The following is a 57671-nucleotide window of genomic DNA, read 5'->3' on the forward strand; positions in this document are numbered from 1 at the left end:
GTCTTGTCCTGCAGCCGGACCGCCTCGCGCAGGGCGAGCTCGAGCGCCTTCTTGGCGTCCGGGGTGAAGGGGATGTGGCCCTTGCGCGCCTTGCGGCCGGCGCGGTCGAGGGCGCCGGCGCCGAAGACGGCGTCGGTCTCGCGGCGCACCGCCTCCAGGTCGACACCGAGCGCCGCGAGCGCCTCCGCGTCGATCCCGCCCGAGCGAAGGTCGGCGCGCAGCGCTTCGGCGACATCGGCCGGGTCGAGCCCGGAGCGCCGCAGGGCGTCCGCGGCCGGTCCGGGGGTGCTGGCGAGCGCCACGAGGACGTGGCGGGTGTCGATCGACGCCGAACCGGCCTCGCGCGCCACCGTCTGTGCCGCCACGACGGCGGCCCGGGATTCCTTGCTGAACTTCTCGAACATCGCCTACCTCCGGTGCTTCTTGTTGACCGCCTGCTTGGTGACTCCGAGCTGGTCGGCGATCTCCTGCCACGACCAGCCGAGCTCGCGGGCGCGCTGGACCTGCAGCGTCTCGAGCCGGTCGGCGAGCTCGCGCAGGGAGCGCACGGCTCGGAGTCCACGGGTGGGGTCGTCGCCGGACGCCGAGGCGACGAGCGTCTGTTCGGTCATGTGTCAACCTTGGTTGACAGATCCACGAGTTGTCAACCCTGGTTGACGGTCGCGTCGACAGTGCGACGTGTGGAATCCGTCACGGTCCTCTCGGGATTCGTCCTCGGGCGTACCGCTCGAGAGGTGGAGAGGGCTACTCTGGACGAGATGTCTTGACGTCGAGACATCGCTCAGGCCGGCCTCTGCCGACCCAGGGGCACACACCGATGGAAGGACGCAGCAGGGTGGACCTGTTCGAATACCAGGCTCGCGACATCTTCGAGAAGCACGGCGTGCCCGTGCTGGGAGGCGTCGTCGCGACGACGCCCGAAGAAGCTCGCGCAGGTGCAGAGAAGCTCGGCGGCGGAACTGTCGTCGTCAAGGCCCAGGTCAAGACCGGCGGCCGCGGCAAGGCCGGCGGTGTCAAGCTGGCACACTCGCCCGACGAGGCCGCGCAGAAGGCCGAGGAGATCCTCGGCATGGACATCAAGGGCCACACGGTCCACCGCGTGATGGTGGCGGCCGGCGCGAAGATCGCCGAGGAGTTCTACTTCTCGGTGCTGCTCGACCGCTCGAACCGCAACTACCTGGCGATGTGCTCCGTCGAGGGCGGCGTGGAGATCGAGCAGCTCGCCGTCGAGCGCCCGGAGGCGCTCGCCAAGGTCGCCGTCGACCCGATCGTCGGCATCGACGAGGCGAAGGCTGCCGAGATCGTCGACGCCGCCGGCTTCGCCGACGAGCTCAAGGCGCCCGTCGCCGACGCGATCCTCAAGCTGTGGACCGTGTTCACCGCCGAGGACGCCACCCTGGTCGAGGTGAACCCGCTGGTCCGCACCGAGGACGGCGCGATCATCGCCCTCGACGGCAAGGTCACCCTCGACGAGAACGCCTCGGAGGTCCGGCACCCGGACCACGAGGCGCTCGAGGACAAGGAGTCGACCGACCCCCTCGAGGCCAAGGCCAAGGCGAACGGCCTCAACTACGTCAAGCTCGACGGCGAGGTCGGCATCATCGGCAACGGCGCGGGCCTCGTCATGAGCACGCTCGACGTCGTCGCCTACGCCGGTGAGGAGCACGGCGGGGTCAAGCCCGCCAACTTCCTCGACATCGGCGGTGGCGCCAACGCCCAGGTGATGGCCAACGGGCTCGACGTGATCCTGCACGACCCGCAGGTCAAGTCGGTGTTCGTCAACGTCTTCGGCGGCATCACCGCCTGCGACGAGGTCGCGAAGGGCATCGTCGGCGCGCTGGAGATCCTCGGCGACGAGGCCACCAAGCCCCTGGTCGTGCGCCTCGACGGCAACAACGTCGCGCTCGGACGCCAGATCCTCGCCGACGCCGCGCACCCGCTGGTGACCCTGGCCGACACCATGGACGGCGGCGCCGACACAGCCGCCGCCAAGGCCGCCGCGGCCGCCTGATCGCTCCCGAGACGACTTCGAAAGAGACACCAAGAGCCATGTCGATCTATCTCAACTCCGACTCGAAGATCATCGTCCAGGGCATCACCGGCGGGATGGGTGCCAAGCACACCGCCCTGATGCTGGACTCGGGCGCGCAGATCGTGGGCGGCGTCAACGCCCGCAAGGCCGGCACCACCGTCGAGCACAAGGACCACGAGGGCAACGACGTCACCCTGCCTGTCTTCGGCACCGTCAAGGAGGCGATGGCCGAGACCGGTGCCAACGTCTCCGTGCTGTTCGTCCCGCCGGCCTTCACCAAGGACGCGGCGATCGAGGCCATCGACGCCGACATGCCGCTGATCGTGGTCATCACCGAGGGCGTGCCGGTGCAGGACACGGCCGAGGTCTGGGCCTACCTGCAGGGCAAGTCGACCCGCATGATCGGCCCGAACTGCCCGGGCATCATCACGCCGGGCGAGTCGCTCGCCGGCATCACGCCCCACACCATCACCGGCAAGGGGCCGATCGGCCTCGTGTCGAAGTCGGGCACGCTGACCTACCAGATGATGTACGAGCTGAAGGACCTCGGGTTCTCCACGGCCATCGGCATCGGCGGCGACCCGATCGTCGGCACCACGCACATCGACGCGCTCGAGGCCTTCGAGAACGACCCGGAGACCAAGGCGATCGTCATGATCGGCGAGATCGGCGGCGACGCCGAGGAGCGCGCCGCGGCCTACATCGCCGAGCACGTCACCAAGCCGGTCGTCGGCTACGTCGCGGGCTTCACCGCCCCCGAGGGCAAGACGATGGGTCACGCCGGTGCGATCGTGTCCGGCTCGGCCGGCACCGCGCAGGCGAAGAAGGAGGCCCTCGAGGCCGTCGGCGTGAAGGTCGGCAAGACGCCGTCCGAGACCGCCACCCTCATGCGGGAGATCCTGCAGACCGTCTGAGCACAGCACAGCACGACGCCCGCCCGTCCGGACCTCCGGACCGGGCGGGCGTCGTCGTCCCGGGCACGGTGGGTGCGCCGAGGCAGCATCCGGCGTGGGACGACGACGGTGCCCGGTCTGCGGGGGACGATGAGGCCGTGAGCGCAGCACCCCGCACCCAGACCGCACGCGTCGTCGAGGAGCCCGCGCGGGGCCGCGTGCGTGAGCTGTTCGCGCTCGGCTCGAGCGGGGTGTGGGCCGCGGCTCAGTCGATCGGCCTGTCGTACACGGTCGTCGCGCTGCTCGCGGTGGTCGCGGTCCTGGACGCGCCGTCGGCGTCGGGGTCCGACGGCGGGCTCGGCGCGGGCGTCGCCGTCGCGACGGGCCTGTGGCTGCTCGGCCACGGGGTTCCGTTGTCCGCGGCCGGTGCGGAGGTGACCGTCGTGCCGCTCGGCCTGACGGCCCTGGTGCTGTTCACCCTGCACGTGGCCGCCAAGCGGTCGGCGGTACCGACGCTGGCCGCCTGGGTCGCGGGGACCGTCACCTATGCGGCCACCACCACGACCCTGGCGATCGCCCTCGACGTCGCCGGGGGGACGGCGGCGGCCCGCGGTGTCCAGGACGTCGCCGTCCAGGTGGGTGCCGCGGTCCTCGGCGGTGTGGTCATGGGCGGGGGTGGGCTCGCGCTCGGGATGTTCTCGGCACCGGACGGTCCGCTGCTGGCCGGGATCGCACCCCGGATGAACCCCTACCTGCCCGACACCCTCCGGCTGGGGATGCGTGCCGCCGTCGTCGGCGTCGCCGTGCTGGTCGGGCTCGGTGGTCTGCTCGCCGGGACGTGGGTGGTCCTCGGGCGGGAGACCGCGTCGCTCATCGCCGGCGGGCTCGGACCGAGCGCGCTCGGCACCGTGCTGCTGATGCTCGCCCAGTCGGCTCTGGCACCCAACCTCGTGGTCTGGGCGACGGCGTGGCTCGCCGGGCCGGGCTTCGCCGTGGGGCAGGGGAGCGCCTTCTCACCGGCAGTCACCGAGGCCGGCGCCCTGCCGGCCGTGCCGGTGCTGGGCACCCTCCCGGGGGAGGCGTGGTCGACGCCGTACACCGTCTGGGCGCCGGTGCTCGTGGTGGCGTGCGGGGCGATCGGCGGATGGTTCGCGTGGCAGCGTCTCGAGCCGAGCCTGGTGCGGGTACGGGACGTCGCATGGATCCTCGCCGGCGTCGTCCTCGCCGCCGGCGGGGCGACGGTGCTCCTGCAGGGCGCGGCGGGCGGTGCGGCCGGGTCCGGTGAGCTCTCTGTCGTGGGCGCCGACGTGTGGGTGACCGCGGGCCTGGTCGCCGCGGAGATCGGTGGTGGCGCGGCCCTCGTCCTGGTGGCCTGCCCCCTGGCTCAGTGGTGGCGCCACCGCGACGTAGGGTAGGCCCGTGCAGACACCTTCCGGCCATGTCGTCGCACCGGCTCCTGGCGCCCGCCTCGTCGTTCTCGCCTCCGGTGGAGGATCCAACCTGGCGGCGCTGCTCGCGGCCCACGACGACGCTGCCTACGGGGCCCGCGTGGTCGGCGTGATCTCCGACAAGCCGGAGGCCCGGGCGCTGGAGCTGGCCCGTGACGCCGGAGTGCCGTCCGTGGCTGTCGCACTTGCCGACTTCGCCGACCGCGACGCGTGGAACGACGGGCTGGCCGAGGCGGTCGCCGTGTTCCGGCCCGACTACGTCGTCCTCGCCGGGTTCATGCGGATCCTGGCGCCGGCCTTCCTGGCGCGGTTCCCGGGTCGGGTCGTCAACACCCACCCGGCGCTGCTGCCGTCGTTCCCCGGGGCGCACGGCGTGCGCGACGCGCTGGCGTACGGGGTGCGGGTCACCGGTTGCACGGTGCACGTCGTGGACGACGGCGTCGACACCGGGCCGATCGTCGCGCAGACCGCGGTGCCCGTGCTGGACGGCGACGACGAGGAGACCCTGCACGAGCGCATCAAGGTCGCCGAGCGGTCGCTGCTCGTCGAGACCGTGGGGCGCGTGGCACGCGAAGGGCTGCGCGTCGAGGGGCGTCGCGCCGTCGTCGGCGGCTGATGGTCGGTCAGTTCGACGCGCTCTCCTCGCGAGGCCCCAGAGCCAGCAGGAGCTGGTAGACCTCTCGAGGTTCGCCCGGTTCCGCGCGGGCCGTCTCGAAGGCGCGCTCGGTCCACCGTTGCTGGAGGGCGACGAGCTCTTCGGAGAACTGTTCCGCCTCGGCAGTGGTGAGCGGGAGGTTGTTGACCAGGAGCAGGCGCTGTCGTCCGTCCTCGTCGGGCTGCCGTCCTGCGGACGCCCGGCCGATCAGGCCCTGCAGCCATGCCGTCGCGGGGCGCAGCGCCTCGGCCGCCGCGCCAGGGGTGTCCGGGTCCACCTGGTACGACGAGGCGACGTTTCGCCAGACGCGGTCACGCTTGTCTCGGGCGTGCTCCGGTGCCTCGACGACCATGCCGGCCTTGGCCAGCGTGCGCAGGTGGAAGCTGACCGAGTTGGCGGGCTCGTCGATCGCCGTCGCCAGGTCGGCCGCGCGGGCGTGGCCCATGACGGCGAGCTGCAGCAGGATGCGCTGACGCACGGGGTGAGCGATGGCCTTCAGGGCTTCGGGCTTCTGCACCAGGAAGGTCTCGTCCATGAGCCGAGGCTAGCAAGAAACAATGCGCAATGAATCTTGCGCAACATAGCGTGCGCAACTACTCTTGCGTGCATGACGCGACCCGCTGAACCCGTGCCGACCGACCCACCGACCGCCACCGCTCCGCCGAGCCTGGTGCGCAACCGGTCGTACCTGCTCGTCATGTCGGGCTTGACCACCGAGGCGCTCGGTGCCGGGATCGCCGTCTTCGCGGTGCCCCTCCTCGCGCTGTCGCTGACGGGGTCGGTGTGGGAGGCGGGGGTGGTCACCGCCGTCGGGCACCTCGGTGCTCTGTTGGCGACGCTCCCGGCCGGGGTGGTGGCAGACCGCGTCGACCGGCGTCGGCTGATCGTCCTCACGGCGAGCATCGCGACGCTCGCCTGGCTCAGCGCCGGCGTCGCCGCTGCGACCGGTCAGCTCACCGTCTGGCACCTCGGTGGGGTCCTGCTCGTCTCCTCGGTGGCCGCGGCGTTCGTGGAGCCCGCCGTGGCCGGCGCCTTCCGTTCCGTGGTGCCCCAGGAGCAGCTCGCCGGGGCGTACGCGGCGTCCCAGGGGCGCGACGCGGCGGCCGGCCTCGTTGCCGGGCCGGTCGGTGGGCTGCTCTATGGCATCGCCCATGCCGTGCCGCTGCTGGCCGCCGCGGTAGGGCACCTCGCCACGGCGGTGTGCACCTGGTTGGTGCGTGAGCCGCTCAACGCCGACACCGCCGAGGCGCGGCGCACCCACCCGGTCGCCGCACTGCGCGAAGGTCTGCGGTATGTGGGGTCCGTCCCGCTCTTCCGCTTGTGCATCGGGCTCTTCGCGATCATCAACATCGCGATCAACGGCATGTTCGTGGCGATCACGCTCGACCTGGCCGACGGCGGGACGTCGGCCGCCCGGATCGGCCTGCTCTCCGGCGTGGTCGGTGCCTCGATGTTGATCGGTGCTGTGCTGGCTCCGGTGCTGGTCAAGAGTGTTCGTGTCGGCGTGCTGACGCCGGCCGCGCTCGCCCTCGTGGCGGTGGCTGCCGTCGTGATGGCGGCGAACCAGAGCTTCTGGGGCTACGTCGTCGCGCTTGGGGCGGGTGTGCTGCTCGTGCCAGCCGCCAACGCGGCGATGGCGGGATACTCCGCGGCGATCACCCCGCCTCGGCTCCAGGGCAGGTTCTCCTCGGTGATGGACCTGTCGGGAACTGTCGCGATGCCCCTCGCGCCCCTGGTCGGCAGCGGACTGCTGGCCCTGCTCGGCATCGGGCCCGCCCTGGTCGTGCTCGCCGCGCTCCTCGCCGTGACCGTCGTCGGGGTCTGGTGTGCGAGGCCGCTGCGTCGGATCGGTCGGCCCGACACCTGGGCCGACGACGCGCTCCCCACCCCGTGACCTGTTGTGGGCGGGAAATCTGTGGTTCAGAAACGGGCGAAAGCCCGCATACCGGGCCAGATTTCGCGCCCACAACGGTGGTGGGCAGGCGGTGGGGTGGGTTGTGCCTGGCCGGTAGGATCGACCGTGGTCGTGACTGGCGAAGGTGGACAACCACCGGGGAGCGGCCGATCCGGTCCGACCGAGAGACGTCAGGCCGGTCCCACCGTGCGCGCCGCCCGCCTGGGTGCCAGGGTTTCCGCGAAGGCCACCACCCGAGGAGACCACCACGATGTCCGGAGCCCCCACGTCCCCCGACGTCCAGCTCGCCGACGACGCCCAGCGTCCCGTCCGCCGCGCGCTGCTGAGCGTGTACGACAAGGCCGGCCTCGTCGAGCTCGCGACCGCCCTGCACACCGCGGGCGTCGAGCTCGTCTCCACCGGCTCCACGGCGGCGCGCGTGGCCGACGCCGGCGTCCCGGTGACCCCGGTCGAGGACCTCACCGGCTTCCCCGAGTGCCTCGAGGGCCGCGTCAAGACGCTGCACCCCCGCGTGCACGCCGGCATCCTCGCCGACACCCGCAAGGAGGACCACCTGCGGCAGCTCGCCGAGCTCGAGATCGACACGTTCGAGCTCGTCGTGGTCAACCTCTACCCCTTCGCCGAGACGGTGGCCTCCGGAGCAGCGCCCGACGCCGTCGTCGAGCAGATCGACATCGGCGGCCCGTCGATGGTCCGTGCCGCCGCGAAGAACCACCCGAGCGTCGCCGTCGTCGTCGACCCCGCCCGGTACGACGACGTCGTCGCCGCGGTGCGAGGCGGTGGCTTCACCTTCGCCCAGCGCAAGCGCCTCGCCGCCGCGGCGTTCGCGCACACCGCGCAGTACGACGTCGCCGTCGCATCCTGGTTCGCGAGCGCGTACGCGCCCGACGAGGCGGCGGCCGAGAGCTTCATGCCGGACTTCGCCGCCGCCACGTGGGAGCGGGCGGACGTGCTGCGCTACGGCGAGAACCCGCACCAGAAGGCCGCGCTGTACACGCGCACCGACAGCACGTCCGGTCTGGCCCGCGCAACGCAGCTGCACGGCAAGGCGATGAGCTACAACAACTACATCGACGCCGACGCCGCATGGCGCGCCGCCCACGACCACGACGGGCCGGCCGTCGCGATCATCAAGCACGCCAACCCGTGCGGCGTCGCGGTGGGGGCTGACGTCGCCGAGGCGCACGCCCGGGCCCACGCGACCGACCCGGTCTCGGCGTTCGGTGGCGTGATCGCGGCCAACCGCGTCGTCACCAAGGCCGCGGCCGAGCAGATCGCCCCGGTCTTCACCGAGGTCGTCGTGGCGCCGGGCTTCGAGCCCGACGCGCTCGAGGTCCTGAAGGGCAAGAAGAACATCCGCCTCCTCGTCGTCGACGGTGCACCGAGCTTCCCGGTCGAGATGCGTCCCGTCTCGGGCGGACTGCTGATCCAGGAGGTCGACCGCTTCCAGGCTGCCGGCGACGACCCTGCCTCCTGGACCCTCGCCGCCGGCGAGCCGGCCGACGACGCCACCCTCGCCGACCTGGTGTTCGCCTGGCGCGCCGTCCGCGCAGCGAAGTCCAACGCGATCCTGCTCGCTACCGACGGGGCCGCCGTCGGTATCGGCATGGGCCAGGTGAACCGCGTGGACTCCTGCCGGCTGTCCGTCGAGCGGGCGAACACGCTCGCCGACGGCGGGTCCGGACCGATCGAGCGGGCTCGTGGCGCCGTCGCGGCGTCCGACGCGTTCTTCCCGTTCGCCGACGGGCTGCAGGTGCTGCTCGCCGCCGGCGTGCGAGCTGTCGTCCAGCCCGGCGGGTCGATCCGCGACGACGAGGTGATCGCGGCCGCACAGGCGGCGGGCGTGACGATGTACCTCACCGGGACGCGCCACTTCGCGCACTGACTAGGGGGCCAGGTCCCGCCAGCGCACCCCCGGGTCCACGGCGCGGTCGAGGTCTACCTCGACCGCGCCCGGCCGACCCAGCAGGCGGCGCAGGCCCACCACGTCACGGGGGGAGTCGGCGACCACGGCCGCCCGCAGGACCCGACGCGGGCCGTCCTCCGGCATGAGGTAGAGCGCCGCCCACCCGGAGGCGAGCGGGCGGACGACGACGTCCTCGTCGCCGTGGCGGACCCCGAAGAAGGCCAGGTCGTGGCCGAGCTGTCGCGAGAAGACGTACGGCGTCGTCGGGCGTGTCTGCGACCGACCCAGCATCTCCAGCACGCTTGCCTCAGGGTCCGTCAGCGCGCTGCTCCAGTGGCCGCCGGGAACCGCGCCGAAGACCGGGTGCGGGCGGGCCGCGCAGTCGCCGACGGCCCACACCCGGCGCCGCGTCTCCCAGGGCGCGTCGGAGAGCCACCGGCCTGCGGCATCGACGGGGACGCGACCGTCGGCCGTCAGGTCGAGGCCGAGCCACGCGGTCGCCGGGCGGGCGCCGACGGCGGCCAGGACGGTGTCGGCGTCGAGCCGGCCCGCGGCAGTGGTCACGCCGCCGGCGTCGACGTCCAGGACGGGGGTCGCGAGCCGCAGCGACACCCCGGCGTCGGAGTACCAGGGCACGGTACGGACCCCGATGTCGCCGAGCTGCCGCGCGAGCGGAGTGGCGGCAGCCTCCACGACCGTGACGTCGACGTCGCGTGCGGCGGCGACCCCGGCGACCTCCGCGCCGACCCACCCGGCGCCCACGATGACGAGCCTGCTGCCGGGCCGTAACCGGTCGCGCAACCGGTCGGCGTCGGCCGCGGAGTGCAGGGTGAGGGCGGTGGGCCACGGGGAGACGGCGCGGGATCCGACGGCGATCACCACGGCGTCGGCCTGCACGTCGCCGTCGTCGGTGGTGACGTGGACCCCGGCGTCGTGCACCTCCAGGCGAGTGGCGCGCGCGGCGAGCCGGGTGTCGGCGAGCGACGTGACGTCGGCGCCGAGCTCGTCGGCCAGCCACGCCGGCTCGGAGCGCGTGAAGAGCTCCTTCGACAGCGGCGGGCGGTCGTACGGAGGCACGCCCTCGTCGCCCAGCAGGGTGACGGGCCCCTCGAACCCGTGCGTGCGCAGGGCGGCGACGGTCCGTGCCCCGGCGAGGCCGGCCCCGATCACGACGACGGAACGGGGGGTGGCGGAGTCGGCGGTGGGCACGGACCCACGCTAGCGGGGTCGGCGGTGGTCCGGCGGCAGGTAGGCTCGACGCCGTGGTCCCTGATGCCGACGCGCACGCGCAGCCGCACTGGCACGCCGTCGATGCCACCCCGCGCGACCGTGGGCGTCCGGCGCGCAGCCCGGTGCCGGCGATCCTGGTCGTGCTGACCGGCATCCTCGTCGCGGTGGTGCTGGGGATGACGGTCGGTGCCCGGCTCGGCTCGCTGGCGATCGCCGGCACCCTCGCCGTCGCCGGAGCCTGGCGAGCGGTGGCGTCGGCCGGCCCGGTGGGCCTGGCCATCCGCAGCCGCGGGTTCGACGTCTTCCTGTGCTGGTCCGTCGCGAGCGTGATCGGTGTGCTGGCGCTGACGGCCCCCGGGGTCTGACTCTCGGCGGACGCCAGAAGGGCGGCGACCGGTCGGCCGCCGCCCTGTGGCTGGACAGAGAGATCAGGGGCGGGTCGGGGGCTCCGGCTCGCCCGCCGTCTCGGTGACCTCCGTCTCCTCGATGACCTCGGTCTCCTCGACGACCGCCGTCGGGACGGCGTCCTCGTCGCCCAGGGCCTTCGCGGCTGCCGACTCCGCCACCTCCTCCAGGGTGCCTTCCGCGGGGTAGGTGGCCGTTCCCGGCTGCTCGTCCCAGCCGTCGACCGGAGCGAGCTCCGGGACGGGGGCGAACGCCCGGGCGAAGAGCGCGGCGAGCGCGGCACCGACCAGGGGCGCGACGGCGAACAGCCACAGCTGCCGGCCGACGCCGCCCTCGGCCCAGGCGTCGGGAGAGACGACCGACGCGAGCGAGCGGGCGGGGTTGAACGAGGTGTTGGTGGCGGGCCACGAGATGATGTGCAGCGCTGCGAGGGTCAGGCCGATGACGACGGGCGCATAGGCGACCTTGGCACGCGTGTTGGTCACCGCGAGGATGACGCCGACGAACACCACGGCGATGAGGACCTCGACGATCGCGGCCTGCGGAAGCTCGAACGTTGCCTGTCCCTGGGTGAGCCGAGACAACGGAGAGTGGTCGCCGAAGCCGTTGGCGGTGGCGGCGAGGACCTCGCCCTTCGACGCGGAACCGAGCAGGCCCGGGAAGGAGTCGGGGATGATGAGCAGCAGCAGCGCCCCGCAGGCCGCGGCACCGACGAGCTGGGCGACCCAGTAGGGGACGAGGTCCACCCAGCTCGATCGGCCTGCGAGCGTGAGGCCGAAGGTCACCGCCGGGTTGAAGTGGCCGCCGGAGATGTGTCCGAGCCCGGCGATCACGGCGATGAGGGCGATGCCGCCGGCGAGCGCCACCGTGATGATCTGGCCGCCGTTGAGGGCGTTGAAGGTCGCCGTGCCGACGATGCCGAGCACGAGGACGAAGGTGCCGAACGCCTCGACGCACATCCGGGTGAAGAGTCGTGGCACCGGTGTCGCCTCGACGGCGGTCGCTGTGGCGGTTGCCTGGGACATGGGGGTCCTTTGCTGGTCGTCGGGTGAAGGTCACGTCGCGTCACGCATGTCGCGACGGTGATGCTGGCACCGCTCCCTGGGTGTCACCTGTGTCCCCGGTGACGGCGCGGTTCCCTCGTGGGCACGCTACCGCCTGGGCCACGGAGTGCACGTCAACTGCGCCGCTGGGGGTGACGGCGCGGGCCCGGTGCGCCAGAGTAGGGCCATGACGACACCTGTGAACGTGACAGTGACCGGTGCCGCCGGTCAGATCGGGTACGCGCTGCTCTTCCGGATCGCGTCGGGTGCGATGCTCGGGCCGGACGTCCCCGTGCGGCTCCGGCTCCTGGAGATCCCGCAGGCCGTGCGGGCCGCCGAGGGCACGGCGATGGAGCTCGACGACTGCGCCTTCCCCCTGCTGGCCGGCATCGACATCCACGACGACCCGACGGCGGGCTTCGCCGGGACGAACATCGCGCTGCTGGTCGGTGCGCGTCCTCGTGGACCGGGCATGGAGCGCGCCGACCTGCTGGAGGCCAACGGAGGCATCTTCGGCCCGCAGGGCGCTGCGATCAACGCCGGCGCGGCGGACGACGTCCGCGTCCTCGTGGTCGGCAACCCGGCGAACACCAACGCCCTCATCGCCGCGGCGCACGCGCCCGACGTGCCTGCCGAGCGGTTCACCGCGATGACGCGGCTGGACCACAACCGCGCGCTGTCGCAGGTCTCGGCACGGTCGGGAGTGCCGGTCGCGGACATCCGGCGGCTCACGATCTGGGGCAACCACTCGGCGACGCAGTACCCCGACCTGTTCCACGCGGACGTCGGTGGCAGCCCTGGCGGCACCCTGACGGCGGACGTCGCCTGGCTGACCGACGACTTCATCCCGACGGTGGCGAAGCGTGGCGCCGCGATCATCGACGCCCGCGGGGCCTCCTCGGCGGCGTCGGCGGCGAACGCCGCCATCGACCACACCCGCGACTGGGTGCTCGGCACGCCGGAGGGAGACTGGACGAGCGCCGGAGTCGTCTCGAGGGGTGAGTACGGCGTGCCCGAGGGCCTGGTCTGCTCGTTCCCCGTGACGTCGTCGGGCGGCGACTGGCAGGTGGTCGAGGGGCTGGAGATCGACGCCTTCTCCCGTGAGCGCATCGACGCCAGCGTCGCGGAGTTGACGGCGGAGCGGGACGCGGTGCGCGGGCTGGGGTTGATCTGAGCCGTTGGGGTGTCCTGCGGGACCGGTGGTTCCGCCGGTTCTGGTTCGCCGAGACGGTGTCCGAGACGGGTGGCGCGGCGCTCGCCGTCGCGCTGCCCGTCCTCGCGCTCGACTCGTTGGGCGCGAGCGATGCCGAGTGGTCGTACATCAGCGCCGCCCGCTGGGTGCCGTACGTGGTGCTGGGCCTCGTGATCGGCGCGCTCGTCGAGCGTCGTCGTCGTCGGCCGGTCCTCGTTGTGACCGATCTCGTGCGCGGCGTGCTGCTCGTGTCGGTGCCTGTGCTCTGGTGGGCCGATGCCCTGTCGCTGTGGACACTGGGCGCGGTGCTGGTCGCCTTCGGGACGGTGACGCTCGGCAACGACGCCGCTTCGCAGTCGATGGTGCCGCGACTGGTGGCACGCCATCGGCTGGTGGAGGCCAACGCGCGGCTGGACCAGTCCGCCACGGTCGCGGGGCTGCTCGGCCAGCCGGTAGGTGGCGCGCTCGCGCGGGCGTTCTCCGCACCCGCCGCCGTGCTGGTGAGCGCCGTCGGCTATCTCGTCTCGGCCGCCCTCGTGTGGCAGGTGCGGGTGGCCGAGCCACCGCCGCCCCGGGACAGGTTGCGGTGGCGCCCGTTCGTTGCCGACGCCGCGGACGGCCTGCGCTGGGCCTACGGGCACCGGATGCTGCGACCGCTGGCGCTCAGCACGCACGTGTGGTTCCTCTGCCAGGGCATCGCCGTGACGGTGCTGCCACTGCTCGCCCTCAACGAGCTCGGCCTGAACGCGTTCCAGCTGAGTCTGGTGTTCGCCTCCGCGGGCATGGCGGGGCTGGTCGGTGCGCTGCTCGCCGTCCCGGTCGGGCGCACGTGGGGTGCGGGGCCGACGGTGGCCGCGGCACGGGGGCTGACGGCGGTGGCGTGGGGGACCGTCGCACTCACCCCGGCCGCCGGGGCCACCGCCTGGGACGGAGTCGCCTGGGCGGCGTTGAGCGTGCTCGTCGCCGGCCAGGCGCTCAACGGGCTGGCGATGGGCACGGAGAACGCCAACGAGATGGGGTACCGGCAGGCCGTGACACCCGACCGGTTGCAGAGCCGGACGAACTCCGTGCTCCGCTCGACGAACCGGGCGGCGCTTCTGGTGGGTGCGCTGCTCGGCGGCACCGTGGTGGTGCCGCTCGCCGGCGGCTATCGGGGCGCCTTGTGGGTGGCGGCCGCCGGGTTCGCCGTCACGGCGGTCGGGCTGGCCCTGAGCCCGTTCCGTCGCGCCCGCCACTGAGGTCTGGCACGCCCACGACGTGAATGGCGATGCCCGGTAAATACCCTGGGGGAGTGTCGGGGGAGCGTCGTAGCCTCGACGGGTGATCGACGCCCCACCCCGCACCCCTCCTCCCTCGGTCCTCGCCCCTCCGGCGTCCGACGACCCCTCGCGGCGTCTCGACTGGCGGCGGTTGCGCAGCCCGGTGGCCGTGGTGGCACTGGCTGCGCTCACGATCGGCACGGTCGGCGCGGCGCTCGGGACGGTCGTCGCCGGGGGCCTGGCCGAAAACCCGACCCGCGCGGGTGTGATGCTCCTGGCCCTGTACCTGGTGGGCGGCGCTCTGCTCGACGCCGCGGGCCGGGTCGCGTGGTCCGGCGTCGTGGACCGCGCCGAGGGGCGGTTGCGCGGGGACCTGCTCAGCGCCGCCCTGCACCAGCCGCTCGGCACGCTCACCGAGCAGGCCGTCGGGGAGGTCCTCGACCGGGTGGACGACGACACCCACGCCGTGGGGTCGCTCGTGCGGCGCCAGCTGTGGGGGATGGGTCGCACGGTCGTCGGTGTCGTGCCCGTCTGGGTCGTCGCCGGCGTCACGTGGTGGCCGGCGTGGCTGCTCTTCCCGCTGCTCGGTCTCGGCACGGTCTGGACGGTGCGCCGACTGCTCGGCGAGATCGCCCGCCGCAAGGTCGTCGAGGAGCGGGCCTGGACCGACGCCGCGGCCGTGTTCGAGGAGGGTGTCGCCGCCCGGGACGACCTGCGCACCGCGGGCGGGCAGCCCTTCGCGCTGCGGCGGCTCGCGGAGATGTCCGCGGGCGTGCACCGCGCACTCCTCGCCGTGGTGCGGGCGGAGACCCGCATGACGCGGCGCGCGGGCATCCTCCTGCACGCGCTGCTCGCCGGTGTGGCCGTCGCCGGCGTGGCGCTGGCCGCGGCGGACCAGATGTCGGTGGACCGTCTCGTGACCCTCTTCCTGGTCACCTCGTTGTTCGTGGGACAGGTAGACCAGCTCACCCGGCACCTGCCCGACCTGCAGGAGGGCATCGGGGCCGCGATGCGCATCCGTCAGATGCTCGACGCACCGCCCGAACCCGTCGGCGGCGCGCGGCTCCCGGACCGTCCGTTGGACCTCGAGCTGCGCGACCTGCACTTCGCCTACACCGAGGGCACCTTCGCGCTGCAGGGCGTGTCGGTCCAGGTCCCGGCCGGTCAGACGGTGGCGCTCGTCGGGCGGACCGGGTCGGGCAAGTCGACGCTGGCCTCGCTGCTCTCCCGGGCGGTGGAGCCGGAACCGGGCTCCGTCTTCCTCGGTGGTGTCGACGTGCGCGAGGTGGACCTGCAGGCGCTGCGGGCCGGCGTCGGCGTCGTGACCCAGCGCACGGAGATCCTCGCCGGCACCCTCGCGCAGAACATCGCGCTGTTCGCGGACGTGGCCCGGACCGACATCGAGGCGGCCGTCGCCGAGCTGCGGCTCACCGAGTGGGTCGCGGGCCTGCCTGACGGGCTGGACACGCTGCTCGGGCCGGGTGGGACGTCGCTGTCCGCCGGGGAGGAGCAGCTCGTCGCGTTCGCCCGGCTCCTGGTGCGCGACGTCCAGGTCGTCGTGCTGGACGAGGCGACGGCGCGGATGGACCCCCTGACCGAGGCGCGCGTCGTGGCGGCGTCCGACCGGTTGCTCGGTGGTCGCACCGGCGTGGTGGTCGCGCACCGTCTGGGCACCGTCGAACGGGCGCACCGCGTGGTGGTGCTGGACCACGGCCGTGTGGTCCAGCAGGGTCCGCGCGCCGAGCTGGCCCACCTCGACGGGCCGTTCCGGGACCTGCTCTCGGCGAGCGAGGGGCACGACGGCGAGCTGGACGGATCGCCGTCGGCCACCGAGGAAGCGTCGGCCACCGACGCCGACGAGGCGGTGGGAACCCGTCGCCGGGTCGGCAGCCCGCCGGAGCTGCGCGATCCTGGGCACGGGCCGAGCCTCGCCCGGAGCGTGCTGCGGGCGTTGTTCGTGAAGCCGGCCTGGGGGCTGCTCGGCTCGTTGCTCTTCCTCGCGACGAGCCTGGTCGCCGCCCAGGGGGCTATCACGGGGTTCCTGTGGGGGCGCGCCGTCGAGGACCTCGCGGCCGGGACCACGCCCGTCGTGCTGACCGTGGTGCTCGTGGTGGTGCTGCTCAGCGTCCCGGTCTGCCTGGCGGTCGCCGTACGGATCTACCCGCGGTGGTGGATCGAGCTGCTCCTGCGGGTGCGTGTTGCGGTGCTCGCCGGGCAGACCCGTCAGCGCCGGCTGCGTCGCACTCCGCCGGGGGAGGCTGTGGCTCGCGCTCTCGACGCCGACCGGTTCGTGCTGTACGTCGACCGGTGGGTGGACCTGCTCAACGGCCTGGCCGTGGTGGTGGTCACCTGGGCGATCAGCGGTTCCCTGCTCGCCGGCGCGGTGCTGCTCGCCGTCATGGTCGTCACGGCAGCGTGCGCGCTGGCCGGGCGGCCCGTCGCAGGGCGCACCGCCACCAGGGCGTCGACGGCGCGGGCCGAGTTCGGGCGGGCGCTCGTCTCGGCGCTGGACGCGGCGCGGACGGTCAAGCTCGCTGCGCGCACGCCGCAGGTGCACGCCCACCTGCGGCGGGTGGACGCCGGGCGGGTCGGTGCGGCGGTGCGCGAGCACCGGGTGCAGGCCGTGCTGGACGGCATCCCTACCGTGATGGTGCAGGCGGGCGTGGTCGTCGCCTGGGCCGCTCTGCTGGCGGGCGCGTGGGACCTCGCGACGACGCTGCTGGTCACGGCTGCGGTGAGCGGGTTCTCCTACTTCGGGCTGGTGGCGGGTGCCGTCATCACGGAGGCGCCCGGCACGCGGGCGTGGCAGCGGGCGACCGGCTCGTTCGCCGGGGGCACGGACCTCACCCGGGTGCCCGCGGGCGTCGACCTGGTGTCCGGGTACGCGCCCCCGCCCGTCGCGGCCACGGCACCCACCGGCGACGACCGGTTCGAGCGCCTCGAGCTGCGCGGGATGGAGGCCGTGCACGACGACGGCACGATCGGGGTGACCGGTGTCGAGCTGCGGGTGCAGCGCGGCGAGCTGGTGCTGCTGCTCGGCCAGGTGGGTGCCGGCAAGTCCAGTCTGCTGTCCGCGCTGGCGGGCCTCATGGCGCACCGGGGGAGCATCGTCTGGAACGGGGCCGCGGTGACCGACCCGGAGGTGTTCCTGCGGCCGGGTCGCGTGGCGCACGTCGCCCAGGTGCCGAGGGTGCTGTCCGGGACGTTCGCCGAGAACGTCCAGCTGGACCACGAGCGGGACGTCGCCGGGCCGCTCGAGGCGGCCCGGATGAGCAGTGACGTGGCGGACGCCGGGGGGCCCGACGCACTGGTGGGACACCGGGGCGTGCGGCTGTCCGGCGGTCAGGTGCAGCGTCTGGCCCTTGCGCGGGCGCTGGCCACGGAGGCGGAGGTGCTGCTCGCGGACGACGTGTCGAGCGCGTTGGACGCCGCCACCGAGATCGAGCTGTGGACCTCGTTGCGCGAGCGGGGGGCCACGGTGATCGGCGCGACCTCCAAGCGGGCGGCGCTGGCGCGGGCCGATCGCGTCGTCGTGCTCACCGAGGGCCGGGTGGCGGCCGTCGGGCCGTGGGAGGAGCTCGCACCCCGCTGGTCGCACCTGGCGGGCTGATCCGTCGGTCCGGAGACTGACGGTCGGCTGCAACTTTCCGTTGCTGCAAACTTGCAGCAACGGTACAGTCGCCGTCAGGTCGCGATCCGCGCGCCCGGTCGACGAAGGAGTCTTCCATGGTCCGTGCCTCCCGCCCACCCTTGAGACGCCGCGGCGTCGCGTCGCTGGCGGCGCTCGCGGTCGCGGTGCCCACCCTGGCCCTGGCCTCCGGAGCCACGACGGCGGCCGCCGACGAGGAGCGCATCGTGACGTTCGTCGGCGACCTGCAGACCGAGCTGGGCTGCGACGAGGACTGGGACCCGGCGTGCGACGCCACCGTCCTGACCTCGGTCGGCGATGGAAGGTTCGCTGCCGAGCTCGACCTCCCTGCGGGGTCCTACGAGTACAAGGTCGCCCTCGACGGGGCGTGGGACGAGGCCTACGGACGCGACGGCACCGACGCGAACGCCCCGCTGGTCCTCGGCGGTGACGCACGGCTGCGGGTGACCTACGACGACGCCACCCACCGCGTCGCGCTCACCCCGCTCGACCTGGCGGGGGAGTACGACGACGCCGCGGACGCCACGATCGTCCTGCCGCCCGTGCGGCAGGCCGGCTCGGACGAGCGGTTCTACTTCGTCATGACCGACCGGTTCGCCAACGGTGACCCGGACAACGACACCGGCGGCATCGACGGCGACGCCCTCGACCACGGGTTCGACCCGACGGACAAGGGCTTCTACCACGGCGGCGACCTCGCCGGCCTGCGCGAGCACCTCGACTACGTCGAAGGGCTGGGCACGACGGCGATCTGGCTCACACCGTCGTTCATGAACCGTCCCGTGCAGGGCACCGGTGACGACGTCAGCGCCGGTTACCACGGGTACTGGATCACCGACTTCACGCAGATCGACCCGCACCTGGGGACCAACGCCGAGCTCGAGGCGCTGATCGAGGACGCGCACGCCCGCGGCATCAAGGTCTACTTCGACATCATCACCAACCACACGGCCGACGTCATCGACTACGCCGAGGGCGAGTACTCCTACATCGACCAGGCGACGTCGCCCTACACCGACGCGGCCGGTGAGCCCTTCGACCCGGCCGACTACGCGGGCACCGACGACTTCCCGGAGCTCGACGCCGCCACCTCGTTCCCGTACACGCCCGTCATCGCGCCCGAGGACACCGACCTCAAGGTGCCGGCCTGGCTCAACGACCCCACGCTGTACCACAACCGCGGTGACTCGACCTGGACCGGGGAGTCGGTGACCTTCGGCGACTTCGTCGGGCTCGACGACCTCATGACCGAGCACCCCACGGTGGTGGACGGGTTCGTGGACGTCTACACCGACTGGATCGACCTCGGGATCGACGGCTTCCGGATCGACACCGTCAAGCACGTCAACCCGGAGTTCTGGGAGGTCTGGTCGGCGGAGGTCATGGACTACGCCCACGCACAGGGCAAGGACGACTTCTTCATGTTCGGCGAGGTCTACGACGCCGACGCGCGCCTGCTCTCCCCGTACGTGCGGGACACCGAGATGAGCTCGGTGCTCGACTTCGCGTTCCAGGCGTCCGCCACCAGCTTCGCGAGCGGCAACAGCGCGAAGGGCCTGGCGAACCTCTTCGCGAGCGACGACCGCTACACGACGCCCGAGACCTCGGCCGCCGCGCTGCCGACGTTCCTCGGCAACCACGACATGGGGCGCGTCGGGTACATGCTTGCGAGCACCGACGACCCGCTCGCCCGCACCGAGCTCGCCCACGAGCTGATGTACCTCACCCGCGGCCAGCCCGTCGTCTATTACGGCGACGAGCAGGGGTTCGCCGGCACCGGTGGGGACAAGGACGCCCGCCAGACGCTCTTCGCCACCCAGGTGGACTCCTACGCCGACCAGCCCCTCGTGACCGGGGAGACTGCGGGCAGCGTGGACCGGTACGACACCGACGCGCCGCTGTACACGCACATCGCCGCGCTCGCGGCGCTGCGAGAGGAGCACCCGGCGCTGGCCACCGGGGCGCAGATCGAACGGCACGTCGCCGACGGTGCCGGGATCTATGCCTTCAGCCGCGTCGACCGGGACGAGAAGGTCGAGCACCTCGTCGCGGTCAACAACGCGCCGGCCACCCGCGAGGCGACCTTCACGACGCTCACGCCGGACGCGACGTACAGCGTCCTGCACGGGGACGACGACGGCGCACCGGTCGTGGCCGACGCCTCGGGCGAGGTGACGGTGACCGTGGACGCGACCTCCGCCGTCGTCCTGGTCGCCGATCGGACCGTTGGTGCCGAGACCGACGGCAGCATCGTCGTCGAGGTCCCCGCGCCGGGAGCCGCGCTCGAGGGCACCGCCCCGGTGCGTGCCGCGATCGACGACGCCTGGGCCGAGACGAGCTTCGCCTGGCGGGAGGTCGGCACCACCGACTGGCAGCCGCTCGGCACGGCGGAGGACACCACGCCGCGGCTCTTCCATGACGTGGGCGGGCTCGCCGAGGGCATGCTGGTCGAGTACCGGGCGGTGACCGTCGACGCCGACGGTGACCGCGCCGCCGCCTCGACGTTCGCGTCCGTCGGGGTCGACGTCTCCGGCGAGGTCGGCGAGACCGGCCCGGACCCCGAGATCGACATGGTCACGGTGCCCGGCAGCCACAACAGCGAGATGGGCTGCGCCGGCGACTGGACGCCCGACTGCGAGGGTGCCCGGCTCAGCGTGCGCCCCGACGGCGTCTGGGCGGGCACCTTCGACCTGCCCGCCGGCGACTACGAGTACAAGATCGCGCTCAACGGCTCGTGGGACGTGAACTACGGCGTCGGGGGTGTACAGGGCGGTCCTAACGCGACGTACACGCACGACGGCGGGAAGGTCACCTTCTACTGGGACCCGGTGAGCCGGGACTTCTCCTCCACGGCCCAGGGGCCGATCGTCACGCTGCCCGGCTCCTACCAGGACCAGGTCGGCTGCCCGAACGCCTGGGCGCCGGACTGCCTCGCCACCTGGCTCAAGGACCCGGACGGCGACGGGGTGTACACCTGGTCGACCGACGCCCTCGACGGCGGCGCGTACGAGACGAAGGTGGCCCACGGCCTGAGCTGGGCGGAGAACTACGGCGTCGGCGGCACCCGTGACGGGGCGAACTACTCCTTCAGCGTCGGAGACGGCAAGACGGTGGAGTTCTCCTACGACCTCGCCACCCACGAGCTGACGATCGACGTGGCGAACCCGCCGCTCGACGGGATCGGGCAGCAGGCCGCGCACTGGGTGCGCGAGGCGCTGGTGCTGGCCCCGGAGAACCTCGGCACGGGGGACACCTGGACGCTGTGGACCTCCCCGGCGGGCGGCCTGCAGGTGTCGGACGGCGAGATCACGGGTCCGGACGGCGGCGACCTGCCCGACGGCGCCCTCGCCGTGGAGCTGACGCCCGCCGACGGCGTGCCGGACGATGTGGCCGACGACTTCCCGGCGCTGGCGGGCCACGCCCCGTTCGTGCCGACGTCGGACGACGCACCGCTGGACCGCGAGACCGTAGAGAGGCTGCTCACCGGCCAGCTCCTGGTGGTGCGCACGGACGGTGACGTCGTCACCGCGGCGACGGGGGTGCAGGTCCCGGGCGTGCTCGACGACCTGTACGCCGAGGCGGCGGGCGATCGTACGTTCGGCGCCGTCGTCCATCCCCACCGCAAGTGGGCGTCCTTCGCGCTCTGGGCCCCGACGGCCCAGGACGTCGACCTGCTGGTGTGGCCCGAGGATCGCGACCTGGAGGCCGACCCGGACCGGTTCGACACCGCACGGCAGGCGGACGGTGCCTGGACGATCGACGGCAAGCAGACCGACAAGAAGTACCCGTGGGTCGGCGCCCGGTACCGGTACGCCGTCGAGGTGTACGTCCCCGGAACGGGCCGCGTGCAGGTCAACGAGGTGACGGACCCGTACTCCGTGGGGCTGACGCTCGACTCCACGCACTCCGTCGTCGTGGGGCTCGACGACAAGAGGTGGCAGCCGAAGGTCTGGCGCACCACCCCCCGGCCCGTCGTCGAGCGTCCCGTGGACCAGACGATCTACGAGCTGCACGTGCGGGACTTCTCGATCGCGGACGACACCGTCCCTCAGGAGGTGCGAGGCACCTATCTGGCCTTCGCGGAGAAGGGGTCGGACGGCATGTCCCACCTGCGCGGGCTGGCCGAGGCCGGCCTGACCACGGTGCACCTGCTGCCGACGTTCGACATCGCCACCATCCCCGAGGCGCGCGCCGACCAGGAGACCACCGGTGACCTGTCCGGGTTCGCCCCGGACTCCACCGAGCAGCAGGCCGCGGTGGCGGCCGTGCAGGCGACCGACGGCTTCAACTGGGGCTACGACCCCTACCACTTCACGACGCCGGAGGGCTCGTACGCGGTGGACGCCGACGGCGGCGCCCGGGTCGCGGAGTTCCGCACGATGGTGGGCTCGCTCCACGACGCCGGACTGCAGGTGGTGCTGGACCAGGTGTTCAACCACACGGCGGCCAGCGGCCAGGACGCGAAGAGCGTGCTCGACCGCGTGGTACCGGGCTACTACCACCGGCAGAACCCGACCACGGGGGCGGTGGAGACCAGCACCTGCTGCCAGAACGTCGCCACCGAGCACGCCCTGGCCGAGAAGCTCATGGTGGACTCGGTGGTCACCTGGGCCCGGGACTACAAGGTCGACGGCTTCCGCTTCGACCTCATGGGTCACCACTCCCGGGCGAACATGCTCGCGGTGCGCGAGGCCCTCGACGACCTCACGGTGGCCGAGGATGGCGTGGACGGGTCGGCGGTGTACCTGTACGGCGAGGGCTGGAACTTCGGCGAGGTCGCCGACGGCGCCCTCTTCGAGCAGGCCACCCAGGGCAACCTGGGCGGCACGGGCATCGGGACGTTCTCCGACCGGCTGCGGGACGCCGTGCACGGCGGTTCGCCGGTGGACGGCGCCTCGACCTTCACCCAGGGCTTCGGCACGGGGCTGTTCACGGACCCGAACGGTCGTGAGGCGCGCACGGGCGAACCCGGCACCGTGAACGACGGCGGGGCGGACGAGGAGGCCGACCTCGCCCACCAGACGGACCTCGTGCGTCTGGGCCTGGCCGGCAACCTGCGCGAGTTCACGTTCGTCGCCTCCGACGGCGAGCCCACGCGGGGCGAGGACCTCGACTACCGGGGTTCGCCGGCCGGGTACGCCGATTCCCCGGAGGAGGTCGTCACGTACGTGGACGCCCACGACAACGAGACGCTCTTCGACCTGCTGGCGCTCAAGCTCCCGCAGGTGACGTCGATGGACGACCGGGTGCGGATGAACACCGTGTCGCTGTCGGCGGCGGCGCTCGCCCAGACCCCGTCGTTCTGGCACGCGGGCACGGACCTGCTGCGCTCGAAGTCGCTGGACCGCAACTCCTACGACTCGGGCGACTGGTTCAACGCCATCGACTGGACGGGACAGGACAACGGGTTCGCCCGTGGCCTGCCGATGGCCGCCGACAACTCCGAGAAGTGGCCGCTCATGGCGCCGCTGCTGGCCGACCGGGCACTCAAGCCGGCGCCGGAGCACATCTCCGAGGCCTCCGAACGGGCGCGGGAGCTGCTCGAGCTGCGATCGTCCACCGACCTGTTCCGCCTGGGCTCGGCGGAGCTGATCCATCAGAAGGTCTCGTTCCCGGCGTCCGGACCGGACGCCGCGCCGGGTGTGATCGTGATGTCGGTCGACGACACGGTGGGCGGCACCGACGTCGACCCGGCGCTGGACGGGCTGCTGACGGTGTTCAACGCGTCGCCGGAGCCGGCGACCGTCACGCTGGAGGGTCTGGAAGGCCGCGACTACGTGCTGTCCCCGGTCCAGCGTGACGGGGGTGACGCCGTCGTCCGGGAGACCCGCTGGGAGGTGGGCTCCGGGACGGTGACCGTGCCGGCGCGGACGGTTGCCGTCCTGGTGGAGCCGCAGGTCTGAGGACCGCCCTCTGTCGAGGGGCCGTTGCTTGCGTTCGCGCCACGAACGCAAGCAACGGCCCCTTTGCGGTAAATGTCCAGTCCTGATCCGCAAAATGTCGTGATCAGATCGTGATCCTGACCCGTTGACTTCGAGACTCGAAGCCAGCAATGTTGTCCCCGGCCTTCTTCCCGGAAGGCTGCGGTCCGGCCCCGACGCGGGGCACCGGCGGTGAAAGTCGCTGCCGGCGGACCCTCGACGACGAGAAGGAGCGCGAGGATGCGACTCAGCAAGAAGACGGGCGTGGTCGCCGCGGGTGCGGCGCTGGCGCTCACCCTGACTGCGTGCGCCGGCGGCGGCGCTGGCAGCAGCAACGGCGACACCGACGCAGGCGAGACCACCGAGGGCGGCACCATCGGTGTGGCGATGCCCACCGAGACCTCCGAGCGGTGGATCGCCGACGGCGACGCCGTCCAGAGCGGTCTCGAGGCGGCCGGCTACGAGGTGGACCTGCAGTTCGCGGGCGACGACATCCCGATCCAGACCCAGCAGATCGACGCGATGATCACCGGTGGCGTGGACGCGCTCATCATCGCCGCGATCGACGGCACGGCGCTGACGAGCCAGCTCGACGCCGCCGCCGCCGCGGGCATCCCGGTCATCTCGTATGACCGCCTGATCCGCGACAGCGAGAACGTGGACTTCTACGTCTCGTTCGACAACGAGAAGGTCGGCGTCGCCCAGGCGACCGCCCTGCTCTACGGTCTCGGTCTGACCGACGAGGCCGGCGAGCCCACCGGTGAGGAGGGCCCGTTCAACGTCGAGCTCTTCGCCGGCTCGCTGGACGACAACAACGCGCACTTCTTCTGGAAGGGCGCGATGGAGACGCTCCAGCCGTTCCTGGACGACGGTTCGCTCGTGGTCCCCTCGGAACAGACGGACATCTCCCAGGCGGCTACCCTGCGCTGGCAGCAGGAGACCGCGCAGAAGCGCATGGAGGACCTGCTCACCTCCACCTACTCCGGTGGTGAGGAGCTGCACGGCGTGCTCTCGCCGTACGACGGCCTGTCCCGCGGCATCATCACGGCACTCCAGGGCGCCGGCATGGGGGGCGAGACGATCGAGGACGGCCTCCCCGTCGTCACCGGTCAGGACGCCGAGATCGCGTCGGTCAAGCTGATCCAGGACGGCGTGCAGCAGTCCACGATCTTCAAGGACACGCGCAAGCTCGCCGACCAGGCCGTCATCGCCGCCGAGGCCTACCTCGCGGGCGAGGAGCCCGAGGCGAACGAGACCGAGACGTACGACAACGGCGTGAAGATCGTGCCGTCGTACCTGCTCGAGGTCGACACCGTGTACGCGGACAACATCACCGAGCTGCTGGTCGACAGCGGCTACTGGACGCAGGACGAGATCGACGCCGGACAGGCTGAGTGACTCGCACCTGATCTCCGGGCCCGTCGCCGTCGCCTCCCCCGAGCGACGGCGACGGGCCCGGCCAGGGCTCCGCCACCGGGTCGCCGGTGGCGGACACACCCCAGAAGGAGGGACGAGGGCGCACATGAGCACCATCCTGGAGATGCGCTCCATCACGAAGGAGTTCCCGGGCGTCAAGGCGCTGGCCGGGGTCGACCTCGAGGTCACCGAACGCGAGATCCACGCGATCTGCGGCGAGAACGGAGCGGGCAAGTCGACGCTCATGAAGGTGCTGTCGGGCGTCTACCCGCACGGCACCTACACCGGCGACATCGTCTTCGAGGACGAGACGATGGACTTCGGGTCGATCAACGACTCCGAGGACCGCGGCATCGTCATCATCCACCAGGAGCTCGCCCTGGTGCCCTACCTCTCGGTGGCCGAGAACATCTTCCTCGGCAACGAGACTCGCAACCGGTTCGGGATGATCGACTGGGACAGCGCGAACCACCGTGCCGCCGAGCTGCTCGCGCGAGTGGGGCTGCACGAGAACCCCACGACGCCCGTCGCGCAACTCGGTGTCGGCAAGCAGCAGCTCATCGAGATCGCCAAGGCGCTGTCGAAGAAGGTCAAGCTGCTCATCCTCGACGAGCCCACCGCAGCGCTCAACGACACCGACTCCGCGCACCTGCTGGGCCTGCTCCGCAACCTGCGCGATGAGGGCATCACCTGCATCATCATCTCGCACAAGCTCAACGAGATCGCCGACATCGCCGACCGCACCACGATCATCCGCGACGGCCAGACGATCGAGACGATCGACATGGCCGACCCGTCCTCGACGCAGGACCGGATCATTCGCGGCATGGTGGGGCGCGACCTCGAGAACCGCTACCCCGACCGGACGCCGGACATCGGCGACGAGGTGCTGCGGGTCGAGGACTGGCACGTGGATCACCCCACGCAGGCCGGCCGCAACATCATCACCGGCGCGTCGTTCCACGTCCGCGCCGGAGAGGTCGTCGGGATCGCCGGGCTCATGGGCGCCGGCCGCACGGAGCTCGCGATGAGCATCTTCGGGCGGTCCTACGGACGGAACATCCGCGGCAGGATCTTCAAGAACGGCAAGCAGATCCAGGTGCGGGACGTCGCGGAGGCGATCGGCCACCACCTCGCCTACGCGACCGAGGACCGCAAGCAGTACGGTCTGAACCTCCTCGCCGACATCCGTCACAACGTCTCGTCGGCGGGACTCGGCAAGCTCTCGCCCGGCGGCTGGATCAACGGCAACGAGGAGCTGAAGGTCGCCGAGGAGTACCGCGCCTCCCTCAACATCAAGACGCCCAACGTCCTGGCGAACGTCGGCAAGCTCTCCGGCGGGAACCAGCAGAAGGTCGTGCTGTCCAAGTGGCTGTACACCGACCCGGACGTGCTGATCCTCGACGAACCGACGCGCGGTATCGACGTCGGTGCGAAGTACGAGATCTACACGATCATCAACAAGATGGTCGCGGCGGGGAAGGCGGTCATCGTCATCTCCTCCGAGCTGCCCGAGCTGATGGGCATCTCCGACCGCGTCTACACCCTCGCCTTCGGCCGCATCACCGGTGAGGTCCCCGTCGCGGAGGCCACCCAGGAGCGCCTCATGGAGCTCATGACGCTCGAGCGCGACCAGCCCCTGCCCACGAAGGAAACGAACTCATGAACGTCATCGCCGGAGCCCGGGACCTCGTGACCCGGCACCTGCGCGAGAGCGGGATCTTCTTCGCGTTCGCGTTGATCGTCATCCTGTTCTCCGTGCTCAACCCGAACTTCCTGAGCCCAGGAAACCTGACGAACATCATCCTGCAGTACTCGTACATCCTGATCCTGGCCATCGGCATGCTCATGATCATCGTGGCCGGGCACATCGACCTGTCCGTCGGGTCGGTGGTCGCCCTGACAGGCGCGGTCTCCGCCGTGGTGGTCATCAGGATGGGTATGCCGTGGTACATGGGCGTGATCGCGGCCCTCGTGGTCGGTCTGCTCGTCGGGATGTGGCAGGGCTTCTGGGTCGCCTACGTCGGTATCCCGGGCTTCATCGTCTCTCTCGCGGGCATGCTGCTCTTCCGCGGCATGACCTACCTGGTGCTCGACAACGTCTCGCTCTCGCCGTTCGGCGGCACCTATTACCAGGTCGCCAACGGGTTCTCCAACGGTCTGCTCGGCGGCGAGGGCTTCGACGTCTTCACCGTGCTCATCTTCGCGATCGCCGTGGTCGGCTATGCCGTGAGCCAGTGGCGTTCTCGCCAGGGCAAGATCGCCTACCGGCAGTCCGTCGAGTCGATCCCGATGTTCGCCCTGAAGATCGTCCTCGTCGGCGCGGTCGTCATGTGGTTCGGCTACCAGCTCGCACAGAGCCGTGGCCTGCCGCTGGTGCTGATCATCCTGGCCGTGCTCATCATCGTCTACACGCTGGTGACGCAGAAGTCCGTGTTCGGTCGGCACATCTACGCCGTCGGTGGCAACCGGCACGCGGCTGAGCTGAGCGGCGTGAAGGTCCGGCGGATCAACTTCTGGATCTTCGTCAACATGGGCTTCCTCGCGTCGGTGGCGGGTGTCGTGTACTCCTCGCGCATGAACGCTGCGCAGCCCGCAGCCGGCAACATGTTCGAGCTCGACGCGATCGCCGCCTGCTTCATCGGCGGCGCCTCGACCACCGGCGGCGTGGGCCGCGTGGGCGGTGCCATGATCGGTGGTCTGATCATGGCCGTCATGTCCAACGGCATGCAGCTCATGGGCGTGCCGCAGTCGATCCAGCAGGTGGTCAAGGGCCTCGTGCTCCTGCTCGCCGTGGCGTTCGACATCTGGAACAAGCGCCGGGCTGCTGCCGCGCGCTGATCCACCCGACGGCGGCGGGTGGGCGGTTCGACCGCCTGCCCGCCGCCGTCGTCTTCTACACTCCGGCTCGTGAAGGGACGGCACCCGATGGCGGGATCCCAGTCGTCGCTGCGCGAGGCCAACCGCGCCCGCGTCGTGGACGCGGTGAAGAAGCACGGCGGCCTGACCCAGGTCGAGCTCGCCGGTGCCGCCGGGCTGTCCGCCGCGACGGTCTCGGCGATCGTCAAGGAGCTCGTCGCCGCCGAGATCGCCGAGGTCCGCAGCACGGTCCGGTCCGGGCGCCGGGCCCAGCTGGTCACGCTCGCGCACCGGGTCGGGCTCGTGGCCGGCGTGGTCGTCGGGTACCGGCACCTGCGGGTCGCGCTCGCCGACGTCTCGCACGAGGTGCTGGCCGAGCAGGTCCTCCCGCTCCCGGCCGACCACCGGTCGGACACCAGCCTCGACCGGGTGGCCCTGCTGATCGTCGATCTGGTGGAGCGGGTCGGCGCGGACCTGGACGAGCTGCTCGGCATCGGGCTCGGGGTGCCCGCGCCGGTCGACCCGGCGACCGGGATGGTCAGCGTGCGCGGCGTGCTGCGCGGCTGGGACTCGGTCCAGATCTCGCAGGTGCTGGAGAAGCGGCTCGCGCGCCCCGTCTTCGTGGACAACGACGCCAACCTGGGGGCGCTCGCCGAGTCGACGCTCGGCGCCGGACGCGAGCTGAGGGACCTGCTGTACGTCAACGTCTCCCAGGGCGTCGGTGCGGGCCTGGTCCTGAACGGTCGCGTCCATCGGGGCGCGGACGGCACGGCGGGAGAGATCGGCCACGTGCAGGTGGATCCGGCCGGGCGGATCTGCGCGTGCGGCAGCCGAGGCTGCCTCGAGACGGTGGTCGGGTGCCCGGCCCTGCTCGAGCCCTTGCTGCCCAGCTACGGGAACCTCACGCTGCGCGACGTCGTGCGGCTGGCCAACCAGGAGGACCCAGGGTGCCGGGAGATCGTGGCGGACGCCGGCGCGACCGTCGGAGGCGTCGTCGCCGCACTGGCGACAGGGCTCGGGCCGCAGCGGGTGGTGGTGGGCGGTGACCTGGCCGAGACCGGCGAGGTGTTCCTGGGTCCGCTGCGCGAGGCCCTGCGGCGTCGGACGCTGCTGAGCCAGGCCGGTGGTCCCGACGTGGTGCCGGCCGCGCTAGGGTTGCGTGCCGAGCTCATGGGTGCGATCGCGCTCGCCCTGGCGAGCACCGACCTGTTCGAGCGGCCCGACAGCACCGACGACGAGGGAGCGGGACGATGACGCTGCCGACGGACGGCACGCGCCGGCGCTCGCCCCTGCTCGCCCTGCGAGAGGTCAGCAAGAGCTTCGGTGCCGTCGAGGCGCTGGTGGGCATCGACCTCGAGGTCCATGCCCACGAGGTCGTCGCCCTCGTCGGGGACAACGGTGCGGGCAAGTCGACGCTCGCCAAGATCGTGGCGGGCGTGCTCTCGCCGGACGCGGGACAGGTGGAGCTCGCGGGGAATCCGGTGACGATCTCCTCGCCGGCGGCCGCCAACGAGCTCGGCATCGCCAGCGTGTTCCAGGACCTCGCCGTCTGCGAGAACCTCGACGTCACGGCCAACGTGTTCCTCGGCCAGGAGGTCCGCAACCGGCTCGGCATGCTCGACGACGGCTCCATGGAGGTCGAGACGCGGCGCCTGCTCGAGCGCCTCACGGTCCGGATCCCGTCGGTGCGCACTCCGCTGCGCAACCTCTCCGCAGGCCAGCGGCAGGCGGTCGCCATCGCGCGCACCCTGATCGGCGAGCCGCGGATCGTCGTTCTCGACGAGCCGACGGCAGCCCTGTCGGTGGCGCAGACCGGCGAGGTGCTCACGCACATCGAGCGGCTGCGGGAGCTGGGCCTCGGCGTGATCCTCATCAGCCACAATCTCAACGACGTCCGGGCTGTCGCCGACCGCATCGAGGTGATGCGGCACGGGCGCAACAACGGGTCGTTCGCGGCCTCGGCCAGCCACGAGTCGATCCTGGCCGCGATCACGGGGGCGGCCTGAGTGCTCGCCGGGATCAGGTCGGGCCTTCCGACAAGCTTTCGAGAACCAGTGTCCGCCCGTGGTGCGGCGGACTGAAACGGAGGAACGCGATGAATCGACGACTGGCGGCAGGTGCAGCCGTCGTGGGGGCCGCCGCAGCGCTGGTCCTGTCGGGTTGCGGGGCCGACGACGGCGAGTCCAGCAGGGACGGCGTGATCGGTGTGGCCATGCCGACCGAGTCGTCCGAGCGCTGGATCTCGGACGGCAGGACCCTCGCGGCCGGGCTGGAGGAGGCCGGCTACGACGTCGACCTGCGCTACGCGGGCGACGACACGGCCGGCTTCAAGCAGGCCGAACAGGTGCAGCAGATGATCGATGGAGGGGCAGAGCTGCTGATCATCGCGGCGGTGGACGGCGCGGGGCTAGCGGACCAGCTGGAGGTCGCCGCGGCCCGGAACATCCCGGTCATCGCCTACGACCGGTTGCTCCTCGAGACCGACGGCGTCGACCACTACGTCACGTTCGACAACTACAAGGTCGGTGTCGCCCAGGCCACGTCCCTCCTGCGTGGTCTCGGGGTCGTCAACGCCGGCGGCGAGCCGACCGGTGACGAGGGCCCGTACAACGTGGAGCTCTTCGCGGGCTCGCTGGACGACAACAACGCGCACATCTTCTGGGAGGGCGCGATCGACACGCTCCAGCCGTACCTCGACGACGGCGTCGTCGAGGTGCCGTCGGGGCAGACCGACATCGTCCAGGCCGAGACCTGGCGCTGGTCCAAGGACCTGGCGCAGGACCGGATGGCCAGCCTGGTCGCGCAGTACTACGCGGACGACACCGAGCTCGACGGCGTCCTCTCGCCCTACGACGGGATCTCGCGGGGAATCATCACCGCGCTGGCTCTCGACGGCGAGGGTCCGACGATCCCGGAGGGGATGCCTGTGGTGACGGGCCAGGACGCGGAGGTCGCCTCCGTCAAGCTCATCCGCGAGAAGATGCAGTACGCCACGGTGTTCAAGGACACCCGTGCCCTGGCAGAGCAGGCCGTGGTGGCGGCGCTCGCCTACCTCGAGGGCGGTGAGCCCGAGGTCAACGACACCGACACGTACGACAACGGGGTCAAGGCCGTCCCGACGTTCCTGCTCGACGTGTCGACCGTCTACCGCGGTGACATCGACGAGGTGCTCGTGGAAAGCGGGTACTACTCGGACGACGAGATCGCCGCCGGCTGACAGCCTCGGAGACGACGGCCGTAGGGACCGGCACTCGGCAGGAGCCGTGGTGCCGGCCCCTACGGCCGTCGTGCTGCGCGAGGGCCGGTCGCCGGGCCGATACCGAAGGTGTCGTGCGGGTCGATGTGGGCGAGCATCTTGTCGAGCACGGTGTTCAGGGTGCCGACCTCTGTCGCGTCGAGGTCGTCGTAGACGGTCTCGAGCACGGTGCGGGCGTGCCCGGGGGCACTGGCGACGACCTTCTCCCAGCCCGCCGCCGTGAGCCGGGCGACCGTCGCGCGCTTGTCGTCCGGTGCGGTGGAGCGAGCGACGAGGCCGCGTTCCTCCAGGCGTCTGACCACGTGAGAGAGGCGGGGGAGCGTGGCGTTGGTGCGCTGGGCGAGGGCGCTCATGCGCAGCTCGCGACCGGGTGCCTCGGAGAGCATCGCCAGGGTGAGGTACTCGAAGTGGGTGAGTCCTGCGTCGCGGCGGAGCTGCTGGTCGAGCAGCCCGGGAAGCAGGCCGATGACGGCCTGCAGCCGGAGCCATGAGCGCATCTGCTCGGGATCGAGCCAGCGTGGCGAGTCCGTGGTGCTCATCGGCGCCGCTCCCTCCATGGTTGACGAAACAACTATACCGGGTCGGACTGGTTCGACCCGCAGGCGTTCCTGGACCGCCACCTCACGGAGAGCGCCCTGGGCGGCACGGCCGAGCAGGGCGCGCAGGTCGGGCACGTCCACCTGCAGGTGGGCGACATCCCGACGGCGCAGCAGTTCTCCGTGGACACGCTCGGCTTCGAGGTCACGGCCTCCGTGCAGGGCGCCCTGTTCGTCGCCGCCGGCGGGTACCACCACCACCTGGCCATGAACACCTGGAACAGTGCCGGCGCGGGCCCTCGTGCCGCGAGCCTCGGGCTCGGTCAGGTGGCTCTCTCCGTGCCGAGCCGGGACGAGGTCGACGCCCTGCGCGACCGCTTGCGGCACGCGGGGGTCGACGTCCGTGACGACGGGCAGACCCTTCGCTTCGACGACCCGTGGCGCATGCTCGTCGAGGTGTCCGTCGCCTGACCGGGTGCGGTGGTGGCGCCGGGCTCAGTGGAAGACGACGGTACGGTGGCCGTCGAGCAGCACCCGGTGCTCGGCGTGCCAGCGCACGGCGCGGGCGAGGGTGCGTCGCTCGACGTCCTCGCCGAGGGCGACGAGGTCGGTGACGGCCCGGGAGTGGTCGACGCGCTCGACGTCCTGCTCGATGATCGGTCCTTCGTCGAGGTCGCCCGTGACGTAGTGCGAGGTGGCGCCGATCAGCTTCACTCCTCGCTCGTGCGCCTGCGCGTAGGGGCGGGCGCCCTTGAAGGACGGCAGGAACGAGTGGTGGATGTTGATGACCTGCCCGGACAGGTCGCGGCACAGGTCGTCCGAGAGGATCTGCATGTAGCGCGCCAGGACGACGAGCTCGACGTCGAGCTCCGTGACCAGCTGCCGCAGCCGGTCCTCCGCGGCGGCCTTGGTGTCCCGGTTGACGGGGACGTGGTGGAACGGTTTGCCGTAGAACTCGGCGATGTCCTCCAGGTCGCGGTGGTTGCCGACCACGCCGACCACCTCGATCGGCATCCCCTGGTCACGCTCGCGGTACAGCAGGTCGACGAGGCAGTGGGCCGCTCGGGAGACCATCACGAGCGTGCGCACGGGGCGCCCCACGACGTCCAGGGACCAGGTCATCTCGAAGTTCGCGGCGACGTCGGACATCGCCGCCTCCAGTTCGTCGCGCGAGGCGTGCGACTCGACCTGGACCCGCATGAAGAAGGTTCCTGACCCGGGGTTGCCGAACTGCTGCGACTCGGTGATGTTCCCGTCGTGCTCGGCAAGCACCCCGCTCACGGCGTGCACGATGCCGGGACGGTCCGGGCAGGAGAGTGTCAGCACCCATTCGGTGGGCCGTCCGGGCGGCGTCGCGATGGTCGAAGGTCGTGTCGGCTGCGTGGTCACGCACGCCATTGTCGCCCACCGTCTGCCACGATGGGGTCATGAGCGACACGACGGCCGTCCCCGACGGCGCCGCGGACGGCGCGTCGGCGCCCGACAAGTCCACCCGGATCGCCCTGGTCACCGACGACCATGCGGGCGAGCTGTTGACGTTGCGCCGTGCGGCGTTCGTCTCGGAGGCGCAGCTGTACGACGACCCGAACATCCCTCCGCTGACGCAGACGCTGTCGGAGCTGCGGGAGGACATGGCGCGGGACGACATCGTGACGATCGGCGCGTGGGAGGGGCATCGGCTCGTCGGCTCGATCCGCGTCGAGGTCGAGGGGGCCAAGGCGACCCTGGGCCGGCTGGCGGTCGCCCCCGACCAGCAGGGCCGCGGGCTCGGGACCACGCTGATGTTCGCCCTGCTCAACTACCTGCCCGAGCACGTCACCGAGATCTGGGCGTTCACGGGCAAGGACTCCAAGCACAACCTGGCGCTGTACACCAAGCACGGCTACGAGGCGCAGTACGACGAGGCGGCCGGTCAGCTCACGATGACGTATCTGCGACGGGTGCTGCACGCGGTCGACGCGCAGCCGGTTGAGGGTGCCGCCACCGGTACTCCCGCCGACGAGTCGTGAGCGGTTCGCGTCGGTCGGGGCGTCCGTCGATGGCGGACGTCGCGGCCGTCGCCGGGGTATCGCACCAGACGGTCTCGCGTGTGCTCAACCAGCATGCGAGCGTGCGGGACGAGACCCGGGACCGCGTGCAGGCCGCGATCGAGGAGCTGGGCTACCGGCGGAACAGCGCGGCCCGCGCACTCGCGACGTCGAGGTCGGCGACGCTCGGGGTGGTGACCACGGGGTCGGCGCTCTTCGGTCCGACCAGCACCTTGATCGCCGTCGAGGAGGCTGCTCGAGACCGGGGCTACTTCGTCTCGGTCGCGACGCTGCGCACCTATGACACCGCCGCGATGTACGAGGCGCTCGAGCACTTCATGGCCCAGGGCGTGGACGGCATCGTCGTCATCGCCCCGCACGACGACGTGGCCGCGGCCGTCGAGTCCTTCCGCGCCCCGGTGCCGGTCGTGGTCGTGGCGGCGTTGGCGGGCGCGACCACCGGGGTCCCAGGCGACCCGGCGTCGGCGACGATGTCGGTCGCCGTCGACCAGCGGGCCGGCGCCCGGGCGGCGACCGAGCACCTGCTCGCGCTGGGCCACTCCGACGTGCTGCACGTCGCGGGACCGCAGGACTGGTTCGACGCGCGCGAGCGTGCGGCCGGCTGGCGGGCGGCGCTGGAGGCGCACGGCATCGAGCCGACACGTCCGCGCACCTGCAGCTGGTCGGCGGAGGACGGCTACCGCGCGGGCCGGGACCTGGCCGAGGCCGTGGTGGCGGGGGAGGGTCCCACCGCGGTGCTCGCGGGCAACGACCAGCTTGCCCTGGGCATCCTGCGCGCCCTGTGGGAACGCGGCCTCGGTGTGCCCGACGACGTCTCGGTGGTCGGGTTCGACGACGTGGCGGGTGCGGCGTACTTCGTGCCGCCGCTGACCACGGTCCGGCAGCCGTTCGCCGCCCTCGGCGCCCAGTGCGTCGCGATGGTGCTCGCCTCGCTGGCCGGCGAGGCGGTGGCGGCCGAGCGGATCGAGCCGGAGCTGGTCGTGCGGTCGTCGACCGGGCCGCCGCGCTGAGCGACCGGAGGCGCCCCTCCTCCCAGGTCCGACGGTTGGATTTCTTATTATGTGAGCGCTAACATGATGTTTGACCCAGACCAAGGAGTGAACACGGCGATGACGCTGCAGGATCAGGCGACCGTGCGGGACGCCATCACGGCCGGGCGCACGACGCTCGGCATCGAGCTCGGATCGACCAACATCAAGGCCTGTCTCGTCGGGCCCGACCACGCTCCGATCGCGGGCGGCTCGGCCACCTGGGAGAACGAGCTCGTCGACGGCGTGTGGACCTACTCGCTCGACGCGGTGCACGCCGGTCTGCAGGGCGCCTACGCGGCGCTCGTGGCCGACGTCGAGCAGCGCTACGGCGTCCGGCCCATGACGTACGCCGCGCTCGGCGTGTCCGCGATGATGCACGGCTACCTGCCCTTCGACGCCGCCGGTGAGCTGCTCGTGCCGTTCCGCACCTGGCGCAACACCAGCACCGGGACGGCCGCCGCAGAGCTGTCGGAGCTGTTCGGCTACAACATCCCCCTGCGGTGGTCGATCGCGCACCTGTACCAGGCGATCCTCGACGACGAGCCGCACGTGCCACAGGTCGCCTCCTTCACGACCCTCGCCGGGTACGTCCACCGGGCTCTGACGGGACAGCACGTCCTCGGGGTCGGAGACGCCTCCGGCATGTTCCCGGTCGACCCCGCCACCCGCGACTACGACGAGCGCATGCTCGGCCAGTTCCGCCACCTCGTCGCCGCGAAGCGCCCTGGTCTCCAGGTCGAGGGCCTGCTGCCCCGGGTCCTGCCCGCCGGCGCCGACGCCGGCCACCTGACCGCCGAGGGTGCAGCGCTCCTGGACCCGACCGGCACCCTCGAGCCCGGCGTGCTGCTGTGCCCGCCCGAGGGGGACGCCGGGACGGGCATGGTCGCCACGAACGCGGTGGCGCCCCGCACCGGGAACATCAGCGCCGGGACCTCGATCTTCGCGATGGTCGTCCTGGAGAAGCCGCTGACCAGCAGGCACCACGAGCTGGACCTCGTCACGACGCCGGCCGGCGACCTGGTGGCCATGGTGCACTGCAACAACGGTGCCAGCGAGCTCGACGCCTGGGCGGGGATGTTCGGCGAGTTCGCCGCGGCGCTCGGGCACGACGGCAGCGCCGACGAGGTCTTCGGCGCGCTGTTCCGGGCCGCGCTGGACGGCGCGGCCGACGGCGGGGGCCTGCTCGCGTACAACTACCTCGCCGGCGAGCCCATCACCGGTCTCGACGAGGGCCGCCCGCTCTTCGTGCGGACACCGGACAGCCGGCTCACGCTGGCGAACTTCATGCGTGCGCAGATCTACGGTGCCTTCGGCACGCTCGCGCTCGGGATGCGCGTGCTGCACGGCGAGGGCGTCGCGATCGACACGATGTTCGCCCACGGCGGGGTCTTCCGTACCGCCGGCGTGGCCCAACGACTGCTGGCCGCCGCGGTCGACGCCCCCGTCGCCGTCGGGCAGACCGCGGGCGAGGGCGGTGCCTGGGGCATCGCCGTGCTGGCGGCGTACACCCGTGCAGCCGCGGACGCCGGGGCCGGAGCGCCGAGCCTCGCCGACTATCTCGGCGAGCAGGTGTTCGCCGACGCCACCCTCGAGGTGGCCGAGCCCGAGGCCACCGACGTGGCCGGGTTCGCCACGTACCTGGAGCGGTACTCCGCCGGCCTCGCGGTCGAGCGCGCCGCCACCGAAGCGCTCTAGGCGCCGTCTCGACCGAGGAACGGAGAACCACCCCCATGCCCATCACCGAGGTACCCGCGCACCTGCGCACCGCCGTCGACGCCGCCAAGGAGAAGGTCGCCGCCCTCCACGCCGAGCTGCCCCGCTGGGAGCTCGTCGTGTGGACCGCCGGCAACGTCTCGGAGCGCGTCGCGAATCCCGAGGGGGACGACCTCCTCGTCATCAAGCCGTCCGGGTTGTCCTACGACGACATCACGCCGGAGGCCATGGTCGTGTGCGACCTCGACGGCAACCTGGTCGAGGGCGACCGGGCGCCGTCGTCGGACACCGCCGCGCACGCGTACGTCTACCAGCACATGCCCGAGGTGGGCGGCGTGGTGCACACCCACTCGACCTATGCGACGGCGTGGGCCGCGCGGGGCGAGGAGATCCCGTGCGTGCTGACGATGATGGCCGACGAGTTCGGCGGGCCGGTCCCGGTGGGCCCGTTCGCGATCATCGGCGACGACTCGATCGGCCGGGGGATCGTCGAGACGCTGCAGGGCTCGCGCTCGAAGGCCGTGCTCATGCAGAACCACGGTCCGTTCACCATCGGGTCCGACGCGAAGGCGGCGGTGAAAGCGGCGGTGCTGTGCGAGGAGGTCGCCCGCGCCGTGCACGTCTCGCGTCAGCTCGGCGAGCCGTTGCCGATCCCGCAGGAGCACGTCGACTCGCTGTACGACCGCTACCAGAACGTCTACGGCCAGCGCTGAGCCGGCCCCGCCGCCCGCCGTCGGGCGCGGACACATCTCTCGAGAGGAAGAACATGAGCAAGCCCTACGGCGACCGCGAGGTCTGGTTCCTCACCGGCAGCCAGGACCTCTACGGCCCGGAGACCCTGGAGCAGGTCGCGAGTCAGTCCCAGGAGGTCGCGCGCGCCCTCGACGCCTCCGGCGACGTCCCCGCGAAGGTGGTCTGGAAGCCCGTCCTGAAGGACTCGGGCTCGATCCGCCGCGCGATGCTCGACGCGAACAGCGACGACAACGTGCTCGGCGTCATCACCTGGATGCACACCTTCAGCCCCGCGAAGATGTGGATCGCCGGCCTGGACGCGCTGCGCAAGCCGCTGCTGCACCTGCACACGCAGGCGAACGTCGAGCTCCCCTGGTCCGAGATCGACATGGACTTCATGAACCTCAACCAGGCCGCGCACGGCGACCGCGAGTACGGCTACATGCTGTCCCGGCTCGGCGTCGCGCGGACCACCGTGGTGGGGCACGTCTCCAACCCGGCGGTCCAGCGTCGGGTGGGCACCTGGGTCCGGGGCGCCGCCGGCTGGGCGGCCACCCACGAGCTCACGCTGGTGCGGTTCGGTGACAACATGCGCAACGTCGCGGTCACCGAGGGGGACAAGACCGAGGCCGAGCTGCAGTTCGGCGTGTCGGTGCGCACGTGGGGCGTCAACGACCTCGTCGAGGCGGTCGACGCGGTCTCCGAGTCCGATGTCGACGCGCTGGTCGCCGAGTACCAGGACCTCTACGACGTCGTCGACGAGCTGCGCAAGGGTGGCGAGCGGCACGACTCGCTCCGGTACGCGGCCCGCCAGGAGCTCGCCATGGAGGCGTTCCTGACCGAGCGGGGCGCCAAGGCGTTCACCACGAACTTCGAGGACCTCGGTGCGCTGCGCCAGCTCCCGGGGCTGGCGGTGCAGCGGCTCATGGCCAAGGGCTACGGGTTCGGCGCCGAGGGCGACTGGAAGACGGCCGTGCTGGTCCGCGCCGCGAAGGTGATGGGCGAAGGCCTCCCCGGCGGCGCGTCCCTCATGGAGGACTACACCTACGACCTCACGCCGGGATCCGAGCTCATCCTCGGTGCGCACATGCTCGAGATCTGCCCGACCTTGACGACCTCGAAGCCGCGCGTGGAGATCCACCCGCTGGGCATCGGCGGCAAGGAGGACCCGGTGCGTATGGTCTTCGACGCGGACAGCGTCGAGGGCGCCGTCGTCGTCTCGCTCGCCGACATGCGGGACCGGTTCCGTCTCACGGCGAACGTCGTCGACGTCGTGCCGCCGTCGGCCGAGCTGCCGAACCTGCCGGTGGCCCGGGCCGTGTGGAAGCCGCGCCCGGACTTCGAGACGTCGGCCGAGGCGTGGCTGACCGCCGGGGGTGCCCACCACACGGTGATGTCGACGGCTGCCGGCGTCGAGGCGTTCGAGGTGTTCGCCCAGATCGCCGGGACCGAGCTGCTCGTCATCGACGAGTCCACGACCCGCCGCGGGTTCGCCGACCAGGTGCGGTGGAACCAGGTGTACTACCGCGTCGCCCAGGGGCTCTGACCGCGGACTGATCCGGCCCGCCGGTCGGCGGTAGTCTGTGGTCGCCGCGCCGCCTCTCGGCCGACCGGCGGAACCCGATGGAGGCCCTGCATGGCGAGTACCGGTGTCGACAAGCCGAACATCCGGCAGGTCGCGCAGCTCGCCGGTGTGTCGCACATGACGGTGTCCCGGGTGCTCAACGACCACCCGAACATCCGGGACGCCACCCGGCGTCGCGTGCAGCAGGCCATCGAGGAGCTCGGCTACCGCCCGAGCAGGGCGGCTCAGGCGCTCGCCACCCAGCGCAGCCGCCGCATCGGCGTCCTCGTGGAGAGCGCGGTGACGTTCGGGCCGACCAGCACGCTGTACGCCGTCGAGTCCGCCGCCCGGGCCTCGGGCTACGAGGTGAGCTCGGTGCTCCTGCGCGCCGGCGAGGAGATCAGTCCGCAGGAGGCCGTCGACCACCTGATGGCCCTGGGTGTCGACGCGCTGTGCGTCGTCGCGCCGCGGTCGTCGTCGATCGCGGCGCTGCGGCGCATCGCCGTCGGCGTCCCCGTGCTCGTCGTCAAGCCGGAGAAGGACCCGACGTTCCTCACGGTGACCGTCGACCAGCAGGCGGGGACGACACTCGCCGTCGACCACCTCGTCTCGCTCGGGCACCGCGACATCCTGCACCTCGCCGGGCCGCTCGACTGGCTCGACGCCCGGACGCGGGAACGGGCGTTCCACGCTCGCGCGAAGTCGTGGGGGATCCGCGAGCGGCCCATCGTGGTGGGCGACTGGACGGCGGACTTCGCGTACGACTTCGCGCGCGGGATCCGTGGGCTCCCGGACTACACGGCGGTCTTCGTCGCGAACGACGACATGGCGGTGGGACTCATCCACGGGCTGCACGAGCGCGGGTTCTCGGTGCCGAGCGACCTCAGCGTGGTCGGGTTCGACGACATCCCCCTGGCGCGGCACGTCATCCCTCCGCTGACCACCGTGCGGCAGAACTTCGACGCGCTCGGCATCGCGGTCGTCGACGTGCTCAGAGCGGCGATCGAGGAACGCGAGATCCCGGCCGTGACGCGCATCCCTGCCGAGATCGTCGCGCGTGCGTCGAGTGCGCCGCCGAGGAGGGCAGCCTGATGGGCCCGCAGGCGGTCCCAGGGGGACACGCCGTGGCTCCCGTGGTCGAGATGCGCGGGATCACCGTGGAGTACTCGGGCGTGCGGGTCCTCGACGCCGCAGACCTGACCTTGCGTCCCGGCGAGGTGCACGCCCTCATGGGGGAGAACGGTGCGGGCAAGTCCACCCTCATCGGTGCGCTGACGGGCACGGTGCCGATCCTGGCGGGCGAGGTTCTCGTGGACGGCGTGCCCCGCACGCCGACGAGCGTGGCCCGGAGCCGCGCGGAGGGCATCGCGACCGTGTTCCAGGAGTCGCACCTGAGCCCGTCCCTGTCCGTGGCCGAGAACATCATGATCGGGCACGAGGTACGGGGCCGGTTCGGCATCAGCTGGGCGAAGAGTCGCGAGCGCGCCGAGGCCGCGCTCGCCGCGCTGGGGATCGAGGACGTCGACCCGCGCGCGCCGCTGGAGACGTTGTCCCCCGCGACCAAGCAGCTCGTGGCCGTCGCGCGCGCCATCGTGCTGGAGCCGCGGGTGCTGGTGCTCGACGAGCCCACGTCGAGCCTGGACGGGTCCGAGGCCACCCGGCTCCTCGGGGTCGTCCGCCGTCTGCGTGACCAGGGTGTCGCGGTGCTGTTCGTCTCACACTTCCTCGAGCAGGTGTTCGAGGTGAGCGACCGCATGACCGTGCTCCGGGGCGGTCGGGTCGTGGCCGAGTTCCGTACCGCCCAGGTCGATCGCGCCGAGCTGATCTCGAAGATGATCGGGGAGGACATCGGCGCACTCCAGGCGCTGCACTCCCAGCGCCTCTCGCACCACTACGGGGGTTCGGCCCAGGTGACGCTGCGCGCGACGTCCATCGGGCGCCGGGGGGCCCTCGAGCCCACTGACCTCGACCTCGCCCGGGGGGAGGTCGTCGGGTTCGCCGGTCTGCGCGGCTCCGGACGTACCGAGCTCGCCCGCCTGATGAGCGGGGTGGAGCGTGCCGACCACGGCGAGCTCTGGCTGGACGGGCATCGGGTGCAGCTGCGCGGTCCGGCGACCGCGCTGCGCCACCGGATCGCCGTGTCGACCGAGAACCTGCGCCATGAGGGCATCGTCGCGGGCCTGACGGTGCGCGAGAACATCGTCCTGGCGTTGCAGGCGCTCCGTGGTTGGACGCGACCGTTGTCCCGGGCGGAGCAGGACGCGGTGGTCGAGACGTATCTCGACGCCCTGCACCTGTCGCACGAGGACGTGGACCGACCCGCCGGCGAGCTGTCGGGAGGTACGCAGCAGAAGGTCATGCTGGCGCGCCTGCTGGCCACGCGGCCCCATGTCCTGATCCTCGACGAGCCGACGCGCGGCATCGACATCGCCGCGAAGCTCGACATCCAGCGCCGGGTCGCGAGGCTGGCCGGTGAGGGGGTCGCCGTCGTGTTCATCTCCTCCGAGCTCGAGGAGGTGGTGCGCCTGAGCGACCGCATCGTCGTCCTCAAGGACCGGGAGAAGATCGGCGAGCTCAGCAACGGGCCGGGGATCACGGTGGACACCATCGTCGAGATGATCGCGGCGGAGCTGGACGGCCGTGCTCCCGGGGACGACGGCTGACCGCCCGCTCGGCCGGATCCTGCCGTGCGCGGTGCTGCCGACCAGCGGTGCTCGACAGCGGCAACGGTGTTACGAGATCGTGACGTCGAATCCCATGATCGCTCTTTGTGACCGGTCACATCTCCGCTATGTTAGCGGTCACAAGGCAAGCCATGCCGGGGGTCGGAGCTGACCTGCGGACCGGGAGATCCGGTCGTCCGGCGTCTCGAAGAGGAGTAGACATGGCACGGAAGATGATGCGCGGCACGGTGGCTGCGTTGTCGGCGACAGCACTGCTCGCGCTCGGCGCCTGCAGCAGCGAGCAGGCGGCACCGAGCACCGACACGTCCAACGGCGACGAGCAGATGGCCGAGGGAGGCGACGAACTCATCTCGATCGGGTTCTCGCAGGTGGGCGCCGAGTCGGGCTGGCGCGCCGCCAACACCCAGTCCATCCAGGACACCCTGACCGAGGAGAACGGCTTCGACCTCAACTTCTCGGACGCCCAGCAGAAGCAGGAGAACCAGATCCAGGCGATCAGCTCCTACATCGCGCAGGGCGTGGACGTCATCGCGTTCTCCCCGGTCGTCGAGACCGGGTGGGACCCGATCCTGCAGGAGGCCAAGGCGGCCGGCATCCCGGTGATCCTGACGGACCGTGCGGTGGACTCGGACGACGACACCCTCTACGAGTCCTTCATCGGCTCCGACTTCGTCCTCGAGGGCGAGATGGCCGGCGAGTGGGCTGCTGAGCAGTACGACGGCGAGGGCTTCAAGGTCGTCGAGCTCCAGGGCACCACCGGCTCGGCGCCCGCGATCGACCGTCAGCAGGGCTTCGCCGACGCGATCGCAGGCAGCGACCTGGAGGTCATCGACTCGCAGACGGGCAACTTCACCCGTACCGAGGGCAAGCAGGTCATGGAGGGCTTCCTGCAGAAGCACGACGACATCGACGTGGTCTTCGCGCACAACGACGACATGGGTCTCGGCGCCATCGAGGCCATCGAGGCCGCCGGGATGGTCCCGGGCGAGGACATCCAGATCATCACGATCGACGCCGTCAAGGACGGTATGCAGGCGCTCGCCGACGGCAAGATCAACTACATCGTCGAGTGCAACCCGCTGCTCGGCCCGGACCTGGCGGAGATCGCCAAGGCCGTCATCGCCGGTGAGCCCGTCGAGAAGCGCATCGTCGTCGAGGACGAGGCCTTCGACCAGGAGGCAGCCATCGCGGCGCTGCCTGACCGTCAGTACTGATCGGTAGCACGGCGGGGGCGCCCGAGGGCGTCCCCGCCGGCCACCTCTCGAACCCGCGGCGGGGTGCGGACCGCATCCCGCCGCGTTCCACGGAAGGTCAACGATGACGAGCTCTGAGACCGCGGAGCGGCCTGTCGTGCAGATGACGGGGATCTCCATCGAGTTCCCCGGCGTCAAGGCGCTCGACCAGGTCGACTTCCGGCTCTTCCCGGGCGAGGTGCACGCCCTCATGGGCGAGAACGGCGCCGGGAAGTCCACCCTCATCAAGGCGCTCACGGGCGTCTACGGCATCGACGCGGGCGAGATCCTCGTCGATGGTGAGCCACACCAGTTCTCCGGCCCCGGCGAGGCGCAGAGCGCCGGCATCGCGACGGTGTACCAGGAGGTCAACCTCTGCGAGAACCTCACCGTCGCGGAGAACATCATGCTGGGGCACGAGCCGCGGCGGCTGGGCGCCATCGACTGGCGTGCCACCCGGCGTGAGGCCGCACGACACCTGGCGACGATGGGTCTCGACATCGACCCCGCGTCCTCCCTGGGGGCGCACTCGATCGCGGTGCAGCAGCTCGTCGCGATCAGCAGGGCGATGGTCGTGGACGCCAAGGTCCTCATCCTCGACGAACCGACGTCCAGCCTCGACGCCGACGAGGTCGCGCAGCTCTTCGCCGTCGTGCGGCGCCTCCGCGACGAGGGCGTGGCGATCTTGTTCGTCTCGCACTTCATCGAGCAGGTCTACGAGATCTCCGACCGCATGACGGTGCTGCGCAACGGCGGGCTCGTGGGCGAGTACACCACGGCGGAGACCGACCGGCTCCAGCTCGTCTCCACCATGATCGGCCGGTCCATGGAGGTCCTCGAGGACCTCCACGTGAGCACGGCCCACACCGTCGCCGTCGAGGAGGGGTCGACGCCGTACCTCCAGGCGGTCGGCCTGGGCCGCAAGGGCAGCGTGCAGCCGTTCGACCTGGACGTCTACTCCGGCGAGGTCGTGGGGCTCGCCGGGCTGCTCGGCTCCGGACGCACCGAGGTGGCACGGCTGCTCGCCGGCGCGGACCGGGCGGACTCCGGGGACACCCGGATCAACGGCGTCCCCGTCCGGCTGCGCAACCCCCGTGCCGCCATCGGGAGCGGTATCGCCTTCTCCTCGGAGGACCGCAAGGCCGAGGGCGTCGTCGGTGACCTCACCGTGCGGGAGAACATCGTGCTGGGCCTGCAGGCGGGGCGCGGCTGGATGCGGCGCCTGCCCGCCCGCCAGGTCGACGAGATCGTCGACAAGTACGTCGCCGCGCTGGGCATCCGTCCCGCCAACCCGAGGGCGCTGTTGCGCAACCTCTCGGGCGGGAACCAGCAGAAGGTGCTGCTGGCGCGCTGGCTGGCCACCGCCCCCGAGCTGTTGATCCTCGACGAGCCCACCCGGGGGATCGACGTCGGTGCCAAGGCCGAGATCCAGAAGCTCGTCGCCGAGCTCGCCGAGCGTGGCATGGCCGTGGTCTTCATCTCGGCCGAGCTCGAAGAGGTCCTGCGCCTCAGCCACCGCATCGCGGTCATGCGGGACCGGGACAAGGTGGCCGAGGTAGTCAATACCGACGACGTCCGCGTGGACGACGTCGTCGAGCTGATCGCCAGCGGAGGGAAGCACTGATGCGCGAGATCACCCGCCACGCGCTGTTCTGGCCCGTGGTCGCACTGGTCGCGCTGCTCGCGGCCAACACGATCTACCGGCCCGACTTTCTGGGCGTCACCATCCTGAACGGTCACCTGTTCGGGGCGCCGGTCGACATCCTGCGCAACGCGGCGCCGCTGATGCTGGTGGCGCTGGGCATGACGCTGGTCATCGCCACGCGCGGCATCGACCTCTCGGTCGGTGCGGTCGTCGCGATTGCCGGTGCCCTGTCGCTGAGCTTCATCGCGACGTCGCCGAACCCGGGGTCGGTCTCGACTGTGCTCCTGGCGATCGCGATCGCGCTGGGCGTGTCCCTGGTGCTCGGCGTGTGGAACGGGTTCCTGGTCTCCGTCGTGGGGATCCAGCCCATCATCGCCACCCTGATCCTCATGACGGCGGGGCGGGGCATCGCCATGCTGATCACCGAGGGGCAGATCACGACCGTCACCAGCCCGGCGTTCAAGACTCTCGGCTCCGGCTTCTGGCTCGGTGTACCCGTGGCGACACTGGTCGCCGGCAGCGTCTTCGTCCTGGTCGCGCTGCTCGTCCGGCGGACCGCGCTCGGCATGCTGGTCGAGTCGGTCGGCATCAACCCGGCCGCCAGCCGGCTCGCCGGTGTCAAGGCCCGCACGATCGTGTGGACGGTCTTCGCCCTCTCGGGCCTCTTCTCCGGCCTGGCCGGGCTGATCCTCGCCAGCAACGTCATGGCGGCCGACGCCAACAACGCCGGGCTGTTCATCGAGCTCGACGCGATCCTCGCGGTGGTCATCGGGGGCACGTCGCTGCAGGGCGGGAAGTTCTCGTTGTCGGGGACCTTCGTCGGGGTGCTCATCATCACGACGCTGACGCTGACCGTCACGATCGTCGGGATCTCGCCGTTGGTCACCCCGTTGTTCAAGGCCCTGGTGGTCATCGCGGTGACGCTGCTGCAGTCGCCGCGGATCCGTGAGTCGTTCGCCGCACGCGCCAGACGGCGGGCGGCCCGTCCCGAGGAGGTGTCGGTCTGATGGCCGCAGTCGCACCGGAGAAGCGCGGTACCGAGGCCCCGCCGGTGGCCGGTCCCCAGAGAGGCCGGCGCATGTCGACGATCGCCCGGCGGCTGCGCATCGACCGCCGCTACATGCCGGTCGTGGGAACCTTCGTCGTCCTCGCCCTGATCCTGTCGGTCGGTGGCGTGCGCTACGACAACTTCCTGTCCACGAACGTGCTCGCGAACCTCTTCATCAACAACTCGTTCCTCATCGTGCTCGCCGTCGGGATGACCTTCGTCATCCTGACCGGTGGTATCGACCTCTCGGTGGGTGCTGTCCTGGCACTGTCCGCCGTGAGCGCGGCCTACCTGCTGGACGCCGGCGTCCCGGCGGCCATGGTCATGCCCGCGGTGGTGCTCATCGGGTCGATCATCGGGTTCCTCATCGGCGTGATGGTTCACGTCTTCGACGTCCAGCCGTTCATCGCGACGCTCGCGGGCATGTTCTTCGCCCGTGGCCTGTGCTTCGTCATCGCACCGGTGGCGATCCCGATCACCGACGAGACCTTCGTGGCGATCTCGGCCTGGGACACCTGGGTCGGTGGCCAGTGGCGCGTGACGACCAGCGTGATGATCGCCCTGGCGGTGGTGGCGCTGGCCTTCTACCTGCTGCACTACACGCAGTTCGGCCGCACCGTCTACGCGATCGGTGGCGGCGAGCAGTCGGCCCAGCTCATGGGGCTGCCGGTCGCGCGCACCAAGGTGCTCGTCTACGTCGTCTCCGGTACCTGTGCAGGCCTGGGTGGTCTGCTCTTCGCGATGTACTCCCGGTCCGGCTACTCGCTGACCGGTGTGGCGATGGAGCTCGACGCCATCGCCGCCGTCGTCATCGGCGGCACCCTCCTGACCGGCGGGACCGGGTTCGTCCTCGGATCCGTGCTGGGTGTGCTCGTCCTCGGTCTCATCCAGACCATCATCACCTTCGAGGGCACCCTCAGCTCCTGGTGGACCAAGATCGTCATCGGCGTGCTGCTGCTGATCTTCGTGGTCCTCCAGCGCGTGCTCACCCTCCGGCGCACCTAGCCGGCCCGGCGCCCCCGGGCTCCGGGGGCGCCCGTCGGGCGTCGCACGTAGCGCCGCCCACCGTGCATTTCCCACACGAAGTACAACGCCGTACCACGGGGGGTTGCAGTGATGTACCGCACTCGAGGCTGGCTTGCTCCGGCCAGACGCGCCCTCGCATCGCCCCTGCCGGGCCTGAGGCGGACACGACCGTCCGCCAGAAGTCGTCGACCGAGCGCCGCGCACTCTGCACTTGTCCTGGACGCCGCTGTCCAGTGCACGGAGCCCGGTGGTCTGCTGACTCAGCTCCACCGCTGGAGCGGCGCCAACCTCCACGGACGATGGCAACGCCACCCAGAAGTGGCACCTGCACCCCCGTCGGCCGACGACGGACCGAACCACTGACACGACGATGTGACGGAGAAACAACTATGAAAAAGACGCGTTCGCGATGGTGGGCGACGATCGTTGCCGGGCTGACGGTCATGGGGGCAGCGCTGGCCGGTGCGGTGACCGCCCCGGCGGCCACCGCGGCCGACGAGCCGTACGTCGGCTACCTGTTCTCCTACTTCGCGGGGGAGAGCACGGCCAACGGGGAGCAGGTCTACTTCGGCCTGAGCCAGGGCAACGACCCGCTGCACTACATCGATCTGAACGGCAACCGGCCGGTGCTCACGTCGAACGTGGGGACCGGTGGCGTGCGGGACCCGTTCATCATCCGGAACCCGGAGACCGGTCGCTTCTACCAGATCGCCACCGACCTGAAGATCCACGGCAACGGCAACTGGGACGGTGCCCAGCGGCACGGCTCGCGGAACCTCGTGGTGTGGGAGTCGGCTGACCTGGTGACCTGGTCGCAGCCGCGGCTCGAGCTCGTGTCGCCCCCCACGGCCGGCAACACCTGGGCGCCCGAGGCGTACTGGGACGACGCGCGCGGCGAGTTCGTCGTGTTCTGGGCCTCCAAGCTGTACGCCGAGAGCGACCCGAACCACACGGGGTCGTCCTACAACCGCATGATGTACGCGACGACCAGCGACTTCAGGACGTTCAGCGAGGCGAAGGTCTGGGTCGACCCGGGCTACTCGGTGATCGACTCGACGGTGACGAAGCACGACGGTACCTACTACCGCTTCACCAAGGACGAGCGGAACAACACCTCGTCCACGCCGTGCTCGAAGTTCATCACCGCCGAGCAGGCGACCGACCTGCGCGACACGAGCTGGGACTTCGTCGCAGACTGCATCGGGAAGGGTGACGTCAGCGCGGGTGAGGGACCCACGATCTTCAAGTCCAACACCGAGGACCGCTGGTACATGTTCATCGACGAGTTCGGCGGCCGGGGCTACGTCCCGTTCACGACGACGAACCTGGCCTCCGGCGCGTGGACCCCGGTGGCCGACTACCAGATGCCTACGAAGCCGCGGCACGGCACCGTCCTGCCGGTCACGCAGGCCGAGTACGACCGGCTGCTCGCCGCGTACGGCGGCTCGGGCACGGTCAAGCCTGGCACCTGGTACTCGGTCGAGTCAGCGCACTCGGGCCTCGTGTGGGACGTCGCGAAACAGTCCAAGGAACCGGGCGCACGGCTGAACCAGTGGGGCTCCTGGGGCGGCACCAACCAGCAGTTCGGGTTCACCGCCGTGGGCGACGGCTATCACACGATCCAGGCCCGCCACTCCGGGCTGGTGCTGGGCGTGTCCGGTGCGAGCACGGCCAACGGGGCCGACATCGTGCAACAGACCTCCAGCGGAGGGACGAACCAGCAGTTCCGGGTGCGCGCCAACGGTGACGGGACAGTGACGTTCCTGAACCGCAACTCCGGCAAGGCGCTCGATCTGTACGACTTCGCGACGGAGCCGGGCGCGCGCATCTCCCAGTACACGGACAACGGCAACGCCGTGCAGAAGTGGATCCTGCGCGCGGCGTCGTGAGGTGATCCCCGGCGCCGGTCGGTCGCACGCTGACCGACCGGCGCCGGGGCGACCGCCCGCCGCCTACATCCCCAGCTCGGTGACCACCGGGCAGCCAAACACCGAAGGGGTACATCGATGAACCACCGTTCATCTGGACGTTCGCTGCGGGCTCTGCTCGCCGGCGCCCTCACACTGGGGCTTGTCGCCCCGATCGCGGCGGCCGCCGTCGCGGTAACAGACGAGGAGACCGGGGCGACACCCGTCAGCACTGCGGAGACGGACCTCGCCGCCTACGTCTTCCCCTACTTCGCCGGTGAGAGGTCGGCCGACGACGAGAAGATCTATCTCGCCGTCAGCGAGTCGGACGAGCCCACCGCCTGGCAGACCCTCAACGCCGGCGAGCCCGTCCTGGAGTCCACGCTCGGTACCGAGGGCCTGCGCGACCCGTTCATCATCCGCGCGCCCGAGGACGACACGTACTACCTCATCGCCACCGACCTGCAGATCTATGGTGGCGGCAACTTCGGCCGGGCCCAGGAGACCGGCTCCCGGTCGCTCATGGTGTGGGAGTCGACCGACCTGGTGAACTGGTCCGACCAGCGTGAGGCCGAGATCGCGCCGGAGAACGCCGGCAACCTGTGGGCCCCGGAGGCGTACTGGGACGAGGCGCACCAGGAGTTCCTGGTGTTCTGGGCCTCGGCCCTCTACCCCGACGACGTCGCCCCCGAGGACCGCCGCATCGCCAGCTCCTACCAGCGGATGATGTACGCGACCACCACGGACTTCGTCGAGTTCTCCGAGCCCGAGGTCTGGATCGACATGCCCCGCGGTGCCGGCCGCGGCATGATCGACTCCACGATCGTCGAGGAGGACGGAACCTACTACCGCTTCACCAAGGACGAGGCGGACATGACCGTGCGCCAGGAGTCGTCCGACGACCTGCGGCTGACGCAGGGTGTCAGCGACGGCGACGGCTGGGACCTGATCGCCGAGCGGATCGGGGTGGGTGAGCCCAACCCGTGGGGCGGGACCTTCACGTCCGGTGAGGGACCGACGGTCTTTCCCTCGCTGACCGACGACCGCTGGTACATGATGATCGACCAGCCCTCGTACCACGGCGGACAGGGATACCTGCTCTTCGAGAGCGACGACCTGACGAGCGGCGAGTGGACGTCGGTGCCCGACGCCGAGCTGCCGCGCAGCCCGCGCCACGGCACGGTCATCCCGATCACCGCCGCCGAGCAGGCCGCGCTCCTCGCGGCCTACCCGCCGGCCGAGGAGCCGGAGGACGTCGTGCCGGGGCCCGCCCCGGAGCTCGGTGACGCCACCTGGTCGGACGACTTCACGGCCGCAGAGCTCGACTCCCGTTGGAAGATCCATGCGGAGGACGCCTCCGCCTGGTCGGTCGGCGAGGGCAACCTCACGCTGCAGTCCCGTCCCGGCGACACCTGGCAGAACGACAACGCCGCGCGGAACATCTTCCTCGTCGACGTCCCCGCCGGTGACTTCTCCGCGGTCACCCATGTCACCGCGCCGGTGAGCCTGGACTTCCAGGGTGCCGGGCTGATCGCCTGGGCCGACATCGACAACTACGTCCGTGCCGGGCTGAGCCACGTCGGCCTCGCCGACGGCGGTCCGGTGGTCATCGAGAGCGCGCTGGAGAACGCCCGGGTCTTCACCTCGGAGTTCACCCCGCGCCGAGGGTCGCAGGTCGAGTGGCTGCGCATCGATCGTGTCGGTGACGAGCTGGTGGTCTCCTACGGCGACTCCGCGGGCCAGTGGGCGGAAGCGGCACGCTTCACCGTGGACTGGGACGTCACACAGGTCGGTCTGTATGCGCTCGCCGCGCAGAACGGGACCTCCCACACCGCCGAGTTCTCGACGTTCTGGCTGTCCACCGAGGACGGCGGTTCGGACGATGAGCCGCTCGCCGTGGAGGTCGAGGCGGAGGCGCGGTGCGCAGGTTCCCGCGGCTTCGTCGCGGTCCGGGTCGCCAACGGGGAGGGCTCGCCGGTCGGGGCCGTCGTCGAGACGCCCTACGGGACGCGCGAGAAGTCCGACCTCGAGGCGGGGAAGTCGACGCTGCTCACCTTCTCGGTGCGTGACGCCCAGGTGCCGGCCGGGGCCGCCGTCGTCACCGTCACCGGCGACGGCGGGCGCAGCGCGCGCATCGACGTGCCGTTCGAGGGCGTCGACTGCAGCTGATCGGCACTGCCGAACGGCGCGACGTCCGTAGGGTTCGGTTCCTTCACCGTCAGGTGTGAGGGACCGGACCCTACGCGTGTTCTGCGGGGTTTGTCGTTGTGTGATTGTTACTGATTGCTTCGAGCGGAGGGGTGCCGCGGACGTGTTCGGAGGGCTAGCATCCAGCCAGAGTGTTACCGCTCACATGTCCGACCTCGATGATGAGGAGCACCGCATGAGACCCCCCCGAAACCTGCGCATCACAGCCGCGACGGCTGCCATTGCGCTCGGTCTTCCCCTGGTAGCCGGGCTACCTGCCGCGGCCACGAGCACCGAGCCAGCCGACGGCGTCACCGATGGGCTGCGCGCCTGGTACCCGCTTGACGACGAGGAAGGCGCCGTCGCCCGCGACGCGATCGACAACGGCTACGACGGCACGCTGGTCGGCGGGTCCGGCTGGGCCGCGGACGGCTCCCTGGAGCTCGACGGCTCCGGCTGGGTCGACCTGCCCGACGACATGCTCGCCGGCACCACGGCCGTCACGATCACCGCCGACGTGTGGATCGACCCGGCGCTGAGCGGCAACTACTTCTTCTACACCTTCGGCAACGAGGCGGTCGGCAGCCCGCAGTCCGGCACCGGCTACCTGTTCTCCTCCAGCGCGAACAACCGTTATCGGGGCACCGTCTCCGGAGCCGCGTGGTCCAACGAGCAGAACACGATCTCCGACGACGGCGCCCTCGCCGCCGGACGGTGGACGTCGATCGCCTACAGCGTCGACGGATCCCAGGGCCGGCTCTACGCCGACGGCGAGCTCGTCGGGTCCTCCGACGCCATCACCCATGTCCCAGGTGAGATCGGCGGCGGCAGCACCACCCGTAACGCGATCGGCCTGTCCGCCTACGCCGCCGACAAGGCCTTCACCGGCCGGATGCGGGACGTCCGACTCTACGAGCGCGCGCTGGACGCCGGCGAGGTCGCGTCCATCGACGCCACCGGTGCTGCCGCGGCTCTCGCGGGCGACTCCGTCTCCCTCGGTGACGTCAGCGCGGTCAACTCCGACCTGGAGCTGCCGGCCGTGTCCGACGGCGGCGCCGCGGTGACCTGGTCGTCCTCCGACCCGGACGTGATCACCGACGACGGGCAGGTGGCGGCCGTCGAGGAGGCCACCGACGTCACCCTGACCGCCACGCTCGAGCTACGAGGCCACGACGCGAGCCGCGAGGTCGTCGTGACCGTCGTCCCCCTGACCGGGGACGCCGGCCGCGCCGAAGCCGCTGCCACGGCGCTCGACGTCGTCAACGCCGACGACGCCCGCGGGAACCTCACCCTGCCCACCACGGGTGACCACGGTGCAACCGTGAGCTGGACCTCGGCCGACGAGTCCGTGGTCACCGCCACCGGCGAGGTGAACCGCCCCGCGGCCGGAGACGACGCCGTCGACGTCACGCTCACCGCGACCGTGACCGTCGGTGCGGCCACCGCGACGCGCGACGTCGTCGTGCACGTCCCGCCGCTGCCCGCAGCCGAGTCCTACGAGGGCTACCTCTTCTCCTACTTCATCGGCGAGGGAACGGCGAGCGGTGAGCAGGTCTATTTCGGGCTCAGCGAGGGCAACGACCCGCTGCGCTACCGGGACCTCAACGACAACCAGCCCGTCCTCACCTCGGAGCTCGGCGACAAGGGCCTGCGCGACCCGTTCATCATCCGCTCGCCCGAGGGCGACAAGTTCTACCAGATCGCCACCGACCTCAAAGTGCACGGTTCGTGGAACTGGGACGCGATCCAGCGTCATGGGTCGAAGTCGATCATGGTCTGGGAGTCCACCGACCTCGTGAACTGGACGGACCAGCGGCTCGTGCAGGTCGCTCCCGAGAATGCGGGCAACACGTGGGCGCCCGAGGCGTACTACGACGAGTCGATCGGCGAGTACGTCGTGTTCTGGGCCTCGAAGCTCTATGCCGACAACGACCCGAACCACACCGGGAACACCTACAACCGGATGATGTACGCCACGACGCGCGACTTCGTGACGTTCAGCGACCCGCAGGTGTGGGTCGACCCGGGCTACTCGGTCATCGACTCCACGGTCATGCTGCACGACGGGGAGTACTACCGGTTCACGAAGGACGAGCGGAACAACACCTCGAGCACCCCCTGCTCGAAGTTCATCACCGGGGAGAAGTCGTCCGACCTGCGCTCGACCGACTACGAGTTCATCACTGACTGCATCGGCAAGGCGAACTCGCTCGGCGCCGGGATCAACCAGGGCGAGGGCCCGACGATCTTCAAGTCGAACACCGAGGAGAAGTGGTACATGTTCATCGACGAGTTCGGTGGACGGGGCTACGTGCCCTTCGAGACCACCGACCTCGACGCCGCCGAGTGGAAGATGTCCACCGGCTACAAGATGCCGTCGCACCCGCGTCACGGCACGGTGCTCCCGGTGACGCAGGCCGAGTACGACAGGCTGCTGCAGACCTACCAGCCGGACGCCTTCGTCGAGTCGGTCGAGGACGTGGCCGTCACCGTGCAGGTGGACCAGGAGCCGGTGCTTCCCACCAAGGTCGCGGTGCAGTACGCCGACGGCTCCACCGGCAACGCCGCGGTGACCTGGGCCGAGATCGATTCAGCCCAGTACGCCGAGGTCGGCACCTTCGAGGTCACCGGGACCGTCACCGGCAGCACGGCGACGGCCCGCGCGGTGGTCACCGTGCAGTCCGAGCCGATCCCGGTCGAAGAGGTGCGGGTCGAACCCGCCTCGGTCCAGCTCTGGCACGGCGGGGAGCGACAGCTCACCGCCCAGGTCCGGCCGGCCACCGCCTCGCAGCGCGACGTCACCTGGTCGTCCGCCGACGAGAGCGTCGCGACGATCACGGCCGACGGGCTGCTGCAGGCCGTGGCCGCGGGTAGCACCATCGTCACGGCATCCGCAGGGGACGTCTCCACCGACGTGCCGGTGACCGTCACCGAGCAGGTCCCCGGCCTCATGGTCCATTACCCCCTGGACGAGACCAGCGGCACCCAGGCGGCCAACGCCGCCCCGGACAGCACCTTCGGACCGGCGACGCTGGTCGGCGGCGCCACCCCGTCGGCCGACGGTGTCAAGCTCGACGGGACGAACGGTCACGTGAGGTTGCCGAACCACCTGCTCGCAGGGCTGAGCGACATCACCGTGACGCTCGACGTCCGGGTCGACCCGAACCAGGCCACCCCGTACTTCATCTACGGGATGGGCAACACCAGCGGGTCGAGCGGGAACGGCTACCTGTTCACCACCGGCAACAGCACCTACCGCAGCTCGATCACGCTCGGCAACTGGAACGGGGAGCAGACCGTCAACTCCGGCTCGGCCCTCCCACGGGGTGTGTGGAAGCACCTGACGTACACGCTCTCGGGTACCACCGCCGTGCTGTACCTCGACGGCGTCGAGGTACAGCGGCAGACCGGTGTGACGATCGACCCGGGCGACATCGGTGGTGGTCAGACGATCGCCAACTACATCGGTCGTTCGCTGTACTCCGGTGACCGGTACCTGAACGGCGACGTGCGCGACTTCCGGATCTACGACCGGGCGCTCGACGCCTCGGAGGTGGCGGCGATCGGTGCCGATCACACCGTGGTGCGGGGTGCGCAGGCCGAAGGTCTGAAGATCGACGCGATCGTGAACGAGGCGTCGAGCACCGTCACGCTGCCGATGGAGCCGGGGACGGATCTGACGGAGCTGGCCGTCGAGCTCGAGGTCTCGGGCCAGGCGACCGTGGCCCCGGACAACGGCTCCGTCCAGGACCTCAACGAGCCGGTGACCTACACGGTGACGGGCCCCGGTGGCTCGTCGCGCGAGTGGACCGTCCGGGCGATCGAGATGCGCAGCCCGTTGCTGCCGGGGCTGTACGCCGACCCCGACATCGCCCAGTTCGGTGACCGCTTCTACATCTACGCCACGACGGACGGCTTCCCCAGCTGGGGCGGCAAGGAGTTCTACGTCTGGCACTCCGACAACCTCGTCGACTGGGAGCGCACGTCCGAACCGATCCTCAGGCTCGACGGCGACGACGGCAACGTGCCGTGGGCCACGGGCAACGCGTGGGCACCAGGGGTCATCGAACGCGACGGGAAGTACTACATCTACTTCTCCGGCCACAATCCCTCGGTGAACCGCAAGACGATCGGTGTCGCGGTGGCGGACGACCCCTTGGGCCCGTTCACCGCCCAGTCCCAGGCGATGATCCTGAACAACGAGTCGGTGAGCTCGGGCCAGGCGATCGACCCCGCGGCGTTCCGCGATCCCGCCACTGGTAAGCACTACCTGTTCTGGGGCAACGGGGGGCCGTCGAACGGACCGGTGTATGCGGAGCTCGCCGACGACATGGTCTCGCTCGTCCCCGGCACGACCGCACGCATCTCGGGTCTGACCGGATTCCGTGAGGGGCTGTACGTCAACCATCGTGACGGCCTGTACCACCTGACCTACTCGATCGACGACACGGGCTCGCCCAACTACCGCGTCGGGTACGCCACGGCCACCAGCATCAACGGTCCGTGGACCTATCGCGGGGTGATCCTGCAGCGGGACGACTCGTTGGGCGTCGTCGGGACCGGGCACAGCTCGATCCTCAACGTGGCGGGCACCGACGACTGGTACATCGCCTACCACCGGCACGCGATCCCCGGCGGCAACGGGACCAACCGGGAGACCACGATCGACCGGCTCGAGATCGGTGAGGACGGACTGTTCAAGACCGTCACCCCCACGCTCGAGAGCATCACCCCGGTCACCGTGGACCCCGGTACCGAGGTCCCGGTCGCGGTGGAGGTCGCGCCCCGGTGCCTGCTGGGTTCCGTCCAGCTCGCCGTGCGGGCGACCAACGAGGGGCCGGAGACGGTCGACGTCGAGCTGGACACGGCGTTCGGCACGGCGACGGTCTCGGACGTCGCCCCGGGTGCTCATGCGTACCGGGGGTTCACCACCCGCCGCGGCGTGATCGAGGCGGGGACCGTCACGGTGACCGTGAGCCGTGGAGAAGGCGTCCTCGGCAGTGTCGTGACCGAGTACGACGGCATCGACTGCACCTGAGGCGACCGACCACCGACGGCAGCCCTGCACCCGCCACGGGTGCAGGGCTGCCGTCGGTGGTCGCGCCACCGCAGCGTCGCCCGGGGCTCCCGGGGGGACGCGGCGACCGCACGACGGCCTTCACAGGTGCTGCACATTGACTTCGCGTCCGACAAACTGCTGATATAGAGCTTCATCACGATAATTCGGAGGCACACGTGACTCAGCAGGACAAGGCCGCTACCACCGCGGGCGGTGGACCGGCGAAGGTGCGCTACCGCGGCCGGCACCTGCCGATGGTGGCCGTCGTCATCGCCGCCTTCATCGCCACGGCGCTGGCCTACAGCGGCATGGTCCTGTTCGGCCTGGAAGTCGCGCACATGACGCCGATGGAGGCCTACGCCCTGGCGGGCTTCCTCGAGGTGAGCCTGGTCGCCGTCGCGCTCATGGCCCGCAACGCCGCCCTGGAGGGGCGCCCGTACGGCGTGCTGCTCACGCTGACGTGGGTCCTCTCGGGCACCTCGGGTGTGTTCGCGGCCCTCCACGAGATCGCCGTGCCGACCGCCAGCACGCCCTACATGGTGGTCTTCCGGTTCGTGCCACCGCTGGTCGCCGCCCTGATGTGGCACCTGGCGCTGGTCGGGGAGCGACACCTCGTCACCGGGCACACCCTCGACGAGCGTCGGCGCGAGCACCGGGTGCACCAGTACGTCACCGCCCTGGAGATGTGGCGGGACGCGAGGCTCGACAGCTCGGGCAGCCGACGCAACACGCGCAAGATCCGTGCGGCCCACGAGCGTCAGCGCGCTGCCCGCGACCGGGCCCTCAAGCTGCTGACGGTGGAGGACTTCGAGCGGCGGATGCAGGTCTGGGTCGAGCGCCTCGAGGCCGCCGAGCGTCACGGCAACCGCCTCGACACGATCGGGGCCAGCTCGGTCAAGCGAGGCATCGCCCGAGGCGTCGAGGAGTTCGGCCACCCGGGCGACGACGCCGTGGTGCACGCGGCTCCGGCAGCGGACCGCGGAGCGCTGGTCGCCGCCGGCGCCGAGCCCGCCGTTGACCAGGCACCGACCGCGGTCGTGTCGACCGCGGCGACGAACGTGACGGTACCGGTCGAGGAGGAGCCCTTCGCGGAGGACTTCGAGGCGGCTCTCTCGACAGACCCGACTGCCGCCGAGCCGTCTGCTGCCATGGCGACCGACGCGGAGGATCTCGCCGCGGAACGCACCGAGGGCCAGGCGGCGGAGCTCGTGGAGCCGGTCGCCGCCGAGGACGACGCCGCGGCGGCCCCGACGGCCGTCGAGCCCCTCCCTGAGACGGGGCACACCCGGCGGGTCGAGGTCTTCGACCTGGTCGGCCGCACGGAGGAGGCCAGGACGGGCGCGATCCCTCGGGTCCCGACCTGGTCCAACGTGCACGGCACCTCGGACGCCGACGTCTCCGACGAGGACCAGGTGGGCGAGGAGTCGGTCTCCGAGCGGGACCAGCGCATCCTGAGGCTTGCCCGCGAGGGACTCAACCAGCGAGAGATCGCCGAGGAGGTCGAGGCTTCCCGGTCGACGGTCAGTCGTGTGCTGCGCCGCTTCGAGGACCAGAAGCCCGGCTCGGAGCACACGGATGACGAGCTGGAGCTCGCTCCCGCCTGAACCGACGAGCGTCTCTGTTCGTCAGGAATCAGACGGTGATTCCTGACGAACAGAGACGCTCGTGGAGGGTAGGGCGGTGTCAGGCGCGGGCAAACGTCCCGGCGAACGCCGTCCAGGACTCGGGAGCGAGCCGCACGGTCGTGGTGCCGTCCGCGGAGCCGACGACGGCGCCCGCCACGTCCACCGTCGACCAGCATGCCTCGGCGACCTTGGTGGCGTGCTCCGACCCGTGCACGGCCGCCTCGTGGTCGGCGAGCATCTGGTGGCCCTCGGTCAGCGCGAGGGCCGCGCCGACGTGTGCGAGGTCGACCTCGACGACGCGGTCCGACCGGTTGGTGAGGAACAGGCCCAGCGCCCCGTCGTCGCCGACCGTCGCGGCGGCGGTGACGACGGGTGCGTCGCCGTGCCGGGACGTGGTGTGCGTCGGCGCGTCCACGCGCACGTCGAGGGCAGTGCCCTGGGCGAGGCGTGCCGTCGTCGCGAACGGGTAGAAGGTGGGCTGGCGCCAGGCCTCGCCTCCGGGCTCGGTCATGATCGGCGCGATGACGTTGACGAGCTGCGCGAGGGCCGCGACGG

The 57671-nt window shown here is 71.1% G+C and carries 41 protein-coding genes (2 of these 41 only partly in view); 33 read left to right on the forward strand and 8 right to left on the reverse strand.

All coding sequences use genetic code 11. The annotated features are described in order from the left end of the window. Both PZC42_RS04290 and PZC42_RS04295 read right to left on the reverse strand, forming a co-directional pair. A protein-coding gene (locus PZC42_RS04290) for a Clp protease N-terminal domain-containing protein (protein ID WP_277208748.1) crosses the window boundary here: on the reverse strand, nucleotides 1-404 show its 5' portion. It extends 142 nt beyond the left edge of the window; only the first 404 of its 546 coding nucleotides appear in the window; it begins with the start codon at nucleotides 402-404; its stop codon lies off the left edge, out of view. Between the two features lie 3 nt (nucleotides 405-407). Next, a complete protein-coding gene (locus PZC42_RS04295) occupies nucleotides 408-611 on the reverse strand; it encodes an RNA polymerase subunit sigma-70 (protein ID WP_277208750.1) in 204 nt (67 codons plus the stop codon). Between the two features lie 224 nt (nucleotides 612-835). Between PZC42_RS04295 and sucC the strand changes: the two genes are divergently transcribed. From sucC to purN, 4 genes are all read left to right on the forward strand, one after another. Then, complete coding sequence (gene sucC, locus PZC42_RS04300; protein ID WP_277208751.1) at nucleotides 836-2011, forward strand: ADP-forming succinate--CoA ligase subunit beta; 1176 nt, start codon at nucleotides 836-838, stop codon at nucleotides 2009-2011. Between the two features lie 38 nt (nucleotides 2012-2049). Then, nucleotides 2050-2946: a succinate--CoA ligase subunit alpha gene (gene sucD, locus PZC42_RS04305; RefSeq protein ID WP_277208752.1), complete on the forward strand. Its 897-nt coding sequence runs from the start codon at nucleotides 2050-2052 to the stop codon at nucleotides 2944-2946. Nucleotides 2947-3083: 137 nt separating this feature from the next. Then, the gene (locus PZC42_RS04310) at nucleotides 3084-4340 is read left to right on the forward strand and encodes a cell division protein PerM (protein WP_277208753.1); all 1257 of its coding nucleotides are present in this window, start codon (nucleotides 3084-3086) and stop codon (nucleotides 4338-4340) included. Between the two features lie 4 nt (nucleotides 4341-4344). Beyond that, the gene (gene purN / locus PZC42_RS04315; RefSeq protein WP_277208755.1) at nucleotides 4345-4989 is read left to right on the forward strand and encodes a phosphoribosylglycinamide formyltransferase; all 645 of its coding nucleotides are present in this window, start codon (nucleotides 4345-4347) and stop codon (nucleotides 4987-4989) included. 7 nt (nucleotides 4990-4996) lie between these two features. On the opposite strand, the gene PZC42_RS04320 is transcribed toward purN, so the two are convergent. Beyond that, nucleotides 4997-5563 carry an ArsR/SmtB family transcription factor gene (locus PZC42_RS04320; protein WP_277208757.1) on the reverse strand — a complete coding sequence of 189 codons (567 nt, stop codon included), beginning with the start codon at nucleotides 5561-5563 and terminating at the stop codon, nucleotides 4997-4999. 72 nt (nucleotides 5564-5635) lie between these two features. Here PZC42_RS04320 and PZC42_RS04325 point away from each other — a divergent pair, with 72 nt between their 5' ends. Further along, nucleotides 5636-6922 (forward strand): MFS transporter, encoded by a 1287-nt coding sequence (locus tag PZC42_RS04325; RefSeq protein WP_277208759.1) that lies wholly within the window; start codon nucleotides 5636-5638, stop codon nucleotides 6920-6922. Between the two features lie 271 nt (nucleotides 6923-7193). After that, entirely contained in the window at nucleotides 7194-8828 is a 1635-nt protein-coding gene (gene purH / locus PZC42_RS04330; RefSeq protein ID WP_277208761.1) for a bifunctional phosphoribosylaminoimidazolecarboxamide formyltransferase/IMP cyclohydrolase, read from the forward strand. Here the strand turns inward: purH and PZC42_RS04335 are convergent, their stop codons facing one another. After that, nucleotides 8829-10058: an NAD(P)/FAD-dependent oxidoreductase gene (locus tag PZC42_RS04335; RefSeq protein WP_277208763.1), complete on the reverse strand. Its 1230-nt coding sequence runs from the start codon at nucleotides 10056-10058 to the stop codon at nucleotides 8829-8831. A 53-nt stretch (nucleotides 10059-10111) separates the two neighbouring features. On the opposite strand from PZC42_RS04335, the gene PZC42_RS04340 reads away from it, so the two are divergent. Then, entirely contained in the window at nucleotides 10112-10444 is a 333-nt protein-coding gene (locus tag PZC42_RS04340) for a DUF3017 domain-containing protein (RefSeq protein WP_277208765.1), read from the forward strand. Between the two features lie 63 nt (nucleotides 10445-10507). On the opposite strand, the gene PZC42_RS04345 is transcribed toward PZC42_RS04340, so the two are convergent. Beyond that, nucleotides 10508-11509, reverse strand: coding sequence for an aquaporin (locus PZC42_RS04345; RefSeq protein WP_277208767.1), 1002 nt, complete (start codon nucleotides 11507-11509; stop codon nucleotides 10508-10510). Between the two features lie 205 nt (nucleotides 11510-11714). Here PZC42_RS04345 and PZC42_RS04350 point away from each other — a divergent pair, with 205 nt between their 5' ends. The 10 genes from PZC42_RS04350 (at nucleotide 11715) to PZC42_RS04395 (ending at nucleotide 31040) form a co-directional block, all read left to right on the forward strand. Beyond that, the gene (locus PZC42_RS04350) at nucleotides 11715-12701 is read left to right on the forward strand and encodes a malate dehydrogenase (protein WP_277208768.1); all 987 of its coding nucleotides are present in this window, start codon (nucleotides 11715-11717) and stop codon (nucleotides 12699-12701) included. Then, complete coding sequence (locus tag PZC42_RS04355; protein WP_277209284.1) at nucleotides 12698-13957, forward strand: MFS transporter; 1260 nt, start codon at nucleotides 12698-12700, stop codon at nucleotides 13955-13957. Before PZC42_RS04350 ends, PZC42_RS04355 begins: the two co-directional genes overlap by 4 nt. 82 nt (nucleotides 13958-14039) lie before the next feature. Further along, nucleotides 14040-17588 carry an ATP-binding cassette domain-containing protein gene (locus PZC42_RS04360; protein ID WP_277208770.1) on the forward strand — a complete coding sequence of 1183 codons (3549 nt, stop codon included), beginning with the start codon at nucleotides 14040-14042 and terminating at the stop codon, nucleotides 17586-17588. A gap of 116 nt (nucleotides 17589-17704) precedes the next feature. Next, nucleotides 17705-23530, forward strand: a complete 5826-nt coding sequence (gene pulA, locus PZC42_RS04365) for a pullulanase-type alpha-1,6-glucosidase (protein WP_277208772.1) — start codon at nucleotides 17705-17707, stop codon at nucleotides 23528-23530. Nucleotides 23531-23788: 258 nt separating this feature from the next. Further along, entirely contained in the window at nucleotides 23789-24946 is a 1158-nt protein-coding gene (gene chvE / locus PZC42_RS04370) for a multiple monosaccharide ABC transporter substrate-binding protein (protein ID WP_277208773.1), read from the forward strand. A 124-nt stretch (nucleotides 24947-25070) separates the two neighbouring features. Further along, the gene (mmsA, locus tag PZC42_RS04375; protein ID WP_277208775.1) at nucleotides 25071-26630 is read left to right on the forward strand and encodes a multiple monosaccharide ABC transporter ATP-binding protein; all 1560 of its coding nucleotides are present in this window, start codon (nucleotides 25071-25073) and stop codon (nucleotides 26628-26630) included. Continuing rightward, nucleotides 26627-27805, forward strand: a complete 1179-nt coding sequence (mmsB, locus tag PZC42_RS04380; protein WP_277208777.1) for a multiple monosaccharide ABC transporter permease — start codon at nucleotides 26627-26629, stop codon at nucleotides 27803-27805. The genes mmsA and mmsB overlap by 4 nt, the downstream gene beginning before the upstream one ends. A gap of 69 nt (nucleotides 27806-27874) precedes the next feature. Beyond that, nucleotides 27875-29077 carry an ROK family protein gene (locus PZC42_RS04385; RefSeq protein WP_438802902.1) on the forward strand — a complete coding sequence of 401 codons (1203 nt, stop codon included), beginning with the start codon at nucleotides 27875-27877 and terminating at the stop codon, nucleotides 29075-29077. Beyond that, the gene (locus PZC42_RS04390) at nucleotides 29074-29829 is read left to right on the forward strand and encodes an ATP-binding cassette domain-containing protein (protein WP_277208779.1); all 756 of its coding nucleotides are present in this window, start codon (nucleotides 29074-29076) and stop codon (nucleotides 29827-29829) included. Before PZC42_RS04385 ends, PZC42_RS04390 begins: the two co-directional genes overlap by 4 nt. Nucleotides 29830-29918: 89 nt before the next feature. After that, the gene (locus PZC42_RS04395) at nucleotides 29919-31040 is read left to right on the forward strand and encodes a substrate-binding domain-containing protein (RefSeq protein WP_277208780.1); all 1122 of its coding nucleotides are present in this window, start codon (nucleotides 29919-29921) and stop codon (nucleotides 31038-31040) included. Nucleotides 31041-31099: 59 nt separating this feature from the next. Here PZC42_RS04395 and PZC42_RS04400 read toward each other — a convergent pair whose 3' ends face one another. After that, entirely contained in the window at nucleotides 31100-31618 is a 519-nt protein-coding gene (locus tag PZC42_RS04400) for a MarR family winged helix-turn-helix transcriptional regulator (protein WP_277208781.1), read from the reverse strand. A gap of 96 nt (nucleotides 31619-31714) precedes the next feature. On the opposite strand from PZC42_RS04400, the gene PZC42_RS04405 reads away from it, so the two are divergent. After that, entirely contained in the window at nucleotides 31715-32086 is a 372-nt protein-coding gene (locus PZC42_RS04405) for a VOC family protein (RefSeq protein ID WP_306573898.1), read from the forward strand. Nucleotides 32087-32110: 24 nt separating this feature from the next. Here PZC42_RS04405 and purU read toward each other — a convergent pair whose 3' ends face one another. Next, nucleotides 32111-33013: a formyltetrahydrofolate deformylase gene (purU, locus tag PZC42_RS04410; RefSeq protein WP_438802903.1), complete on the reverse strand. Its 903-nt coding sequence runs from the start codon at nucleotides 33011-33013 to the stop codon at nucleotides 32111-32113. Between the two features lie 29 nt (nucleotides 33014-33042). On the opposite strand from purU, the gene PZC42_RS04415 reads away from it, so the two are divergent. From PZC42_RS04415 to PZC42_RS22475, 15 genes are all read left to right on the forward strand, one after another. After that, nucleotides 33043-33624 carry a GNAT family N-acetyltransferase gene (locus PZC42_RS04415; RefSeq protein WP_277208783.1) on the forward strand — a complete coding sequence of 194 codons (582 nt, stop codon included), beginning with the start codon at nucleotides 33043-33045 and terminating at the stop codon, nucleotides 33622-33624. Continuing rightward, nucleotides 33621-34673 carry a LacI family DNA-binding transcriptional regulator gene (locus tag PZC42_RS04420; RefSeq protein WP_308199824.1) on the forward strand — a complete coding sequence of 351 codons (1053 nt, stop codon included), beginning with the start codon at nucleotides 33621-33623 and terminating at the stop codon, nucleotides 34671-34673. Before PZC42_RS04415 ends, PZC42_RS04420 begins: the two co-directional genes overlap by 4 nt. A 99-nt stretch (nucleotides 34674-34772) precedes the next feature. After that, nucleotides 34773-36389, forward strand: a complete 1617-nt coding sequence (locus tag PZC42_RS04425; RefSeq protein ID WP_277208784.1) for a xylulokinase — start codon at nucleotides 34773-34775, stop codon at nucleotides 36387-36389. Between the two features lie 35 nt (nucleotides 36390-36424). Further along, nucleotides 36425-37120: an L-ribulose-5-phosphate 4-epimerase gene (locus PZC42_RS04430; RefSeq protein ID WP_277208785.1), complete on the forward strand. Its 696-nt coding sequence runs from the start codon at nucleotides 36425-36427 to the stop codon at nucleotides 37118-37120. A gap of 53 nt (nucleotides 37121-37173) precedes the next feature. Next, nucleotides 37174-38685 (forward strand): L-arabinose isomerase, encoded by a 1512-nt coding sequence (gene araA, locus PZC42_RS04435; RefSeq protein ID WP_277208786.1) that lies wholly within the window; start codon nucleotides 37174-37176, stop codon nucleotides 38683-38685. Nucleotides 38686-38775: 90 nt separating this feature from the next. After that, nucleotides 38776-39795, forward strand: a complete 1020-nt coding sequence (locus PZC42_RS04440; RefSeq protein WP_277208787.1) for a LacI family DNA-binding transcriptional regulator — start codon at nucleotides 38776-38778, stop codon at nucleotides 39793-39795. Beyond that, a complete protein-coding gene (locus PZC42_RS04445; protein ID WP_277208788.1) occupies nucleotides 39795-41366 on the forward strand; it encodes a sugar ABC transporter ATP-binding protein in 1572 nt (523 codons plus the stop codon). Before PZC42_RS04440 ends, PZC42_RS04445 begins: the two co-directional genes overlap by 1 nt. 221 nt (nucleotides 41367-41587) lie before the next feature. Then, nucleotides 41588-42601, forward strand: a complete 1014-nt coding sequence (locus PZC42_RS04450; RefSeq protein ID WP_277208789.1) for an ABC transporter substrate-binding protein — start codon at nucleotides 41588-41590, stop codon at nucleotides 42599-42601. Nucleotides 42602-42704: 103 nt separating this feature from the next. Further along, complete coding sequence (locus PZC42_RS04455; RefSeq protein ID WP_277208790.1) at nucleotides 42705-44243, forward strand: sugar ABC transporter ATP-binding protein; 1539 nt, start codon at nucleotides 42705-42707, stop codon at nucleotides 44241-44243. Beyond that, the gene (locus PZC42_RS04460) at nucleotides 44243-45271 is read left to right on the forward strand and encodes an ABC transporter permease (protein ID WP_277208791.1); all 1029 of its coding nucleotides are present in this window, start codon (nucleotides 44243-44245) and stop codon (nucleotides 45269-45271) included. The genes PZC42_RS04455 and PZC42_RS04460 overlap by 1 nt, the downstream gene beginning before the upstream one ends. After that, entirely contained in the window at nucleotides 45271-46317 is a 1047-nt protein-coding gene (yjfF, locus tag PZC42_RS04465) for a galactofuranose ABC transporter, permease protein YjfF (RefSeq protein WP_306573557.1), read from the forward strand. The genes PZC42_RS04460 and yjfF overlap by 1 nt, the downstream gene beginning before the upstream one ends. A 410-nt stretch (nucleotides 46318-46727) precedes the next feature. Beyond that, entirely contained in the window at nucleotides 46728-48227 is a 1500-nt protein-coding gene (locus PZC42_RS04470) for an RICIN domain-containing protein (protein ID WP_277208792.1), read from the forward strand. Between the two features lie 117 nt (nucleotides 48228-48344). Continuing rightward, the gene (locus PZC42_RS04475) at nucleotides 48345-50414 is read left to right on the forward strand and encodes a beta-xylosidase family glycoside hydrolase (protein ID WP_277208793.1); all 2070 of its coding nucleotides are present in this window, start codon (nucleotides 48345-48347) and stop codon (nucleotides 50412-50414) included. A 214-nt stretch (nucleotides 50415-50628) separates the two neighbouring features. Beyond that, complete coding sequence (locus PZC42_RS04480) at nucleotides 50629-55470, forward strand: family 43 glycosylhydrolase (protein WP_277208794.1); 4842 nt, start codon at nucleotides 50629-50631, stop codon at nucleotides 55468-55470. 197 nt (nucleotides 55471-55667) lie between these two features. After that, nucleotides 55668-57095 (forward strand): helix-turn-helix domain-containing protein, encoded by a 1428-nt coding sequence (locus PZC42_RS22475; protein WP_277208795.1) that lies wholly within the window; start codon nucleotides 55668-55670, stop codon nucleotides 57093-57095. 79 nt (nucleotides 57096-57174) lie between these two features. Here PZC42_RS22475 and arfA read toward each other — a convergent pair whose 3' ends face one another. After that, nucleotides 57175-57671 carry the 3' end of an arabinosylfuranosidase ArfA gene (gene arfA / locus PZC42_RS04490; protein WP_277208796.1) on the reverse strand. Its footprint extends 1033 nt past the window's final position, so the window shows 497 of its 1530 coding nt (coding positions 1034-1530); its start codon lies off the right edge, out of view; its stop codon occupies nucleotides 57175-57177.

Source organism: Isoptericola croceus (genome assembly GCF_029382255.1).
Taxonomy (GTDB): domain Bacteria; phylum Actinomycetota; class Actinomycetes; order Actinomycetales; family Cellulomonadaceae; genus Isoptericola; species Isoptericola croceus.

Excerpts from the sequence above, each read along its gene's own strand:
- PZC42_RS04425 (WP_277208784.1), top strand. The coding sequence starts at position 34,773 with ATGACGCTGCAGGATCAGGCGACCGTGCGGGACGCCATCACGGCCGGG.
- purU (WP_438802903.1), bottom strand. The coding sequence starts at position 33,013 with ATGGCGTGCGTGACCACGCAGCCGACACGACCTTCGACCATCGCGACG.
- PZC42_RS04445 (WP_277208788.1), top strand. The coding sequence starts at position 39,795 with ATGGGCCCGCAGGCGGTCCCAGGGGGACACGCCGTGGCTCCCGTGGTC.
- PZC42_RS04345 (WP_277208767.1), bottom strand. The coding sequence starts at position 11,509 with ATGTCCCAGGCAACCGCCACAGCGACCGCCGTCGAGGCGACACCGGTG.
- pulA (WP_277208772.1), top strand. The coding sequence starts at position 17,705 with ATGGTCCGTGCCTCCCGCCCACCCTTGAGACGCCGCGGCGTCGCGTCG.
- PZC42_RS04395 (WP_277208780.1), top strand. The coding sequence starts at position 29,919 with ATGAATCGACGACTGGCGGCAGGTGCAGCCGTCGTGGGGGCCGCCGCA.
- purH (WP_277208761.1), top strand. The coding sequence starts at position 7,194 with ATGTCCGGAGCCCCCACGTCCCCCGACGTCCAGCTCGCCGACGACGCC.
- PZC42_RS04480 (WP_277208794.1), top strand. The coding sequence starts at position 50,629 with ATGAGACCCCCCCGAAACCTGCGCATCACAGCCGCGACGGCTGCCATT.
- mmsB (WP_277208777.1), top strand. The coding sequence starts at position 26,627 with ATGAACGTCATCGCCGGAGCCCGGGACCTCGTGACCCGGCACCTGCGC.
- PZC42_RS04475 (WP_277208793.1), top strand. The coding sequence starts at position 48,345 with ATGAACCACCGTTCATCTGGACGTTCGCTGCGGGCTCTGCTCGCCGGC.
- PZC42_RS04390 (WP_277208779.1), top strand. The coding sequence starts at position 29,074 with ATGACGCTGCCGACGGACGGCACGCGCCGGCGCTCGCCCCTGCTCGCC.
- PZC42_RS04460 (WP_277208791.1), top strand. The coding sequence starts at position 44,243 with ATGCGCGAGATCACCCGCCACGCGCTGTTCTGGCCCGTGGTCGCACTG.
- araA (WP_277208786.1), top strand. The coding sequence starts at position 37,174 with ATGAGCAAGCCCTACGGCGACCGCGAGGTCTGGTTCCTCACCGGCAGC.
- PZC42_RS04325 (WP_277208759.1), top strand. The coding sequence starts at position 5,636 with ATGACGCGACCCGCTGAACCCGTGCCGACCGACCCACCGACCGCCACC.
- PZC42_RS04450 (WP_277208789.1), top strand. The coding sequence starts at position 41,588 with ATGGCACGGAAGATGATGCGCGGCACGGTGGCTGCGTTGTCGGCGACA.
- yjfF (WP_306573557.1), top strand. The coding sequence starts at position 45,271 with ATGGCCGCAGTCGCACCGGAGAAGCGCGGTACCGAGGCCCCGCCGGTG.
- mmsA (WP_277208775.1), top strand. The coding sequence starts at position 25,071 with ATGAGCACCATCCTGGAGATGCGCTCCATCACGAAGGAGTTCCCGGGC.
- PZC42_RS04295 (WP_277208750.1), bottom strand. The coding sequence starts at position 611 with ATGACCGAACAGACGCTCGTCGCCTCGGCGTCCGGCGACGACCCCACC.
- PZC42_RS04350 (WP_277208768.1), top strand. The coding sequence starts at position 11,715 with ATGACGACACCTGTGAACGTGACAGTGACCGGTGCCGCCGGTCAGATC.
- PZC42_RS04415 (WP_277208783.1), top strand. The coding sequence starts at position 33,043 with ATGAGCGACACGACGGCCGTCCCCGACGGCGCCGCGGACGGCGCGTCG.
- PZC42_RS04320 (WP_277208757.1), bottom strand. The coding sequence starts at position 5,563 with ATGGACGAGACCTTCCTGGTGCAGAAGCCCGAAGCCCTGAAGGCCATC.
- sucD (WP_277208752.1), top strand. The coding sequence starts at position 2,050 with ATGTCGATCTATCTCAACTCCGACTCGAAGATCATCGTCCAGGGCATC.
- PZC42_RS04455 (WP_277208790.1), top strand. The coding sequence starts at position 42,705 with ATGACGAGCTCTGAGACCGCGGAGCGGCCTGTCGTGCAGATGACGGGG.
- PZC42_RS04440 (WP_277208787.1), top strand. The coding sequence starts at position 38,776 with ATGGCGAGTACCGGTGTCGACAAGCCGAACATCCGGCAGGTCGCGCAG.
- PZC42_RS04430 (WP_277208785.1), top strand. The coding sequence starts at position 36,425 with ATGCCCATCACCGAGGTACCCGCGCACCTGCGCACCGCCGTCGACGCC.
- chvE (WP_277208773.1), top strand. The coding sequence starts at position 23,789 with ATGCGACTCAGCAAGAAGACGGGCGTGGTCGCCGCGGGTGCGGCGCTG.
- PZC42_RS04400 (WP_277208781.1), bottom strand. The coding sequence starts at position 31,618 with ATGAGCACCACGGACTCGCCACGCTGGCTCGATCCCGAGCAGATGCGC.
- PZC42_RS04470 (WP_277208792.1), top strand. The coding sequence starts at position 46,728 with ATGAAAAAGACGCGTTCGCGATGGTGGGCGACGATCGTTGCCGGGCTG.